We start from the raw sequence: 52,391 nt of genomic DNA, 5'->3' as shown, positions 1-52,391 counted from the left end.
ATTACGGAAGCCGATCAGCAGATGATGACTGCCGACCACGGGCAGCTTGTCGGTCAGTTCCTCATCGACCGGGAGGGCATCGTACGCTGGAGCTTCACTGAAGTCCTGGAGGCTGGGCTCCAGACATTCAAGGCACTGAATTCCCAGGAATTGATGTCGGCAGCTTCCCAAGTCGTGCATTGACAACGATCTGGAGCTGAAGACCGGCAGCTGGAACGCCGCCCAGCGGCTCTACATGAACGCCATCGGCAAAGTCCGGCTCGTCTTCGACGAAGCGGCGATCATCGACCCCTATGAGCAGAACCGCAATTACGGCTCCTTCATCCTGATCGACCCGGAGACCAACACACGGTCGCCGGCATCTCTTCCGGGGTAATGGGTGGTGCCCTGCGCCGTTCGCTTCAAGCGTTGGAAACGCCCGGTTCCATCAAGGCGTCATGGCACGAATCGCCGATGCTCACAGGTTTGGACCGGCAGTTTTCCCGTTGTTCGACTTATCCACGTCGATGACCTTCCTCACCTTCTGCGATAACTCTTCGAGCGTCGCCATCACTCGGTTGACCTGCGACAGCGCGGCGGCCGGATCGTATCTTGTGACGAGATATTCCCTGTTGGAGGACAGCGTCGCCAAGTGTTCCTCCGTTCGCTTTCGGAAGATTAAGCCCGCTTCCTTCGCCCATCGCGATCGCTTGCCAATGTCGTGGTGAAGGCCGCGGATCATCTTAGGGTCACGCCCTTTGGCGAGCAGAAACGCATTCAGGTAGAGCTCGATCGAGTGGAGGGCCAGAAACCGGCGCGGAGCGTGCGACAGCGATTTGCCCCGAGGAGAGCATTCCCCAAGCAAAGTCGCGGCCGTTCGGTAATGCGATGCCAGTTCCAGAATATCGTGAGCGCTTGCTTCATGCCCAGGGTATACTGCATCCAAGACAAGAACCTCCCATTGGTTCCAACGTATGGATGCAGATTGGCAGGATGCAGATCGGAGTCAATATCGCCAAAAGGGGTTAGGCCGGGCTGTCTGAGCGAGTTAAATAGGTCTGGACACTTTTCAAGAAAACCTAATGATTTCGCGTTATCATCTGGTGTCCAGGCACACCGTAACCTATTGATAAAACGACGTATGTGCTCCGGCAGTATGACGGTGACTGCTCAGCACCCGCCCCCGTCCTTCGAGGCTTCGGCCCTTGGCCTCCGCACCTCGGGATGAGGGCTGATCGGTCCCGTGAGACCGTAAGAGGGCAGCCATCGCTTCTGGCGCTTTGCGACCCAGCCAACTGACCTGACTATTTCCCGAGAGCGGTTTTCAGCGCATCGACGACGACGCGGACGGAGGGGACGTCTTTGATGTCAGAATGGACAACCAGCCAGACCTCTCGAGTCAAAGCCTGTTCGTTCTCAATGCGCTGGAGACCGCTGGACTCCGGGACGGCGAAATCGGGTAGCATGACGACACCGGCGCCAAGTCTTGCGGTTGCGGCCTGAAACTCCAGAACGGACGACCTCACAGCGATCGGCCGGCCGGCGGCCAGTTCGATCAGCCGCAACTGTTGCGGCGAGGCGTTCATGGTTTCGTCGTAACCGATGAAGGTCCAGTCCGACGGTGGAACCGTTTCGAGATAGGTCTTTGCTGCGTAGAGATGGAAGCTTGTCTCGCCGAGCTTGACGATGGCGTAATCGCCGTCCTCGGGACGCGACATGCGCACGGCGATATCCGCCTCTCGTCGGTTCAGGGACGCCAGGCGCTTTTCTCCGACGAGCGTGATCTGAACACCCGGATGGTCTCGCCTGACGGCCGCGATCGGCTTTGCCAGGAGCACGCTTGAGAGAGCGGGAGGCGCGCTGATCCTCACATGGCCATGCAATTCCGTGGCGCTGCTGCGACCAAGCTGCTCGATTGCCGCAGTCTGTACCGCGACAAGAGCTGCGTGCCTGGCGACCTGCTCTCCGTCCGAGGTCAAAATGATGCGCCGCCCGCGGCGGTCTACGAGCTTGCGCCCCAGGCTGGCTTCCAGCGACGAAACCCGCCGACTGATCGTGGCATGTTCGACGCCGAGCTGCTTTGCGGCGCCAAGCAACGTTCCCGACTGCGCGAGCGCCAGGAAATGCCGAAGGTCGTCCCAATCGATCCTTGTGAATTCTCTCCCAATCATTGTGAAACAATAGGGAATTTTCACACATCAGGCCACCGGATAATTTGTGCCCATGAAGGAGCACGAGATGACTGACCAAATCATATGGCTGGACGCCCCCGGTGACGTCACCCAGTTCCGCGTTGAGCATCACCGTTGTCAGCCTCCCGGTGATGGCGAGATAACGATCCGTCATCAGGCGATCGGAACCAACTTTCTCGACGTCTATCACCGCAAGGGCATCTACCCCATGCCCTCCTACCCCGCGGTGATCGGTGCCGAGGCGGCAGGCATCGTCGACGATGTCGGTCCTGGCGTCTCCATCTTCCAAAAAGGTGACCGCGTTGCCTATGCAGGGCCTCCGGTTGGCGCCTATCGCTCTACCAGGAATATTGCTGCTGAAAGGGCGATAAAACTTCCTGATGCCGTTTCAGCGAAAACGGCAGCGAGTTCGCTGCTCAAAGGCATGACCGCCTACATGCTGTTGAAAAAGACCTACAATGTGCGCGCAGGCACTCAGGTTCTGATCCATGCGGCTGCGGGTGGGCTTGGGAGCGTCCTCGTTCGCTGGGCGAGATCGCTCGATGCCACCGTGATCGGGACGGTCAGCTCTTCGGAAAAGGCCGCACTCGCCGCATCTTATGGGGCCGATCACCTTATTGTTGGACGAGGCGCCGATATCGTCGCCGAGGTGAAGCGGCTCACGAACGGACTCGGGGTCGACGTCGCCTATGACGGGATCGGCGGCGACACACTTCTCAAAAGCATACGCTCTGTCCGGCCATTCGGCATGGCCGTCACCATCGGTCAGGCGGCCGGAGCTATTCCACCGGTACCTGTCGAGGAACTTCGTCCGGGCAAGGCGCTCTGCCATCCGAGCATCATGGCCTGGTGCACCGACGTCGGACAATATCGCGAGGCGGCTCTGGCTGCCGTCGGGGCGATGGAAACAGGGATCGTTTCGCAGATCGGTGCTGAGTATTGTTTGGCCGATGTTGCCAAGGCCCACGAAGAGATGGAATCGGGACGCTCGGCGGGCAGTATTCTGCTGATACCTTGATTGCTCAGAGAAAGAGCGCCGGCAGAGTCTATGGATCGCTGTCGGCGCTTCCGTCCTCGGGGCGGGTTTCGACGACGCTTGGACGGCACCATTTATCCATAAAATGGCATTATGTTATGTATTTCAGATATCTACAGCCATAGAACCTGTTGAGATAGGGTGCCCGCCATTGAGGTGGGCTCTCGGCACAGGCCGACCGCCCTCCCGCAAAATGACGCCTTGCACCGCAGTCGGCGTCAAATGACAGGGAAAGGTTTGAAGCTCTATGTCCGCACATGAAAAGCCACTTATCGCGATTGCCGGCGCAACGAGCAAACAGGGGCGCAGCGTCGCCGCGACACTCCTTCAGAGCCAGCGTTTCCGGGTGCGTGCTTTGACCCGGACGAAGGATTCGCCCGAAGCGTTACGTCTGGAAGAAGGCGGCGCCGAGATCGTAGCCGTCCCTCTCGAACTTGGCCGTCAAAAGAACCTCGTCGCTGCCTTCCAAGGCGCCGATGGCGCATTTCTGATGACGCCGCCGATCGCCCCGCCAGCAACCATCGAGGCCGCTCTCGGCCGGCAACTGGCGGATGCCGCCGTCGAGGCCGGCGTCGGGCATATTGTTTTCAGCACGCTTGAGGATGTCGACAAGATCACCGGTGGGACGAAGTATGCGCCGCATTTTACCGACAAAGCGCGCGTCGCAGATTATATTCGCAGCCTGCCGATCTCTCATTCCTTCGTCATGCTGGCATTCTTTTACACGAATCTTCTCGAATATTACGTGCCGCGCATGGAGGGCGATACGCTGCTCCTGCCGGTTTATCTGCCTGAAGATTTCCGAGCGCCCTTTGTCGATCCGCTGACGGCGACCGGGCCGGTCGTCCTCGAAATTTTCTCAAACCCCGAGCGCTATAACGGCAAAACGCTGCCGATCGTTGGCGACATCATTTCTCCGCGCGAGATGGTCGAAACCTTTCAGCGCGTGACCGGCCTCAAGGCCGAATATCGAAACGCTTTCACCCGGGATGGCCTGCTGCACTATTTTCCAGAGTTTGCGGCCAACGAACTTCTCGTTCGAGAGCTTCTGGGAATGGTCGAATATGCTGTCGAATATGGCTATTTCGGCAAGGCGCACGACCTCGATTGGAGCCGTCGCCTGAACCCCGACACGCTCAACTGGGAACAATATCTCAGGACGACGGGGTGGCGTGGCGATAAGCGATTCTTCGGACTTTGAGGCATGTCGCGCAAAACTGTGCAGCGGTTTTGCGATAACGATATCTTTAAAAACAAAGACTTACGATGGCCTGATTCCCGGCAATTTGGAAATCTCGGCGACAAGAAAGTCGACGAGAAGCCGAACGCGGGCAATGGCTGCACGCTCCGGAACGATCAGCAAGCTTACCGGAACCGGCAAAGGACGATAGTCGCCAAGCACGACCTCGAGCCGGCCGTCATCCAGAAGATCGTGGACCAGCCAGAGATGTGTAGGACCGATGCCGCGTCCGGCGGCAAGGGCTTCGCGCGCCGCAAGCCCGTGATCGACGCGCAGCTTTCCACTGACCGGGATTATCAGGCTCGTGCCATCGGGAGAGGAAAGAACGACCCGATCGCTCCCCGCCACATTGGACATCACGACGGTTTCGTAGCGTGACAGATCGGCAGGGTGCTGCGGCCGTCCGTGAACGGACAAATAAGTCGGAGCGCCCACCAGCAGCCGATGGCTTTCTCCGAGCGCATGAAGTTTCATCGCGCTGTCCGCGAGAGGTCCAAGACGAAGTGCCACGTCAACACCTTCGCGAACCAGGTCGATGCGCTCGTCCGTCAGGTTGAGGTCGACTCTGATGTCCGGATGCTTGTCCTGGAATTCAAAGATGAGGCGCGTGACGTGCATCACACCGAGCGCAGCCGTACAAGAAAGTCGAACAGCACCGGCAGGCGCCTGACGGGCATCTCTCGCTTCTTCAGCGGCCTGTTCGACCAGGCGCAGTATCTGAAGGCAGTTCGCATAATAGCGACTACCTTCGTCCGTAAGGGTCACGCGACGCGTGGTTCGGCTGAGAAGCGGGACGCCAACAGCCTCCTCAAGTTCATTGAGGTGTCGCGTCACGGTGGATTGACCGATACCTAGCTCTCTTGCGACCATCGACAGGTTGCCGCGTTCGGCGACGCGGACAAATGTGCGCATTCTGTCGAGAGACAGTCCTGTGTTATCCATTTTTCAGCACAGTGATCATCATTCCATCCGTATAGGGAATAATCTGATCTGTGCCTAGTTCGCGCCTACGACAGGTCCGTCGCATTTCATTCGGCAGATCGGACCGGCTTAGCGCGTCGAGCCGCGCGGGATGATCGAGAAGCCGCAGTTGACCTTGTCTTCGCCTGGCGGTTCGTCGCGGATGGCGCGCAGCAGCATGTCGGCGACGCGATAGCCGATATCGTAACGCGGTAAGTGCACCGTCGTCAGCGTCGGCTCGGTGAAGGAAGAGAATTCCAAATCGTTGAAACCGCAGATGCCGACATCCTCCGGCACGCGGATACCGCGCGCTTTGCATTCGATGAGGACGCCAAGCGCCAGTTCGTCGCTCTGGGCAAAGGCGGCATCAATATCGGGCACGCGCTGCAACAGCCGGGAAAACAACTCCCTGCCGAGGCCGATGCGGCTTGCAGCATCCCCGCCGATGACGAGATCCGGGTTGAAACGCCCGGCTTCCCGCATCGCAGCCTCATAACCCTGTATGCGGCGGCGCGAGCGGACATCCCCGCCGCGGCCGATGAAGCCGATCCTTTCATAGCCCCTCGACAACAGGAAGCGGGTGGGTTCGGCGCCGGCGGCATGATGATCGAGGCCGACGACCAGCTTTTCCGGCTCCTGGCTGAGATCGGTGATATGGGCGATCGGACAGGCAGCATTGCCGATCAGCGGCAGAAGATCACTATAGGATTCGGCGCCGGCAATGATCACCCCGGCCGGCTTCTGTGTCAGGAAGGATTTCAGCAGGCCGGCCTCGCCCTTGGCATGGTGCAGCGTACTGGAATATTGAACGGTGAACTCGGCGTCGCGGAAGCGAGTCTCGATACCGATCATCAGGTCGGCGAAGCCGTATTGGTGCAAAGCGGGCGTGATGACGCCGACGACGCCGTTATGGCGGCCGGCGAGCGCGCGAGCGGCGAGATTGGGGATATAACCCATCTCGCTCACCGTACGCAGGATGGTCTCGCGCAGATCCTCCGAGACGATTTCAGGATTGCGAAGCGCGCGCGAAATGGTGATGGGGCTGACCCCCACCTTTTTCGCCACATCGCTCAACTTCACATGCGCGCCGCGCCTGGCCTTCCGCCCCGGCCCCACTGACTTGCCCATCATCCCTCATATGCTGCACGCGAGACTCACCTGCCTTCGATTCGCGATTTTCACTTTCTGAAGAAGAAATAATTTAGAGTCTACTAACATTTTGTATGAGCAACAGGTTCCGGGGAAACAACGTCCAGAAACAGCAGCAGGATTGTCCGTCGGCAAATTACGGGCATCTGCGGCGATCGGATCACCACTCCCTGGAATAAGTCCATTTATTTTCGAATGAAAATGTCGCGGAGGATACTCGGGCGCGGCAAAACCGGCCGGAATTTCCGGAAGCGTCAGCCAGCCCGAAAGCATCGGAGCGAAGATTAAATCCCCGTCATATCTTACAAATCGGCAATATAAACATGATCAATATTTAATTTGTAAATCCGCTGGCCGCGATCATATGAATCCCGAGCGCGAATTCTTCCATTCGCCCGGTCGCCGTCCCCCCGACGACTGCGCTGCGATGAAAGCAATTGGCGCCAAACGCCATCCGACGCCAGGTCCCAGGACATGGAACCACGACGCCATCCAAAACCAACGCTCTCGCAAGGGACCACCGTCCAAGGGATCACCGCCATGTCACCTATCCTCCACAAACATCGCACCGCAGCTCTTGTCGGGGCCGCCATCATCGCCGGCGCCGCATGCCTGCCCTTTACGATCAATTCGTCCAGCGCCTTTGCCGCGCCTTCGGATGCCGGCGGCGTTCTCGCCCCCAGCGGTTCCTTCGCCTCCATCGTCGATGCCGACAAGCCTGCCGTCGTCACCATCACCACGACAATGAAGGCGACCAATGTCAGCGCCGATCAGCAGGAGTCGCCGATGGACGAGCAGTTCCGTCAGTTCTTCGAGGATCAGGGCATCCCGCTGCCGCGCCAGGCGCCGAAAAACCGGCCCTCGCAGCAGGCGATGGCGCTCGGCTCGGGCTTCATCATCAGCCCCGACGGCGTGATCGTCACCAACAACCATGTCATCGACAATGCCGTCGACATCAAGGTGACGCTCGATGACGGCACGGAACTGCCGGCCAAGCTGATCGGCACCGACCCGAAATCCGATGTCGCCGTGTTGAAGATAGAGGCGGGCAAGCCGCTGCAGACCATTGCCTGGGGTGATTCCGACAGGTTGAAGCTCGGCGACCAGATCCTGGCGATCGGCAACCCCTTCGGCATCGGCACGACGGTGACGGCGGGCATCGTCTCGGCGCGTGGCCGCGACCTGCACAGCGGGCCTTATGACGATTTCATCCAGATCGACGCGCCGATCAACCACGGCAACTCAGGCGGGCCGCTGGTCGACCGCAGCGGCAATGTCGTCGGCATCAATACCGCCATCTATTCGCCGAACGGCGGCAGCGTCGGCGTCGGCTTCGCCATTCCTTCCGACGAGGCCAAGGCAATCGTCGCCAAGCTGCAGAAGGACGGCTCAATCGATCACGGCTATCTCGGCGTGCAGATCCAGCCGGTCACCAAGGATGTCGCCGATGCCGTCGGCCTCGATAAGGCAGGCGGCGCGCTGGTTGCCGCCGTCACGGCCGATACGCCCGCAGCACGTGCGGGCGTGAAGCCCGGCGATATCGTCACTTCGGTCGGCAGCGAGACCGTCAAGACCCCGAAGGACCTGTCGCGGCTGGTGGCCGACCTTTCGCCGGGCGCCAAGGAAGCCCTCAGCATCTGGCGCGACGGCAAGACGATCAATCTCGACGTCACCGTCGGCACCAATGAGGCCGGCCAGAAACAAGCCGCAGCCGAAAGCCCCGACACTCAAGGCCAGAGCAGCGGCCAGCCGAGCCTCGGCATCGGCCTTGCCGACCTCACGCCCGACGTGCGCCAGAAGCTCAACCTGCCGCGCTCGATCAGCGGCGCGGTGGTCGCCAACGTCAACCCGGACAAATCGGCCGCCGCCGCCGGCATTCAGTCCGGCGATGTCATCGTCTCGGTGAACGACAGACCGGTCCACAATGCCCGCGACGTCAAGACCGCGATTGCGGAGGCCGGCAAATCAGGCCGCAAATCGGTGCTGCTGCTCGTCGAACGCGACGGCAACAAAACCTTTGTCGCCGTGCCCTTTACCGCGGCCTAAGATGGCCGCGACGGCAACAAGACCTTCGTCGCCGTGCCGTTTGGGGCTGCGTGAGGTCGCCTGAGCTGTGCCATGAAATGAGAAGCCTGCCTGGAGCGGGCTTTTCGACGGACCGGCAGCCCGCTCCGTTCCATTTCCGCTCAGGGAGATTTCAGCTTCGTCGCCTTGGCGCGAATGCGGGATTTGCCTTTTTGGCGGTTTGCCTCTTGCTGCTTGATCGCATCGGATTGGCTGCGTTGCGCGGCCTCCAATTGCTGCCGCGTCGGCAGATCATGCTCGTAAGTGGGAGCGCTGAATGCCGTCGCGTTGTCGAAGGGACCTTTATGCGTGCGGGCCACGCCATAGGCCTGGTCATCAGGGCTATCGATCCCCTGCTCCGCCGACGGTGACCGGGCGTGACGGGCCTGGCTTATCAGATCGTCGGCAGTCGGGCTGACCGATGCGCTTTTGCGCACGGCGGTGATCTTGCGTTTCCCGATCCCGTCCCTTTGATCGGCGTGATTGCGAGGCATGTCTTCTTCCTTGTTCGTCATGTCATCGCGACGATCGACCGGGCTAGCCGGGGGACGTCGCTGCAAGATCCGTTCAGGGGATCTCGAACACGCGTTCAGGCAGTCTGGTCTTGGGAAAACGGTAGCCCAATGGCCGTAGCGATGCGGTCGTGGGCCCAGGCGCCGTATAGCGCGCGATCCGATAGGCTTTCGTCGGGGCGCCGCCGTCATCCTGCCATCTTGCAAAAGAGCCATCCTCCATCGCCTGAGGAAGCGGACCGGAACTCAGCTGCGTTGCCAGATACATTTTCAGAGCCGATTTCAGCGCGGCCTCATCGACGATGCCCGTCTGGAAACAATGAATGAGAAAACTCGTCGCGCTGATCTCAGCATCATCGGCCGCGTAAGTTTCGCCGCCGCGAAAGCCGGCCTTTCGCAGAATGCGATCGAGCATCCTCAAATTGTCGATATCGAAGAATTGATCAGATGTGGAAGACATGGCGTCCTCCTTCGTTGGGGCTAGGGTTTACTGGCGCTAGTATTCACTGGCGCGCCCCAAGCAGCGGTGCCCGTATCGTGCCCGCCGATGGATCAGCTTGCGCTCTTTGCCACCTGACCGCAACCTCATTCGCCAATAGCCATTGATGTAGCCATTGATAAAGCCGTGGCGGAACCCATTTTAGATAGAGGAGGATACGCATCATGCAGTTCAACGATGAAGCGACCCTCACAAAGCCGTCAGCAATGGCGGTGGAAAGACGTGCGCTCGTCAATCATCTGAGAGAAGCGATCGCGCGCCTAACGCACGGGCTGGCAGCAGCAGGTTTGGTCGAATTCGTGCCGCCTCTGCTGGAGATCAACAAAGTTCTCCACGATATGACGGACGAAATCTCCCGTGCCGATTCTCTCTATTCGGATGAGGTCATCACGGGCACGATGCGCTTGATCAAGACATCGGAAGCCTTGCTTGAAAGCCGGGTCATCGTGCAGACCATCCATTAAGACCTGCAGACGGCCGGACAGGCCGGCAGGCTGATCGCCATCGTGCATCCATTATCATCGCCAGGCCCGAGGTCCTCACATCGGCTCGTGCCCACTTCCAAGGACAACCGCAATGGCACTTATTTTTCCCAACAGAAGCCGTAGCTTCGACGAAGCCAGAAAAGGTGTCCGCTTCACCGGCTATGACGGCATGTTCGAGGTCAGATTTCTGGTCGAAGACGCGGCCCTCGGCAGCGCGATCACGCGAGACTCTTCCGAGGCCGCCTACCTCAATGCCTTCGATGCCGCGCGCTCCTCGATTCAGGAAGCCGCATCGAGAGTCTATCAGCATCGGCGTGGCAACAACTTCACGCTCAGGGCCGAAGATTTTCGCTAATCGCTGGAAAGCATCGCGCCGGCAAGCTGAAACGGCCATCGTCCTGGTGTTGCCGGATGACTGGGGAAGCAAAACTCATGGTCTCGACCCGATACCGCCCGAAAGACCTGAAGCTGGCACGTCGCCATGTCGTGAAGGCCGCGCGCCGCGTTGCCGATCAGGAAACGGTGGTCAGGATACTGTCGCTCAAGGGCAGCCCCGCGGGACCGGCCTACGCGCTGTTGGGCAGGCTCTATGACGATCAACGGCGGAAATTCGATCGGCTGAAACTGATCGAAGCGATGGTTGAGGTAAAAGCGCAATCCTGTCCGGAGGCGCCCAGCCGCCCGGACATGCCCGCGCCGCGCTGTGCGATCGTGCGCCTCTTTGCGATCTCAGCCGGACCGCCACTTCGCCACGACTTGTAGCGCCGACGATTGGAGCCCATATCTGCTATGGCGGCAGTTTGTGAACGGGCGCTGCCACCAGGGGTCGTCAGAGTTCCCCAGCCCCAACCAAGGGAGGGCATGATGCCTTCCACGGTAAACATTCATTCCTGGAAAAGCCTGGCCCGGCATATCGGCAAGTTCAGATATCTCGACTTTCTGGTGAAATTGACGCCGGCAATCAGCCTGGCCTTTATCGTTTATATCGTTTTCAAGGGCGTCTTCTGGTAGGCACCGGAACGACCAATGACGGACAGACACGCCGTTGTGCCTGAAGACGGCTCTCTCCCCGATATCCTTCGGCATTCCGATTGAGATGGTATCGGGGCGGCAAGTGGTTTAACATGCGGCCGTTCAGACCCGCCGCGCCTTGATCCTTGATTCGTAAGGCGGCGCTGCTGCATGATATATGGAACTCCAGACAGACACCCCAGCTAAACGCTGTCCGATACCAGCCTTTCCCATAGGGGCGCGGATTGCTTGATGCATCTTACCGACGTGGCCTGCTGAACCGGCACCGCGTTGAATGCCACGCGACCACCCATAGGGAAAACGATGACAGACGCACCCGAGAATGAAGCGCTTTTCAACATCACCGGACACTATGTGCAGGAATTGAAGGCCGTTCTTCAAAGCGAGAGCATTGTCGAAGGCACCGACTACGAAAACAGCGCCTTCAACGAGAAACGACGGGCGGAAGGACTGCACCTGCTGCGCTTCCACAAGACCGGCACGGCAGCGCAGGCGACGCAGATCTGGGAAAAACATATGACGGCCCGGGCGCATCGATAGGGCGGACGAAGCCAAGTCTTCGACGGACACCGAGTTGAGATTGCCGGTTCTCCGATCCCCGATCCGGAGACGATAGGTGCTGGTCTGCGCCGACATGGACTGATGGCCAGCCCAACATTTCCAAGGAAGGAAAAATCATGACCAATGACAAAGCGAATAAGGTCCAGCCCGCCAAAGCGGCTACGACTGACGGCCCCTACGATGTCATCTACTTCGCGAAAAAACACCGCATTTCCAACGAGGATGCCAGGACCATCATCGAAAAACACGGCGCCAATCGCAAAGAAGCAGACAAGGCCGGCCGCCGCATCAGCGTCTGACCGAAGACAACCTCGGAGGCGCCACCTCTTATCGCAATCCGGCCTGCGGCAGCCTCCGATGCCACGATGCAACATCAGCGGACGAATTAACCCTACTGGCTTACCTTAATATCAGCGCGCGCTTGAATACGTGGCGGCCTATGCCATCGTATTCTTACGATAGTCATTCTGGTCCCCGCGAGCGACGCTCCACCGGGACCAAGGCTTGGTTCTTCCGGGGATCGGGCAACTGACGCATAGGGCGCAGCAACATCAAATGGAGGGTATGCCATGAACAACGTATTGGAATTTCGTGCCAAATGCCCGCATGCCGAAAGCCTTTCCGACTGCCGGGAAGCACTTGAACCCGCCGTCATGAAGATCGTCAGCGACGCCGTCGGCAGGGGATACACGGCCGCGGAAGCCGCCATGGTGGTTGCCGATATCGCCGACGATTACATCCTGATGCTGTCGCGCCAACTGCGGCACTGATAGGCGACCCCCGCGCAGCTGTGCCGTCGTGAGCCATTTCACATGCGGACGTCGACACAAACACACACCTGCGTCTTCGAAGGGCTGAATCTCCAGACGCCGATGACGAACGACAGACGGCTTCGCCCGCTGGCGATCGCCGAGATGCAAAGCCTCATCCGTCATCCCGTTGATATCAGTGGACCGCGCAGCAACTGCAGGGGTAGCAGTGGGTACAGGAGACGAAACCTACCGCGCGATCCGCGGGCAAAACCCCCGATATTGGTGGAAGTTCCCGGCAGAGATCCGACACCACACCCCCCGGGAAAACCGACAGAGGGATAATAGACAACCTGTCCGGGCAAGACGGCAGCCGTCATACGGACAGGCTCCGGCCGGGCGAAAATCGACGGCCACATCCCGCGCCAACAAAAACCCCGCCGGAGCGGGGCTTTCAGCGGAGCGAAGCGGAACGAGCCGAACAACCGGCTCATGTGCAAGCAAGATCGCCCATTTCAAACCCAGGCAACAATACCTCTTTCGCGAGCGTTTGCGGCACTGCTCTGTTCCGCTCAATCTTTGAATCATTGCTGTAATGCCGCGTGAAACAATCAGATGCGCCGTCCCCTTCTCACGTTAAAGCGGCTCAGCCTTGATGAAAGCCGAACCGCTCCAACCTTTGTTTTACGCACTTCCCGACGGAAACCGCTTCGCAGTTTTCCCGAAATTCTCTAACGCCACCTTGGCTGCCGTGGCGGAGCATTGGCCTGGATTTCATGGAGCGGCGCCCGAGACCCGAGAAGTTTCTTCAGCTTCTTCTCCTCCGCCGGGCCGATCCCAAACTTGCGGCAATGCTCGGCAACATCGTGCTCTCGCGGGCCGGGAATGCGAACTTGGCGATTGCTCATGGTTTTCATGACCGTTTCCTCCTGAGAGGAGAACCAACAGGCGGCCGATTTGTTCGTTAGCGATGCCTAAAATTTAGGGTTTGGTTGGTTGGATTTGGCAACGTAGCTCCGCCGATCAAAAAACGGCTGATTGAGGCATGCTGCGAGTGCGATGGAGGTTCGAAGCCGCGGACAATCGGCGCCCTCAACTCAATTGATCTTCAACCAATGTCGCAACGCCGCCACCGCGCCATCGCTCGCATAGGCAATAATGCCACCGATCGTCAGGCCGGCAAAGGCGATCAGCCCGGAGATGCCATAGCCGATCGATTTCATTCGTTTCCAGTCTTCAAGCGCCGGCGCGACCATCTCCTGGTTCTTCTCGACGGTCTCTTTGAGGCTCCTGATCTCCTGGCGGATCTGCGCATCCGCGCCGCCGCTGATCGCCACGCTGGTATCGAGATGGGCGATCTGTCTGGCTTGCTCATCGAGCCGCGCGTGGATCACGGCGCGGCTGTCGTGCGCGTTGGTCTTTTCGTCGCTGACCTCCCTGCGCAGAAGCGCGACATTGTCCTCGATGCCTGTCAGCCTGCCCTCGACACGCCCGAGCGCGCGGAGGATATCGTCATTGGATGTCATCGCTCTCGGTGCTCACCTAGGGATAAAATTTCAGCTTTTCGGACTGGGGAATGCCATTGGCGACACCGTCGATCACAGCGCCGTAGGGATGAACGCCATCCGGCGTGACGCTCGGGCGCACGATGGAGCCGACCGGTAGCACCGTGGCGCGCGGGATCGAGATGGTAATCGCATTGCCGGAGATGCTCCCGATCGAGGTGGTCGACAGGCGGGCAATGCCATCCGGCCCGGCATAGGTGTTGATCTCCTGCTCCGGCGCGAAAATGCTGGCATCCGCCACTTCGATCGTCGTGTAGGTCACAACCCCGTCCGTTCCCGACTGCACCGTCACCACGGTGCTCGGCAGCTCCAGCATGCCCGGCCAGACGCCATCCCGGAAGCCGGAAACCCATGCCGCGTAGGTGTCGATCGCCTCGTCGCAGCAAGCATTCGTTTTCGCGAGAATGTCGCTACGAAGGCGCCATTTGCCGGAAGCATCCGTGCCATCTGCCGGCCACGTATTGTTGGCCGAAAAGTTTTGATACTCCGCCCGGAGATAGAGGTCGTTGGCGCTGACCGTGCCTGTTGCCGGCATGGTGGCAGATCCCGCGAAATTGTAAGTGAAACTGTTCGGCCCGGTGACCGTGATGATCACATTGCCGTTACATTCTGTCTGCGTGGCGCCGGAGATCGAAACCGTCTGCCCCGTCGCCAACCCATTGATGCCGGAGGCGATCGTTGCGGTGGCCAACGGTGCCGACTGATGTCAGCGGGACTATGCGGGTGGAGACAGTGCGGCCGAGCAGCGGAAGGCAACGATCTTGACGCCGGAATGCCGCCGCCCATAACTGGACGGAGCGGGCATGGCGAAGCACCCGCTTCCAGTCGGAGACGAGTTGCATGGGAAGCTCCAGATCGTGATGGAAAAGAAAAACGCGCGCCGAAGCGAGCCGTTGCCAAGTGTTGCAGTTCCGCACTCGACTCATCGCTGGAGCGGTGTTTCAGTAGCGACGCCTAAAGTTTGGAGTTGGCGATGTACTACGAGTGGAACGAAGCCAAAGCGAGACGACTGTATCTGATCAAGTTCGCCTCGGTCTGGCTGGCTGCTATCTCACTGGCATTTTTTCCCGTCTGGTGGCTAGTACAAGAAACCACGTTCTAGCCCGTCAAGGCGCGGCCGTGCCGCGCAAGACAGCCATCGCCATCGATATCCCTTCGACATGTTCCGGTCACGCCATGATCGAGCTCGACCTTGGCCCCATATTTCTTCGGCTTCAGCGTCTCGGCGACCCATTGGCGGGTGGCGATGCGCAGCTGCGACCGCCGTATCGCCTCGCCATTCTCCTGCCAGCCGGTGGTCTCGCCGGCGGCATTCTTCTTCTCGATCCAGTCATTGCTGCGATCGTCGGCGATCTCGACCATCTCGTCGACGAAATCGTCGGCCAGGAGCTCGCGCGCCAGGGCGTAGCGTGCCCGAAACGCCGCCTTCTCCTCGTCCGCCAGCCAGGACAGCACGGTCGATTTCGCCGGCATGTCCTCGTCACGGCAGATCGACCGCAGGCTTTCTCTGTCGGCGATGCGCTCGCAGATCTTCTCGGCGATCGCCTGGCTGAACTTGATCGGTCTTCCCATGAGGCGCTGCCGCCGAATTCTCTAAAAAAGCGCGACGATATTGGATGCCGTGGTCCCGGTCAGCGCCACGACGCAATGGCAACGTCGCCCGCCGTGCCGATATCAAGCGCACGCGCACCGACGATGGCGGTATCGTTCGGCGTCACCACGGCGGCCCGCGAGGCCGGAGCAATCGAGGCGAACATTGCTGTTCTCCTTAAAGAGGGGAGCTTTATCTTGATGCGGCGTGAAGTGGTGCCATCCCGCGCGATATTTCGCGCAGGGATCGCTCCGTCGCTTGGGAGCAAATTTGGGTTGCACAGCGTCCAACTGAATTTATTTTTGTATGTACGCATATTTGCATGACGTCGCGAATTAATGTACTTACAAGTGGTGAAAATCACCTGGGACGAAGCAAAGAGGATCGCCAATCTTCAGAAGCTTGGCCTCGATTTCGGAGACGTGTATTTCTTCGACTGGAAGATGCAGTGATTACGCCAGCCACGGCGGCCGCTTCAACGCCATCGGCTATTGAGGACGGAACCGCCGTCGTCGTCTATGCGCTGCTTGGCAGCGAGGCCGTTTCGCTCATCAGCTTTCGCCCAGCCAGCAACAAGGAAAGCAAGGTGCTTTCGTGACCGCTAAATATCCCGTCAAGAAGGAATTTCAGCCCGGCCATGGCTACTCGAAAGAGGATTGGGATGCAGTCGATGGTCCCGAACTCACCGATGAGGAGCTTGCATCGACCCGGCCGGCGGTAGAGATCCTTCCGGATGCGTTTTTCGACCATGTCGACGAGATACGCAGAGGCAGAGGCCGACCGACGCTCGAACAGACGAAGCAGACCATCAGCATCCGGCTCGATCCTGATGTGATCGCACACTACCGGTCAGGCGGAAGAGGATGGCAGAGCAGGATCAACGATGATCTGAGGAAGCTGTCCGGACTTCAAAAATGACCGGTCCGCAAGCCTTAGCCAGGCGCATACGACAGGAGAGCGTTGCCGATTTGGTGGACATCCCCCTGGATTCAAATCTCGCAGCCTGAATTTACGGTAGTCATAAACGACCTGCCAGGGGGTGATCAAGCGCTTCTGGCCGCCACGCGCGGTAATTTAATCCAGCCAATCCAACCCAATCGGCAGCCGAACGCCACCCGCTTTGCGCGCCTTCAGGTCCGGCGTATAATCTGCAGGCTGCTGATCCAACGTTGGAGAAGCTCAGTGAAAACCACGAGACTTTTTCTTTGCCTTGCCGCTTTTCTCGGCGTCACGTTCGCCGCAAACCCGGCTGATGCCGACGAACTGGTTCACTTCGAAAGCGCGCCCGTCAAGCTAAGCCCCTTTCGAATAAGCAAGGCGCGAGAACAGGGAGAAATTCTTTCGCAACCGCAAGGTACGCCCCTGCGGGGATATCTGTCCCGCCCCGGCGGTGATGGCCCTTTCCCGGCGGTCGTCGTCCTGCATGGATGCGAGGGTATGCGTCTGAGCATCAAGGAGCTTTGGCCGAAACGACTGGTCTCATGGGGCTACGTCGTGCTCGTTGTCGATAGCTTCACCACCCGCAATATCAGCGATCCGTGTCAAAGCCATCTCCCCGATCGTGTCTTCGACGCCTACGGCGCTTTGAATTTTTTATCGAAACAAAGCTTTGTCGATATCAGGCGCGTTGCCTTGATGGGCTTTTCAACTGGCGGCACGGCGACGCTGGAGGGAACGAAAATCGAAGGCAACGAACAGCTGATGGACCGCAAATTCACCGCGGCGGTTGCCTACTATCCCCTCTGTGCGGCAACGCAGGTCGATGCGACGGTGCCGATCTTGATTTTAACCGGCGATCGAGACAATTGGAGCCCGGCCGAGCGATGCCGGAAGAGGCTTGCCAAGATGAGTGACGATAGCCCACCCATCGAGCTCAATATCTACAAGGGCACCTACCATGATTTTGACGCCCCGGAGTTCAAGGTGGGAAAAAGGGTGTTGGGTCACATCGAAAAATACAATCCGGACGCCGCAGGAAAATCCATCCGCAGCGTTCGCACATTCCTTCAAACCTACCTGACGAACTAAAGCCGGAAGTCTGTCTGCTGTAGCATCCACCCCAGGCCTCGCGCCTCGGATCCATGCGCGCTATCGTCGAGGCGCTACCGTAAAAACATGGCATTGAGACGCTGTTGCAAGACAGGAGGTTCGCCGGACATTCGAACCTGGCTGAGCGCATATCGCATGGCAGGCGTGAACGGCAGCCGATGTTGTAGATGATCCAGCAATTCATCCGACATCATGTCTTCGAGCGGACCGGCGCCCAACTGGCCGAGCGCTTGCTCGTGGCCGGGCAATTCGGCTTGATCGACAATGGCGAGAACCCGCTTCAGCACGATCTCTTTCGGATCGTGCAGCAAGATCGTCGACCAATACCATTCGCCAGGACTCGCGAGATAGCCCTCTACATAGGCTTCAGCGGTAAGGGGTGGCTTTCCGTCAGCCATCATATCCGGCAGCCAGGTCTGATCTGATGCAAGTGCATTGCGTGTGAACGCGTCGACCGCTGGAGTGTCGGCGCTGTGTTTTCCCAAGCGCGGTTTGCTACGGTTTCTCATGGTCGCCTTTGGGCCTTCTACTCCCACGGCATACCCTACGGCCGCTTGAGGACTGACGTCTCGACCCATGCATTCAACAGGCCTTTCTGCGTGCCGCCATCTGCGACCACCACTGTCATCCAGGCGCTTGGGCTTTCCATCAAATAGGCTGTGCCGCTCTTTGGCCTCTGCTCTTTCGTTATTGAACCCAATGAGGCAGCGGAGAGCCCAGCTTCGAAGGCTTCAAGTTCAGCATTCGAACAACGCCAGTTTTCCGGGCCAGCCTTTGCCACGGCTGGGAATATATCGATCGTGCAGGAGGCAGAGAAGAGGTTTCGGTATTCCTGATAATGCAATGCGAACCGTAACCCACTCGGCATCGTGTAAAACTCACTGCCGGTTCGAGGCTCCGAGATTGGGTTGACCGGGGAAGAAAGCGCTTCAACCGCCCAATCGCCGCGGTCGGCACCACTGTGCAGGGCAGCCAGGCTTCGACCATTCAACACGCAGAGCTTCAAGGTGTCGTCGAGAGGGCACACAGCACGCGCCTCGCCGCTCAGGAGGACCGCAACCACCAAAGCTGCAAAGAAACGCACGCGACTACTCCCCCAATCAACGCCCTCAACCCTGTCGGCACCGTAGTTCCGATGCGAGAGAAAGCAAGGCAGGGGCCGGCGTCAGTCTCTGCTCACCATTGGGAAAGGCGGACTCTTCAGCACTGCGCCATAAGTGCTCATTGCAGCATTCGGTATATCGCCTATTCTGCGCCCCACGTGATCCCTCGGCATCTGAAGGCATAGGATGATGCGCATCTTTATTTTGCTGATCGGTTTTCCGGGCGTTGGAAAACTGACGATCGCAAGGGAGTTGCAAAGCCTGTCCTCGGCGAAAGTCATCGACAATCACTGGTTCAACAACCCGGTTCTGCGTCTCCTGGACGATGATGGAACGGGCCACCTTCCTGAAGGAATATGGGATTATACGGGACGAATTCGGCAAACCGTGTTGGATGCAATTGCCGAATACACCACCCTTTCCGCCAACTTCATCTTCACGCATGCGGGCCGGGATGGTGATCAGCGCAGTCTTCGCACCTACCAGCAGTTCGCCGATGCCGCTCGGCAATGCGGGGCTGTCCTGGTGCCCGTGAGACTGCTCTGCGACGAAGATGAGCTGGCACGTCGTATCTCCATGCCCGCGCGCCGCAACGATCTGAAAGCGACCGATGCGCAAGCCTCCAGGGAGAGAAGCCGGCGAGACAAGGTTTTTGATCCGAAGCATCCAAACACCCTGGTCTTGGACGTCACATCCACGCCGCCGCCAGAAAGTGCAGCCGCAATTTGGCAGCACGCTCTAAAGTCACTTGCCAACAGCATCGAGACCGCCCCGTCAAACGTTTAGTTGAATGTCCAAGGAAGGCAATTCGAAGCAACCAGCTACGTGGGTGTCATGGGAGTCGATACTCAAGGCGCCGTCCGACACCTAACCGCAGGAACTGAACATTGACACAACCCGCAGCCGATAAGGTCCGCTTCGAATTTGTTACGCAATGTCCAAGGAATGATGGCTGCGGCGTTTTCGTCTTGCAGATGTTGACGGGCAAACCCTACGACCAAATTGCCAGCATGATCGATTGGGGCGTTCAGACCAATCATTACACAACATGGAAAGAACTGCGCGACGTCCTGAGCGCGTTGGGCTGGCGGACTGGCGGAGCTGGGACGATGTTTGCGGGGTAGCGGTAGTCCATGTCGAAGGAGACCACTTCATCCTCTATGATGCCGATAACGGCATCTTCTATGATCCTGGGCAACCAGATGGCCCCGATCTGCATAGCCGCCTCGTTCCTATGAGCTACCTTCCGGTACAATGCCCGTGGCTGATGGAGCCCAGCTTGGATCCTCGGCTCAAGCCCGAGGAAGACGCAGGGTGAAGTCGAGACCCTGCCCCCCGACCCGCCTCCCGCGGAGATCCTCGCCGGCCATCTCAGTCACATCCCCATCGGATCAAAATACCGGATCGCGTCAGCGATTGCGTGCCTAGGGCAGTTCACCAAGCACGACATAGGTTCTTGCGCGCAGTCCGATCTTCACAAAGCCTGCAGATTGACCGCTGGCGCAGTCGTGCGGCGCAAAACCCTTCGGCAACATCTCCTCGGCCGATGAGGAAATCTCGTGCCTTGCCAAGACGTCAAGCTTTTGGGACCGTTTGAACGGGGCGAACTCGATTGTTTCCTTCCCAACGAGCACGAATGCAAAATGGCCCTCATCCGCAACGTAGTTGTTCGCGACGAGATACATGTTCACTCTGGCGGCGAACGCGTCTTTGGAAGACAGTCGGTCTTGGTAAGGCTGAAGCAGGCAAACCGCCTGAGCATCAAAGGACGATAGATCCGACAACTTCGCTGCTTGGCCAATTGGGATGTTCTTAAAAGTCGCATCACCCAAGGAGCCGGCATTGGCCCACGGCCCGTAAACAATCCATGCCATCGAACCTAATAATCCAATAAGCCTCACGAAGTTCATCCGCGCCCGTGCCTCCTGCGTCGACACTCGATACAACCCTGTGTTGGCAATACAGTCAACAGGCCCCTTCGCGCCCCCACCCTCCGTCATCCCAGGCCTCGAGCCTGGGATCCATACCAGCGGCCGATGGCAGGGCAAGGATCATCGCAGCTTGGCGGCATCCGCTTCGAATCCATAGGCTCTTTGAACGAGGGCGACGCGGATTTCATAGCGCCTATACCAGTCAGTCCGGCCCCGGCGTTGCGCCTCGACGTGATCGATAACCGCTTTCCAGGCCCGGATGCTTTCCTCGTCCCGCCAATAAGAGTTGATGATGCCGAAACCGTCGGCACGGCGGGCGCTTTCGAAACCCAGGAAGCCGGGTTGCTGCTTCGCCAGCTCCACCATCGCAGCGCCGACGTCGCCATAGCCGTCTTCGACCTCGGTTCGTTGCGATGAGAAGCAGACGACGTAATGGGGTGGCGCGGGCAAGGTAGCGATCGACATGCCAACCTCTCGTTGCTGATCCACACGGATCATTGCACCATGCGCCGTCAGGTCAATCCCTGGTGCACACCAGGGTCCAGAAGCTCTCGGCGATTTCGGTCATGCGCGCCCGCGGCCTCATCAGGACGATCTGCACATCGACGGCCCACTCCTCAGACCCGGCGAAGGCGAGCCGGCCGCCGGGGCCTGTCTCGTCGCTTGCAAGGCTCAGCGGAATCCAGGCAACGCCCTTTGCCTCGATCGCCAGCGCCTTCAGCGCCATGGCGAGGTGTGAGGTGAACACCGTGTCGAGACGCAGCGACTGCATGCGCTGGGAAAGGTTTGCGGCCAGGATGCGCCCCATGCCGGACTTTTCTTCGAAGGCGAGAAGCGGAACGCCCGTCGCGCCGGTGAGGCTGTAAAGCGGCTCTCCGTCCTTCTTTCGGGCGCAGACCGGGACGAGCCGGTCGGCATCGAGCACGACATGGCGATAATTTTGCATGTCCAGCCGGATGCCGCTGTGTTCCTGGTAATGACACAGCAGGAACTGGGCCCGCCCTTCCAGCATGATCTTCTCGCATTCGTTCATATTGTCCGAGAGCAGCCGGATGGGCATGGCGGCGGCGCTGTGCCCCAACCCTTGAATCCAGGAGGGGAAAAAGATGAAGGAGAGCGCGTGGGTGGCCGCGAAGGTGACGGTCGATGTCGCCGCCTTGATCTGCGCGAGATCGCGGGCGGCGCGTTCAAGCCTTGCGGCAATATCGCTCGCCGCCTCCAGCATCAGCTCTCCCGCCGGCGTCAGCTTCAGCCGGTGTGTCGAGCGATCGACCAATTCCCACCCGCACCATTCTTCCAGCGCCTTGATGCGACGTCCGAAGGCGGGCTGGGTGATGTTGCGCCTTTCCGCCGCTCTCGAGAAGTTCAGCGTTTCGGCAAGAGCCTGGAGGTCGGCGAGCCATGCGGTCTCCACGGACGGTTTCCTTTGACGGTTGTAGTGCCATGTAAACACTGAAAAGACGGTATAGCGCCTGACAAATCAATGTTTCTTTGCGGTTCTCTGCCTGTTTGCGCAAAGTGATGATGCCGAAACGGCACTGATAGAACCCGCATCGGCATTGGACGCGCCGACCGCCGCACATCAAAATGAAACCATCGGCATCAGCCGCCTTCGGCGAAGGGAATGGAGCCCGTCATGCGCATCATGGACATCTGCGAGGTCACGAAGCCGATCGCTTCGCCGATCCGCAACGCCTTTATCGATTTCAGCAAGATGACCGCCAGCCTGGTTGCCGTCGTCACCGATGTCGTCAGGGATGGGCGCCGCGTCGTCGGATATGGCTTCAACTCCAACGGCCGCTACGGCCAGGGCGGCTTGATCCGCGAGCGCTTCAGGGACCGCATCCTCGAAGCGGCGCCGGAAAGCCTGATGAACGACGCCGGCAGCAATCTCGATCCGCACAGGGTCTGGGCGAGGATGATGACCAACGAGAAGCCCGGCGGCCACGGCGAGCGCTCGGTCGCCGTCGGCACCATCGACATGGCGGTCTGGGACGCGGTGGCCAAGATCGAGGGCAAGCCGCTGTTTCGTCTTCTCGCCGAGATGAAAGGCCGGGAGGCCAACCCGAAGGTCTTCGTCTATGCCGCCGGCGGATACTACTACCCCGGCAAGGACAACAGCGCTCTGCGGGCGGAGATGCGGAGCTATCTCGACCGCGGCTATACCGTCGTCAAGATGAAGATCGGCGGTGCGTCGATCGACGAGGACCGGGGCCGCATCGAAGCCGTGCTGGAGGAGATCGGTTCGCAGGCGCAGCTTGCGGTCGACGCCAACGGGCGCTTCGATCTCGAGACCGGCATCGCCTATGCCAAGATGCTGCGCGACTATCCGCTGTTCTGGTACGAGGAGATCGGCGATCCGCTGGACTACGCTTTGCTGGCCGCCATCTCGGAATTTTACGACGCACCGATGGCGACCGGCGAAAACCTGTTCTCCCATCAGGATGCCCGCAACCTGCTGCGTTACGGCGGCATGCGGCCGGACCGCGATTACCTGCAGTTCGACTGCGCCCTTTCCTACGGCCTGGTCGAATATTTGCGAACGCTAGACGTGCTGCGTCAGTTCGGCTGGTCGCCGTCGCGCTGCATCCCGCATGGCGGCCACCAGATGTCGCTCAACATTGCCGCCGGGCTCGGCCTCGGCGGCAACGAAAGCTATCCCGATCTGTTCCAGCCCTATGGCGGCTTCCCCGATGGCGTCGAGGTGGTCGATGGCCATATCCTGATGCCCGAGCTGCCGGGCATCGGCTTCGAAGGCAAGTCGGAGCTGATCAAGGTCATGCGCGAATTGGCTGAATGAAAATATGCCCGCCCTGCCACTGGATATGAAGCGAACCATCTTTGCTCCCAGCCGGCTTGATGCCAGACCAATCCGGGCGTAATCCAGAACACAGCCCCTCTCCTTCCGACACCAATCCGAGACGACCCCATGGCGCACTCCCTCAACACAGCCCCATCGCCTGCCGGCGGCCCCAATCAGCCGAAACTCGATACGGATGACATCTGGCAGGCTCGCGTCGATCTTGCAGCCTGTTTCCGGATGGCGGCGCGACTCGGCATGGAGGAAGGGATCTGCAACCACTTCTCGGCCGTCGTTCCCGGTTACGACGACCTGTTCATCGTCAACCCTTACGGCTACGCGTTTGCCGAGCTGACGGCCTCGATGCTGCTGATCTGCGATTTTCACGGCAACGTCGTGTCGGGCAGCGGCCAGCCCGAGGCCACCGCCTTTTACATCCACGCCCGGATTCACAAGAACGTTCCCCGTGCCAGGGCGGCGTTCCACACCCATATGCCTTATACCACCGCCCTCTCGATGACGGAGGGCGATCCGCTGATCTTTGCCGGGCAGACCGCCTTGAAATTCTACGGGCGCACGGCCGTCGACCGCAACTATAACGGCCTGGCGCTCGACGCGCGCGAGGGCGACCGGATCGCGGCTGCGATCGGCGATGCCGACATCGTCTTCATGAAGCATCACGGGGTGATGGTCTGCGCACCCAATATCGCCGAGGCCTGGGACGACCTCTATTATCTCGAGCGCGCCTGCGAAGTGCAGACGCTTGCGCTCTCGACCGGGCGCCAGGTCCTTCCCGTCGCGCCGGAGATTGCGCAAGCGGCGTATCGGCAGATGCGCGAAGGCGACCCGGAATCGGCCCGGCTGCATCTGGAGTCGGTCAAGCGCGCGCTCGATCGCAGCGAGCCCGAATTCAAGCGCTGACACCGCCCGCGCAACCCCGCTGATCCCAATCGTTTTCGGCACTGACTTCGCCGCCTTGTGCAAGCTTTCAAAAAGCGGTTAGCTTGAAATCGTTGGGAGTGCTCGTTCCTGCCCGGCAAGGCAGGAGAGCATTCGAGGAAAATCTCGTGGGCTGGTCCAAACCCTTAAGACTGCATCTCGGCGTCCTGGTCGTCGCATCGCTGCTGTGCACGTCGACGCCGATCATCTGGATGGCATTCAGCCACGGAAGCGATGCAGCGGTCAGCGCCGGCGCCAAGCAGATGCGCGAGATGAGCCTGCGGCTGATCGAGGGATATCGCAATACGCTGCAGGGAGGCATCGAGGCGGTCGCACTCGCATCGACCCTGCCGCAGCTTGCCTCCCCGCCGCCTCGGGATATCGACGCGAAACAGCAATTCTTTCTGGAGGTCCTGCGAAACGTCCCCAACGCGACGAGCATCTACACCGGCTATCCCGACGGCTCATACCTGCAGGCCATCAACACCGAAAGGCAGGATGTCCGCCGGACCCTCGCAACCCCGGATGGCACGGCTTTCGCGATCCGGACGATCGCCGGGAGACAGAGCGCCGACGTCATCTCGACGCTTCGCTTTCTCGACAGCCAGGCAAGAGAGATCGGCGAGCGCGACGTCGAAGTTGCATCCTTCGATCCTCGGCAACGCCCGTGGTATCAATCCGTCGTCCAGGACGGTTTGCCTGTCTCCGTCGGCCCCTATATCACCGGCACGCTCAATGTTCCGACGCTGACGATCGCCGCGCCGATGCGGAACGATGGTCAGGTGGTCGTCGGCATCAACATTCACCTGCAGACCATCAGCCGCCTGCTGGACACGCGCGAGATTTCGCCGCATGCCCGTGCTTACATCATCGATGGCAGCGGTGATCTCGTCGCCCATTCCGACCCCGATATCATGAACAGGATCATCGGATTGTGGTCGAGGACATCGGGGGGCTTTGCCGCGAGTGCAAACAGCTTCGACGCGAGCCTTAAAACCGTGGCGAGGTTGCGGCAGGATCCGGCCTTTGCCGCCGGCGGCCTGGCGCGGGTCGATTTCGATGGCGAAAGCCATCTGGTGCAGCTCGCCCCCGTCAGCGTCTCCGGCCTGTTCCAGGGAAGCGTGGCCGCAATCGTCGTGCCGCTGGAGGACCTGGTGGCCGAGGCCAATCGGCTGCTCCTGCACAATCTCCTCATCGCCAGCGCCTTCGTGATAGCAGGTGTCGCCGCATCGGTGCTGCTGTCGCGCATGGTCAGCCGCTCCCTCTATCGTCTCGCCGACGAGGCGCGCAGGATCGGCGATCTCGACATCGGCGAAAAGCCCATGTCGCATTCCTGGATATCGGAGATCAACACGCTGGCGAGCGCGCTGGCGGCCAGCCGTCATGCCATCAGCCAGTTTGCCCTCTATGTCCCGCGTGAAGTCGTCCGGCGGATCATCGATCCCGAGGCAAGAACGCTCGTCAAGGCGAAGCGGCAGGATGTGACGGTGCTGTTCACCGACATCAGAGACTTCACCACCATCTCCGAGCTCAACTCACCCGAGGATGTGGTCGATACGCTGTCGGCCTATTTCGAACTCCTGAACACCATCGCCGAGCGCCATGGCGGCACCGTCGTGCAATATCTCGGCGATTCCATTTTCGTCATGTGGAACGCCCCTGTTCCAGATGCCGGACATGCCGAAAACGGCTGCCGATGCGCGCTTGCCATGAAAGCGGCGGTGGACGGCCTGAACGAAGCCAATCGCTTGAACGGCCGCCCCGAACTCTTCACCCGCTTTGGCTTGCACACCGGCCCGGCGGTCGTCGGCAGCTTCGGCGCAATCTCGCGTCAGCAGTACACGGCCATGGGCGATACGATCAATGTCGCCTCACGCCTGGAAGGATTGAACAAGGACTTCAACACCTCGATCCTGGTGAGTGCAGCCATACACGACACTGTGGCCGATCGCTTCGAGCTTCGCCCGCTCGGCCTGGTGCAGATCAAGGGACGGGCCGAGAAGGTCGATATATGGGAGCTTGTCGGGGGTATCGGCGAATGAAGCGTGGCGCGAGCCTTCAGGGCTGAAGGCGATACCGACGATGCCTGCCGCTTCCGGACTTTGGTCGACGTCGGATGGACGCTGTTCGATGCCGCTCTATCGGAGTATTTTACCCTGAACCTGGCGGTTGGAGGGTGCAGTGTTTGTGAAACGCAGTCACAAGTTTCTGCTCTTTTTCGCGGTCGCATCCTGTCAGATGACTTTCGCGCCACGCTTGGGTGCGGCGGACGACACCGTTACAATCGACAGCGGAACGCTGAAGGGTGAGAGGTCGGGCTCAGTCGTCAGCTTCAAAGGCATTCCTTATGCGGCGCCACCGGTCGGTGATCTGAGATGGCGAAATCCCCGACCGATGAAGCCCTGGAGCGGGACCAGGGATGCCCGCGATTTCGGTCCGTCCTGCATGCAGACCGACGACCTGCCGAAGTCGGAGGATTGTTTGACGCTCAATGTCTGGACACCCGCCAAGCGCTCCAAAACACCGCTCCCGGTGATGGTCTGGATTTACGGCGGCGCTCTTGTTCATGGAAACACCCCTCAATATCCCGGTAGTCAGCTGGCCGCCCGCAGAGTCGTGTTCGTCAGCATGAACTACCGCATGGGGCGGCTCGGCTATTTTGCCCATCCGGCGCTGATAAAGGAATCCCCCGACGAGCCCGTCGGCAACTATGGCTACATGGATCAGCTTGCAGCCTTGAAATGGGTCCAGCAAAATATCGAAGCCTTCGGCGGCGATCCGAAGAAAGTGACGATCTTCGGCGAGTCGGCCGGTGGCGGCTCGGTGATGGCGCACATGATATCGCCGTTATCACGGGGGCTTTTCCGCGGCGCCATTCTCCAGTCACCGGGTCTCCCGACCGCGCGTGCGCAGAGCACTCCCTTGTCACCGTTGAAAGAAGCAGAGAAAACCGCCTTGGACTATGCGGCTTCTCTTGGCATCAATGGTCGCGATGCCGACGCTCTCAAGGCCCTTCGGGCGCTGCCTGCGGAAAAACTGACCGAAGGCGCATCGGCACCAGAGGTGATGGCGGGAATGTCGACAGGCAAGCCGGTCATCGGCATCTCCGGCTCGATTCTTGACGGACGGTTTTTGCTCGAAACGCCGGAAGCGGCTTTTGCGGCAGGCCGTCAAGCGCCGGTTCCGGTCATCGTCGGGGCAAATAGTCGTGATCTCGGTATCGGTGAGGCCGCGACGAAAGACGATCTCTTCGCCCTGCTCGGCAACCATGCGGCCGAAGCCCGGACGCTCTATGATCCCACAGGCCAAGAGGCCCTCGATGAGTTGACGCAGCAGGTTCTGGCCGACAAAACGCTTGTCGAACCGTCTCGCCATCTCGCTGACGAGATGATCCGCGCGGGTCAACTGACGTGGTGGTATCGTTTCTCCTATGTCGCCGAGGCTCTCCGCAACGATCCGACATGGAAAGGCACTCTGCACGGCTTCGAAATTCCCTATACGCTCAACATCCCAAACGCCCTGGTGAAAGACAAGGTTACACCTGCCGACTGGGCCATGGCCACATTGGCGAGTGCCTACTGGGTTCAATTTGCAACGAGCGGTGACCCCAATGGCGGCTCATGGCCAAGATGGCCTCACCACGACCCATCCGTCGGCAGGGTCTTCGACTTCACCAATCGCGGCGCGACGTTCGGAGCCGATACGCTGAAACCCAGGCTCGACCTCTGGCAAAGATACTGGGAGGAAAAGAAATGACGGGGTTGGTGCCTGTCGCCTGGTGTGTTGCCTTCCCCATGCGGCCGCTTCCCGAACATGTGGCGACTGACGGAAGATGAGCAGACAGTCAGCCCTGCACCTGCGACCATAGCCAATCCTGAAGCTTGTCCACCGCTTCCGACTTCCGGTAGCGCGGCTTCACCAGATAGAAGCCCGCCCGCGCTCTGAGCACGCCATTGAAGACCTGCCGCAGCCTGCCTGCCTCGATATCGGTCGAGACGAAAGCCCGGGTCGCCATGGCGATGCCTTGTCCGGCGATCGCGGCTTCGATCGCGTGCGATGTCTGCGAGAAGCTGATGCCGCGAAACAGCGTGGGATCGCCGCCGCCGAGGAAGCGGTCGATATATTCCGGCCAGAAATTGTGCACGTCGTGCAGCAGGGTGTGGCGCGTGAGTTCACCGGCATTGCGCGGCTCGCGGCCTGCCGGGACGAGGCCCGGATTGCAGACCGCAATGATGTCCTGCTCGAACAGCAGCTCGGCGGCAAGGCCGGGACCGAAGGGCGGCGTGCCGTAGCGGACAGCGAGATCGACGCCATCCGTCTGGAAGCTGGAGATTCGATCGGTGGCGAGGATGTGCAGGTCGTGGCCGGGATGTTTGGCGGTAAAGTCCGGCAGGCGCGGTATCAGCCATTTCGAGGCGAAGGTCGGCGTCGTGCTGACGGTCAGTTTCACCGGCTGCGGCTTCAGGTTGGCGGTGGCATTGGCAAGCAGTTCGAAGGCGCGCCTGACGTCGGCGACATAGCTGCGCCCCTCGCCCGTCAGCGCCAAGGATTTCGGCAGGCGCTCGAACAAGGTCACCCCGAGTTCCGCCTCCAGCCCGCGCACATGCTGGGCGACCGCGCCCTGCGTCACGCCGAGTTCTTCGGCGGCGAGCCGGAAGTTCAGATGCCGCGCCGCCACATCGAAGGCCCTGAGAGCGTTGAGGGATGGGAGATTGCCGATGGACATTCGATAGTTTTTCTACAGGGATATTTCAGGAAAACTGGTTCGCTCTCATTGAAGGCGCATGGTATTCGAAGGATCAAGGCCCGGCAATGGGCGTAAAATCGAGCAGGGATGGCGACGATGGCAGTAGAAAAGGTAGCGATCATTACGGCTGGCGGCAGCGGCATGGGTGCGGAGGCGGCAAGGCGGCTGGCGGCCGACGGCTTCAAGGTCGCCATCCTCTCCTCGTCCGGCAAGGGCGAGGCGCTGGCCAACGAACTTGGCGGCATCGGCGTGACCGGCTCGAACCAGTCCAACGACGACCTGAAGCGGTTGGTCGACGCCTGCATGGAAAAGTGGGGCCGGATCGACGCCCTCGTCAACAGCGCCGGTCACGGGCCCCGTGCACCGATCACCGAGATCACCGACGAACAGTGGCATACCGGCCTCGACATCTATCTGATGAATGTCATCCGTTCGGTTCGCCTGGTCACGCCGATCATGCAGGCGCAGAAGTCGGGCGCGATCGTCAATATCTCCACCGCCTGGGTGGCCGAACCGTCGGCAATGTTCCCGACCTCGGCCGTCTTCCGCGCCGGGCTTGCCGCCTACACCAAGATTTACGCCGATACCTTTGCGGGCGACGGCATTCGTATCAACAACGTGTTGCCGGGCTGGATCGACAGCTTGCCGGCGACGGAGGAGCGCCGCGACAGCGTGCCGATGAAGCGCTACGGCACCAGCGCCGAAGTGGCCGCGACGATTTCCTTCCTCGTTTCCGAAGGGGCGGGTTATATCACCGGCCAGAGCCTCAAGATTGACGGCGGCCTGACCCGGTCTGTCTGATCGGGATCGCTTTCAACGCTGGGGGAGAACAGCGATGTGCTGCTGGATCGTCAAAGACGGCGAGACAAGGAATGCCAAGGTGGAGGCGGCACGGTGACCCTCGCCGAGGTCGATGCATCGGCCTGGGCCGAACTCGAAGGCGCGACTGCCGATCCGCAGTCGGCCTTCCGCTACCTGAACCTGTGTTCGGTCGATGCCGGCGGCCGGCCGCAGGCCCGCATGGTCGTGCTGCGGCGCGCGGATGCGGCGCGGCGCATCCTGGAAATCCATACCGATGTCAGAAGCCCGAAATGGCAGGAAATATCGGCCAACCCTTCGGTCGCCATCCTCGGCTTCGGCCCGCAGTTAAAAGTGCAGCTTCGCCTTCAGGGATCGGCCGAACTCTATGGACCGGCAAGCCAACGCGCGGCCGAGGCCTGGAGCCTGCTGCCGCCATCGACACGCAGCACCTATATGGGCGGGCCGCCGGGCGACGACATCGAGGAGTGGCCTGCGAGCGAGGGTACGGTCGCAGACGCCGACGGACGGGCCTTCTTCGGCGTGCTGATATTCCGGGCCGAGACGCTCGACTGGTTCCAGCTGCGCCATGCCGACAACCGGCGCGCGGTCTTTGCCTATGACAATCTCGGCGCCCTCACCTCCTCGCGCTGGGTCCACCCCTGACCCGATCGGATTTCCATCCGGCAAGCCGGGCGATCAGGCAGGGACGTAGGTCAAGCGGATCACATTCTCGTCGATCCGATCATGGGCCACAAGGCGAAGCGGCGGCCGCGGTGCGGCGAAATAGGGCGTACCGTGACCAAGCACGACGGGGTGCAGGTAGATCTGATACTCATCGATCAAGCCGAGTTCGGTCAGGCTTCGCGCCAGGTTCGGGCCGGCAACTTCGATCTCCCCGTCGCGCTCGGCCTTCAACTTGCGGATCGCGGTCTCGAGATCACCCGTAACAAGCGTGGCGTTGGGGCCGACAGGCGTCAGCGAGCGCGAGACCACCCATTTTGGCTGCTTCCGCCACGCTTGCGCGAAGGCTTGTTCGTCTGCACCCCATTCAGGCTGATCGTCGTCCCAGTAACGCATGATCTCATACATTCGGCGGCCATAGACACTGCCCGCCAGCCGCTCGGTCCCCTCGATGAAGTGGCGAAAGAGCGTCGGGCTTGGCCCAAATTCCGTATGATCGACGTAGCCGTCCAGCGACTGGTTCATTCCGAACACGAGCTTAGCCATGCCACTTCCTTTCCTTAAAGGGCACATCCGCGCGGGTGGTAAAATAGCTCGACTGATTTCAAATTGCAATTGGTTTTGCAATACGCATGAGCGGCCGCCTCGCTCTCAGGGCGGGTATGCCTAGGGTCGGGAGCGGCCGAAGCAGTGACCAGCGGTGACGTTGACGCAATGACGCGCATGCTGCTGAGCATTGGCCCGCTTGGTAAAATTGCTCGTGAGAACCCCGCGATCAAGTTGGCGGCTGAACCCAAATTGCGCGGAGCACTCGCGGGCCTTGGCCACCCGGCTGGCGCAACACCGGTCGCCTCGATATGGATCGTAACAGCGAGAGCCTAAAACCTTTCTGAGTCAGTCGGACTATGCCCGTGACTGCTTCGAGCCGTCGTCAATTTTGCGGGGCAGTTAAAACCACGCGCCCCCGGCGGGGTCGAAAGTCCAACACTTGCCGACCAGGCGACGTACCTCAGGCTGCACAAAACCGATGAGATTTGTGATCAAGCCAGGATCGGCTTTCATCTCCCATGACAGTTCGATACGCTGATTGCAGAGTGCAATTTCGCTGCTGTCCTTATGAGGGAAAAATTCCGCAATCTCTTGGGATTCAATCAGCACGTCGCTCTCGCTGGCCAATTGAACGTCCAGTTCAACCGGTGCACCGAATTTCAAGTGGTCCGGAGCGACCTGCCTAAGGGGTTCACGGTACTGGGCAAGCGCGGCTTGTAGCGCAGTCAAATCGTCAAAGCCGTCACGGAAAAGGATTAGCAAAGAGAGAAGTTGCATTCATGAACCTCGGTACAAAATTCGAAAATTCCAATAACGATAACGGTCTGTTTGCAGGCCGGTCAGCCGCCCTGCCGTCGAAGCCGCAAGTGAATCACGGTTTACAACGCGCCCTGAGGCGAATGGTATCGACCAACTGGCCCTCCGTTCGATGCCCATAGACACCAACCATCATAATCGATGCCACAATAGTGGTGTTATCATCGATGTGATCATGCTCCGCCTGACCTTTCGATGCTTTAGGGACGGCCCGCCACCAGGGTCTCTCACGCAGAGATTTCTACGCCCGATTTCTGGGCCGGTTCGCTCGCTCTGGAAAGAATGAGTTACAGAGGCGCAGCATAATCCGAATCCTGTTTGGCGTACTCTGCAATTCATTATCAATGCCATCCCGATGTTTTTGGACTCGCCTATCGGCGTCCTCCGGAGACTTTCCAATCTCAACAAGGTCATTCTTTCCTTTTTGGTACAGAAAGTCCGCCTCTAGGGTGTGAAGGGCTTCGGCGACCGTATCACCTGTTTTCCCGTAGGTTTCGGCCAGTTTCATATGGACGGCCGTACAATAGAAGAATTGATATTTGGGAAAACGACGCTTGTGTTCTTGCGCGGTCGAAACGGTTGGCAAGATAATCAGAAATACTGCAATCAACCGAAATTTCATGTCGACTCTCGACGGACACCGGACGCGATCGATATCACATGCTCAGCGCCCCGTGCCCGAACTTGTCGGTTGAACCTTAACTTTCGGTTGCGACTGATGACCGCTTCGGGGCCGATAGCGGCCCCGCGATCATCAATGACTGCGTAGCTGTGCTTTTATGCGAGAGCTTCGTCCCGGCCGGAATGCGCCAATGCCGGACATTGCCGGCATTTCAAAACCGTCTATTCTGCGACGTTGCAAAAGTCAGGAAAACAACTGTCGCTTTAATCGGGAATTTCGCGACAAAAGAGAACCTCACTATGGAATCGATTATCGCGATTGGGACCATAAAAGATGTTGAGCCGTGGGCGGAACTTCGCGTTGCGCTGTGGCCGCATCACTCGCTCGAATATCATCGCGCTGAGTTGGGCCGGGCGTTGCTTTCAGAAAGTGGAGACGCCGTCGCGTTCATCGCTCGAAATGCTGCGAATGAAGCTGTCGGGTTTGCTGAGGCCACTTTGCGACATGATTATGTGAATGGATGCAGCAGCTCGCCCGTTCTATTCCTCGAAGGGATTTATATCAGGCCCGTTGACAGGCGAAAGGGTATCGCACGGTTGCTTTGCGATGCCGTTGCCGATTGGGGTAAGTCGCTTGGGTGTGTTGAGTTTGGCTCTGACGCGCCGATAGAGAATTCAGCCAGCCATGCGCTCCATACCGCTTTAGGATTTGAGGAGACCCAACGCGTCGTGTTCTTCCGAAAGCCACTATAGGCCGGAGTTGCCCTTCCACGAGATGGTTCGCCGCACAAATCCTGACTTATGCGATACTCCGGTCTTTCCCGCGTTCAAGGATGCTCGCCGCAAAACTCTAAAAGTTGGAGTTTCGCGGCGGATTTTTGCGACGGCCCATGACCGGTTCGGGCCGGAAGCAGCCGACGCGCCGCGCTGGTTGCGGTCGTCTGCGGGCGGAACTTCCTCAAACAAAAGCTCCGGCCCCATCAGCGTCGGCCGATCAACGGCCGGCGAAACGGCGTCTCGCGGCGTCGGTGACGGGTGTATAGAGGGCGACGCGTGTGCCTTCGGGATCGGAAATCTGCATCGTCCGGTTGCCCCACGGCAAATCCTTGGGTGCGTGCACGACCGTGACCTGGTCCTTGAGCCGCGCGAATTCCGCATCGACGTCCGAGACCATGAACTCGAGAATGGCTGTCCTGTTGGCGCCGGGCTCCGCACTGCCCTCGCTGAACAAGGCCACGGTTTGCGCGCTGCCGATTGCGAGGCTCGCGCCGGGGGTGACGATCTCGGCGAAGACGGGTGCAAGCCAGTCGGCGCGGCAGCCGGTCACCAGCTCATAAAAGGCCATCATGCCTGTGATATCCGCGGCAATGAGGCGGGTGGATGCGAACTTCATGATCTTCTCCTTGGCTGTGCGGCCGTCTCTTTCCTTGCTTTTGTGCCATAGCCGTGCTGACAGCGTTGTGGCAGCAGGAGTCATCAGGCATGCGAAAAGCGGATCGGCTTTTTCAGATCATCCAGATTCTTCGACGGTCGAGCCGCCCGGTGACCTCGTCCGAGCTCGCGGGGGAACTCGAGGTCGCGCGGCGAACCGTCTACCGCGATATCGCACACCTGATGGCCCAGCGTGTTCCGATCGAGGGTGAAGCGGGGTTCGGCTACGTCCTCGATCGGCGATATGACATGCCGCCGCTGATGCTGACGCCCGATGAGATCGAGGCCGTCGTGCTCGGCGTTCAAATGGTGGCAAGGTTGAATGACGCGGCCATGCGGAATGCCGCCGGCGATGTGATGGCGAAGATCACATCGGTCATGCCGCAGGACCTTCTTCCCCATATTGCCCAACCCGCCGTCGGCATCAAACCGGATGATGTCGGCGGCGGCGATGCGACACGCGATACACGTCCGCTGAGGTTGGCGATCAGGGAGGGCCGCAAGCTCGAACTCGACTATCGCGCGGCGGATGGAACGATCACCCGCCGCATCGTCTGGCCTGTGCTTCTCGGCTATGACGACACGCACAGCCTGTTGATCGCGTGGTGCCAATCGAAACAAGCCTTCCGCCATTTCCGCACCGAACGGATTCTCAAAGTCGAGCTTCTCGATGAATCCATCGGCATGTCCCGGAGCAAGCTGAGGCAACAATGGCAGCAGTGGCGCGATGCCGAAATGCGGAAATCCCGTGGGGCGCAGTGATCGTTGCGCGTATCTATGACCTTTTCCCAGTCCCCCAATTGTGTCGTTTGCGCATCACTTTCCGTAAGGTTGTAAAAACCCGCTTGGCAACGGCAATCTCATTCGCTACAAAATGGTCACCGTTTCAGATCGAACACAAGGGAGGCGTTGCATGACACTAGCAATCATCGAAGTCTTCCCGTGCGGAATGTCCCGACAGTAGGTCATTTCCATTCGCGGCCCGCCTTAAGCGCGCGCCATGCGGTTTCACTTCCCTCACAGCCCAATTTGATCTGACGGGATCAGTTTGTCTCCCGTTTGGGCTGTGCCATCCAACTCTCTATTTTGAGGACCGGCCGCCGAAACGGGGCCGAGCGATTAAAATGACTCGCAAGAAGCTCGATTTCCGCGCCGATGCTTATCGCCATGTGCTCGGCTTTGTTTTTCATCATTGGCGCCATCGGCCTGTCCTGGTGGGCGCGATCATCGTGCTGGTGATTGCAAGCACGCTGGCCGAAGTCATGGTGCCGGTTTTCTCCGGCCGGATCGTCGATGCCATTGCCGGCGGCAATGCGGCGGATGGTGCGCTCAGCGCCTTCGTCATCGTCGTGGCGCTCGGCCTGACCAGCGTGGCGCTGCGCTGGTTCATCTTCAACGGCATCATCCGGCTGACGCTGCGCACCATGGCGGATGTCGTCAATGACGGCTTCCACAAGGTGCAGCGGTTCTCCACCGACTGGCACGCCAACAGCTTTGCCGGTTCGACGGTGCGCAAGATCACCCGCGGCATGTGGGCGCTCGACGCGCTCAACGACCTGCTGCTGGTCGCCCTGCTGCCGTCCATCGTCATGCTGGTCGGCGCCAGCATCGTGCTCGGCAGCTATTGGCCGGTGATGGGCCTGATCGTCGCTTTCGGGTCCCTCGTCTATATCGGCGTGACCGTGGCGCTTTCCATGGGTTTCGTGTCGCCGGCGGCAAGGCTTGCCAATGCCTGGGACACCAAGCTCGGCGGTGCGCTGGCCGATGCCATCAGCTGCAATGCGGTGGTCAAGGCCTTCGGCGCCGAGAGCCGCGAAGAGCGGCGGCTGAGCCATGTGCTCGCCAGATGGGACAGCCGCACGCGGCGGACATGGAAGCGCGGCACATTGAGCGGCACGATCCAGGGCTTCATGATGGTTTCCATGCAGGCCGGCATTTTGGGAACGGGCCTGGTGATGTGGCAAAAGGGGCTGGCGACACCAGGCGACATCACCTTCGTGCTGGCGATGTTCTTCGTTCTGCAAGGCTATCTGCGCAATGTCGGCCAGGACATCCGCAACCTGCAGCGTGCCGTCAACGATATGGAAGAGCTGGTGCTGCTCGACAAGATGCCGCTCGGCATCGAGGACAGGCCGAACGCCACGCCGATCAGGATTGGCGAGGGCGAGATCGTCTTCGATCGCGTCACCTTCCAGTATGGCGCGCATCCCACTCCGCTTTATGAGGACTTTTCGGTCACCATCAAGCCGGGTGAGCGCGTGGGTCTGGTGGGGCATTCGGGCTCGGGCAAGACGACCTTCGTCAAGCTCATCCAGCGCCTCTTCGACGTGAAGTCGGGTTCGATCCGCATCGACGGGCAGGATATATCAGGGGTCAGGCAATCCAGCTTGCGCGGCCAGATCGCCATCGTGCAGCAGGAGCCCATCCTGTTCCACCGCACGCTGGCGGAAAACATCGCCTATTCCAGGCCGAACGCCTCGCGGCGCGAGATCGAGCAGGCGGCGAAACAGGCGAGCGCCCACGACTTCATCATGGACCTGCCCAAGGGCTATGAGACGATGGTGGGGGAACGCGGCGTCAAACTGTCGGGCGGCGAGCGGCAGCGTGTCGCCATTGCCCGGGCCTTCCTGGCCGATGCACCGGTGCTGATCCTGGACGAGGCGACCTCGAGCCTCGACAGCGAGAGCGAAGTGCAGATCCAGCAGGCGATGGAACGGCTGATGCACGGCCGCACCACGCTTGTCATCGCCCATCGGCTGTCGACGGTCAGGGCGCTGGACCGGCTGCTGGTCTTCGACAAGGGCAAGATTGTCGAAGAGGGCGACCATCAGGCGCTGATCCGGCTCAAGGACGGCATCTATCGCCGGCTGTTCGAACGGCAGGCGCTGGAACTGACCAAGGGCCTGGTGGCCTGAACCGAAACGCCAGGGCGATGCTCTGGCGTTTCCTTTCTGCGTTGGCGTCGGCGTGCGCCATCACTGCGCACGCGGGCACTGGACGATCAGCGAAAACCGCCGCTGGCGGCCAAGCGCTCGCCGGTCAGCCAGCGGGCATCGTCGGAAGCGAGGAAGACCGCGACGCCGGCGATATCGTCCGGCTGGCCGGTGCGGCCGAGCGGCGTCTGGGCCACCAAGGTCTGCTCGAAATCCGAGCCGATGACGCCGGCGGTGTGCGTACCTTCGGTCTCCACGATCCCGGGCAAGATGGCGTTGACCCGGATCTTGCGCGGGCCGAGCTCCTTGGCAAGCACGCTGTTGATGCCCTCCACGGCGCCCTTCGTGCCCGTGTAGACCGAAGAGGCCGGCGGCGCCAGGCTGGTGACCACCGACGAGATGTTGATGATGCTGCCGCCCTCGCCGAGATGCTTGGCCGCTGCCTGGGTTGTCAGCAGAACGCCCAGAACATTCACGTCGAAGATGCGCCGATACTGCTCCTCGGTCACCTCTTCGATCGGCGCGAATTCATAGACGCCGGAGTTGTTGACCAGCACGTCGAGCTTGCCGAACTGCTTGACCGCAGCATCGACCAGCCCCTGTGCCTGTTCGGCTTTCGAAACATCGCCCTGGACCGCGATGGCCTTGCCGCCGGCCGCGTGGATCGCCTCAACCACGGCGTCCGCGCCGGCCTTGCTCGAAGCGTAATTCACCACCACCTGTGCACCCTCTGCCGCAAAAGCCTTGGCAATCGCAGCGCCGATCCCTTTGGAGGCGCCGGTGACCACGGCAACCTTTCCCGTGAGCTTAGCCATATCGAATTCCTTTTGACTCGGACGGCCGTCGGGAGTGGCGACCTTGTTCCGTAGTTCAGAAATTCGGAACTATTGATCTTGATGTCAAGTGCGGCTATATAAAATTTATGCGACCGCTCTTTCACCCAGCATTAGAGGACATCCGGCCCGAAGCGATTCTCTATGCGCTTGCCGATCCGGAGCGCGCCGCAATTTTCGCGCAGCTTGCCGGTGCTGCCTGCGGCAGGACGTGTTCTGCCCTCGCGGAGTTCGGGGAGCGCGTCATCCCGAAGTCGTCGCTGTCGAATCATTTCAAGGTATTGCGGGAGTCGGGGCTGATCGTCAGCGAGCGCCAGGGTGTGGAGATGCTCAATCAAACCCGCTGCGCGGAGCTCGACGAACGCTTCCCGGGCCTGATCAAGGCCATTCTGACCGCTTACGGCCAGTTTCCCGGGCAGTTGAAGGGGCGAACGCCCCCTCAATAGTCGGCATTGCCGCCCGGTCAGAGGACCGAGACGTTCTCAGCCTTGGACTTGCCGGTCTTGCGGTCCTGTCCGACCTCGAAGCTGACCTTATCGCCTTCGCGGAGCGAACCGCCGCGTTGCAGGGCAGAGACGTGAACAAACACATCCTGTCCGCCGCCCTCAGGCGTGATGAAGCCGAAGCCCTTGTCGTCGTTGAAGAATTTAACCGTACCCGTTGGCATAAGAGCCTCCTGTTTCGTTCGTCCGGATTGCGAAGCGGACGCTACAGCGCCAGCGCTCGACTATCAATGGCGAGCATGCAGATCACTGCTATCTGGGCTTCAATTGTGCCCATGATTGTTATCGAGAGAGAGCGTCAAAGGACGCAGGCGCTCTAAGTCTTGCCCAGATGCTTCGGCCAGAATTGCTGATGGACGTCGGCGGCTTCGTCTTCGAGGTTCGTCGGGCCAACCACGGTGACGGTGCGCGCGCCGGTTTGCAGCACCGCCCGGCTCGGCACGTTCAAGCCGATCCCGGCGATCTCGCCAAGCCGCGTTTCCGAGCAGGCAAACACCATGCGCCCGATGCCCGACCAGTAAATCGCCCCGGAGCACATCGCGCAGGGCTCGGTGCTGGTGTAGAGCGTGCAGTCAGCGAGAAACGCCGTGTCGTAGTGCTGTGCGGCCAGTTTAACCAGGTTCATCTCGGCATGGTTCGTCATATCGTGGCCGGTGAAGACGCTGTTTTCGGCGCGCAGGATGACTTCGCCGTCCTTCACCAGCACCGAGCCAAATGGTTCGTTGCCACGTTCCATCGCGGATTTCGAGAGCGCGATCGCCTCGCGTAAAAACGGCTCGTGGTTTTCCATCATGGTCCCCCCGCTAGAGCGGGATGAGTTTGTCTTGAATCGGTGGGATTTCCAAGGGCTGCAAATCAGATTCGAGTCGGCGATCGGTATCGCCACCAGCGTCATTTTTTCTCATCTCGTCGCGGCGGCGCTCACGCCGACATGTCCTCGTTCCAGCGGCGTTGCATCTCCTCCGGTGTGACCTGCTCGATGGTTTGCGACAACATCCAGCGATGACCGAAGGGATCAAGCACCTGGGCCACCCGCTCGCCAAAACTCTGGTCGGTCGCCGGGCGCAACATCGTCGCCCCGGCCGACAGCGCCTGCGCCAGTGCGGCGTCGGTCGACGCCGTGTCCATGTGGAAGGTTACCGGCGAGCCTCCGACGGTATCGGGAGAAAGGGCGCCGAAGTCCGGATATTCGTCCGCCAACATCATCAGCGTCTCTCCGAAACGCAGCTCGGCATGGCCGATCCGCCCGTCCGAAGGATCGGTCATGCGGAAGACTTCCGTGGCGCCGAACGCCTCCTTGTAGAAGTCGATGGCGCGTGCCGCATCCTTGACGATGAAGTAGGCGCTCACTTTTCGGGCAAAACTCGGCATGGATGATCCTCCTTGACTGGTTTCTTTAATAACGTTACGTATCGTAATGATATGAGTCAAGAGCGCAGTGCAACACCTAGGAAAAGAGGGCGGCCGCCAAGCGCTGCCGCGCAGAGGCGCGCCTTGGAGGCCGCCCATGAAATCCTGATGGCCGAAGGTTTCGGCCGCATGACGATCGAAGCCGTGGCGGCGCGGTCCGGTGTCGGCAAGCCGACGATCTATCGCTCCTGGGCCAATGCGCAGGAACTGGCGATGGCCGCTCTTCTGGTCAACCGGCTCCCGGAAACGGAGGTTGGAGGGGCCACTGCGCAGGCGGCTCTCGGCGCGCAGATGAGCGGACTGGTGACGGCCTTTGCGAGCACGCGCGGGCGGCAGATCACCATGGCACTTGCGGCCGCCGATCCGGAAAGCGAATTCACCAAGGCCTTCCGCAATCGGGTGATCCTGTCGAGCCGCAACGCCGGTCGTGTCATCCTGGAGCAGGCTCTGGCTCGCGGAGAGATCGTGGCGCCGCCTGATATGGAGGCGCTGCTCGACATGATCTACGGACCGGTCTTCTTCCGGCTGCTGGTCGGCCATCGCCCGGTCTCGCCGGAGTTCGGCGATGCGATCGTCAGGACCGCGTTGCGGGCCGTTGCACCGTCGGGCGCATGAATCCTCACGTCGCCATCGGCGGCGCCGGTATCCCGCCTGCCCGCTGACCGCCGCTGCGCAGGCGGCCGACCAAACGAGCTAGCCGCGATCGTCACCCGGCTCGCCGAGGTGGCGCTGGACCCACTTGATCTCTTCCGAGGCGGTGCGCCCGAAATGCCGTTTGAAGTCGCGGCTGAACTGCGCCGGGCTGGCGTAGCCGACCGAAGCCGCGACCTCGGCGATCGTTCTCGTCCGGCGCGCGATCATCAATCTTGCTTCGTGAAGCCGCATGGCTTTGACATATTGCATCGGGCTGTTGCCGGTCAGATCCTTGAAATGGACATGGTAGGAGGGAACGCTCATGCCCACCTCTCTTGCCAGATCGGTGACGGCAATCTCCAGGCCATAGTTTTCCCGCAACCAGGCGAGGCTCCGGATAATCTTTCCGGATCTGCCTTTCTGCTGGAGGGCGGCGATCATCGCGCCGCCTTGCGGACCGACCAGGACCCGGTAGTGCAGTTCGCGCAGAAGGCCGGCGCCAAGCACGGCAATCTCAACGCTGCTGCGTAGCGCCGTCAGCAGGCGCAGCAGGACATCCTCGATATCGCCATCCATCCTGCTCGACACCAGGCTTCTCGGCTCGTCGCCCGGCAGTTCGGCATGCTGTTCCACCTGCAGCGCGATCTCGGCTGCCATCTGCATATCGAACTCGACATAGACCGCCAGCAATGGCCGCTCGGGACTGGCCGTCGACGTCATCCGAAACGGGACAGGCAGCGACACCGCCAGATAATGCTCCTCGTCATAGAGGAAGACCTCGCCTTCGAGCATGCCCTGCTTGCTGCCCTGCAAGACGAAAACCGCGCCGGGCTTATAGAGCACCGGGATGTCGTGGAGCACGGCTTCGGTGCGCAAGATGCGGACGGAATTGAGCGCGGTCGGATTGTATCCGTGACGCGGCGCGAGGCCTCCGGCCAACGCGACCATCTCTCGCCGCTTCGATCGGTCGCGATCGCCTGACATAGGATTTGGCAACATATTCAGAGAATCCGCCATCGAAGCACCGGGTTCTTCATACTATTTGTCAAAATCCACCCTCAATCAAGGAATGTTTGCCGATGTCACGAAAGACCTTTTTCATCACCGGATCGAATTCCGGCTTCGGGCTGGCCATCGCGTCTGCGGCTCTTCAGGCCGGCCACAGGGTGATCGGCACCATGCGCTCGCAAGCCTCGCGCACAGCGCTCGCCAAAACCCTGCCTGGCCTGCGGCCGGTCCTCTGCGACGTCACCGCGTTCGACCGTATCGATGATGTCGTCCGGCAGGCGGAGGAGGAGCATGGGCCTGTCGACGTGCTGATCAACAATGCCGGCTACGGCCATGAGGGCGTGCTCGAGGAGTCGCCGATCGAAGAGATGCGGCGGCAGTTCGACGTGAACGTGTTCGGCGCCGTCGCCGTTGCCAAGGCATTTCTGCCACGGTTCCGCGCGCGACGCCGCGGGTTCATCGTCAACGTCACCTCGATGGGCGGCATGATCACCATGCCCGGCATCGCTTATTATTGCGGCAGCAAATTTGCGCTTCAAGGCATATCGGAGGTGATGCGTGCGGAAATGGCTCCGTTCGGTGTCCATGTGACGACCCTTTGCCCTGGTTCCTTCCGGACGGACTGGGCCGGACGATCGATGGTGCGCACAGCGCGGTCCATCGCCGACTATGACGCCCTTTTCGATCCGATACGCCAGGCGCGACAGGCCGTCAGCGGCAAGCAGCTCGGCGACCCCGCCAAACTGGCGGCGGCGGTGCTGGAGCTGGTCGAATCCGATAATCCGCCGCCGCAGCTTCTGCTCGGCAGCGACGCCCTCAGCCACGTGTCGGACAGGATCGCTCGCCTGCAGCAGGAGATCGAGGCGTGGAAATCCCTCACCGTCTCGACCGACGGCTGATGGCGGAGGCTTTGCTTTCCGCTTCAACGCGGGATCATCAGCCAACTTCAGTGGATGATTTTCCCGGCCGCCTCCAGCTTCCGCCTGAGCGCCTGTTCCTGTTCGAGTGTCTTGTGCGGGAAGTGTTCCCAACACCACCAGCGCGTCGGCACGGCCGGGGATGGGCTGTGGCCCCAGCCTCCCCATTCCTTGCAGCGTGTGCCGTCGGCAAGCCGGTGCTCGCAATAATGCTCGACGATCTCATTGGCGCCGGGCGCGCTCGAATGGCCTTCAATGCTCATGGCTGCGCCATCCTTGATTTCCCGCTCTTGATGCTCTCATAGATCATCTCCAGCCGCCTCGAGGCGACATAGGCGCTGTCCTCGTATCCGGCCGATGGCCAATCCAATCGATGGCTGCCGTCAGCCGCCACGATCCAGAACCAGCGATTATCGATCCCTCCGCCTGCCTGTGACCGGAATATCCTTCCGATCTGGGTATCGCCGTCAAAAGCGACGTAATCGTCGCCGGCTTTTTCCTTCCAGGCGTGCCGCCATTTGTACTTGATTTCTCGGCCACTGACATGTTCCCACGATTTCCATGTGATTTGTTCTGGCATGCGTCGTCCTGTCCTCTCGCGAGGTATCTCTTTGACCGCATCGTTGATGGATGGCTCCCGCCCGAGCCGGTGAATTCAGATCAGCGTCGGTTCCGGATCGGGGTCGATCGGATCGATGATGTCAGCCGTGTCATTCTTGGGCGAACCCACATTGCGGCCGATCGGCCACATGGTCATCAGCTCCGCCGGGAACGGTTTCATCAGGTCGTTCGGGTCAGGCTCCGGCGACAGCCAGCGCTCGTAATCCTCGCGGTGCAGGACGACCGGCATGCGGTCATGGATCTGCGCCATCATCGCATTCGGCTCACAGGTCACGATCGCAAAGTTCCGGATCTCGATGCCGGCAGGATCTTTCCATATCTCCCAGATGCCGGCGAGCGCGAAGGGCGAGCCGTCAGCCATGGCGATCGCATAGGGCTGCTTGTTCTTGCCCGTGCCGAAGATATCCTTCCATTCGAAGAAACCGTTGATCGGCACCAGACATCGCCGCGATCTGTAAGCCGAGCGGAACAGGCCGTTGGTACTGATGCCCTCGCAGCGCGCATTGATCGGCGGCGGCCGGCCACCCGGCTTCATCCATGCCGGCATCAGCCCCCAGCGCGCCGAGGCGAACACCGGCCCCATGACATCCGGCTCGCGGACCATGTCGCGAATGATGATCGGGTAATCCAGCGTCGGCGCGCCGTTATAGCGCGGAAATCGGTTTCCGAGTGCATCGATCGCGCCTCGCTCTGCGAAGGCGAAATTGCGCACCAGTTCCTCAAGCGATGTCTTGATGTAGACGCGGCCGCACATCCAGAACTCCATTCCGCATATTAGATGTTCTGATTATGTTCTGGGTGTTGGAGGCGAGTCAAGACCGGTCGCTACAACCGACGCCGCCAACGCTTTTCGCCCGTATCAAGGCGAAGCCTGTCGAGTTTCGACCAAGGGTGATGGCAGAAATTCCGCCCTCGGCTTGACAGCCTTCCTACTGGAAGGTAGATCAAAGCCATGAGCAACCTTTTGACGACGTCCGACGAGATCCTGGCTTCCGCCCGCGCACTGATCATGACCGGAGGCTATAACGGCTTCAGCTATGCCGATATCGCTGCCGTCGTCGGGATTCGCAAGGCCAGCATCCATCACCATTTTCCGAGCAAAACCGACCTGGTGCGCACGCTTGTCGTGCGATATCGCGAAGATGCCGAGGCGGGTATCGCCGGCCTCGAGCAGCAGGTGCGGGATCCGCTGGCGCTTCTCCAGGCCTATGCCGGCCACTGGGCCCAGTGCATCGAGGACGCCAGCAGGCCTTTTTGCGTCTGCGCCCTGCTGGCGAGCGAACTGCCGGCGCTGCCGCCGGAGGTCGCGGCCGAGGTCAAGGCGTTTTTCCGTTTTGCTTCGACATGGCTGACCTCGGTGATGGAACGAGGCTTGAAGGACGGGAGCTTGAGACTGTCGAGCGAACCGCGCGTCGAGGCTGAAGCCTTCATGGCCTCCGTCCATGGCGCCATGCTGTCAGCCCGGGCTTATGGGGCTCCGGAGATCTTCGCCACCATTCTGGCGCCCACCTTGCAGCGCCTGTCTCCGACCGCCACTCGATAAGATCTCCGGCGACATAAGCCCGGAGCGACTCCTATGACCAGTGAAACTACCAACTAGTAGGAAGACAAAATGACCAGAGCTATTCTCCCCGCCAATGATCAAACCACCATCGCATCTGGCGATCGGGAACAGTGGCTGACGCGCTACTATGTCTCGCGCGCAGCCTTTTCCGCAATCTGGGTGGCGGCGGCCTTGACGGTCGGGCGCCAGTCGCCTGCCCTCGCGGCGGGTTTGCTGATCCTCTATCCGGCCTGGGATGCCGCTGCCAACCTGGTCGACGCAGCCCGCAATGGCGGCCTGGCAAACAACCGCAGCCAGGCGGTCAACGTCATCGTCAGCGCGGTGACGACAGCTGCCGTGATCGTCGCGCTGACGATGAGCATGAACTGGGTTCTCGGCGTCTTTGGCCTGTGGGCCATCTTTTCCGGCCTGCTGCAGCTTACAACCGCTGTCCGGCGCTGGAAGACCGATGGCGGCCAGTGGGCCATGGTCCTCAGCGGCGGTCAATCCGCGGTGGCGGGCGCCTTCTTCATCGCCCAGGCACGCATGCCGGAACCGCCGTCCATTGCCAATATCGCCGGATATGCCAGCCTCGGCGCCTTATACTTCCTGGTTTCGGCCGTCTGGCGGAGCGTCACGCAGATGCGGCGGAAGCGGGCCTGAGCCGTCATGCCCGCTGCTGATGGCGGCCAGAGTCGATCCTCGGAACAGGACCGGGATAGACGGAGCGCGGGGTGACCGTCCGTGTCGTTCACACCTGCGCCCCGCCGCTATTCCAGAATGACGACAGCTTCGACCTCGAAGAGCATGGGGTCGATCGCCAGCTTGGGAACGGGGATCAGCGTCTGCGCCGGCAGGGTTTCGCCGAACATGTCCTTGACGTTCCTGGTCAACACCTCAAGCTTGGACATGTCATGATCGACCACGAAAACCGTGAGCTTGGCGACCTGATCCGGCCTGGCGCCGAGCCCCTCGAGAGCGGTGCGCAGATTTGCGTAAGCCTGCTTCACCTGGACGGCGAAGTCGGGCGATAAGGTTCCCGTCCCGTCCTGGCCGCCCTGCCCGGAGATATAGGCGAGCCTGGCGTCGCGGGGCACGATCACCGCCGTGCTGTAGCCATTCGGCGTCGGGTCGTAGAGGTTTTTCGGATTGACGATCTCAAGCTTGAGATCCTTCGCATTGGCTGTCGTCGCAGTGGGAATTGCCATGGTCATGATGATGAACCCTCCGATAAGCAGATGATTGATTGCGCGTGACATGATTTTCTTTCGGGATCTGGGGATTGCGAGGAACGACCCTCGCGGCCAGCAGGATTGAATGACTCGTACAATGTACGATTCAATGTCATCGTACGCTGTACGAGTCAATCGGTCAGGATCGACATTCCTGGCATTGTCGGTTTAGATCGGCGTTCTGATCACTGGGGAAAACGGATGGCAGCCAAACGCAGCGGCGCTGAGAGCAAACAGTCTCGACGGACGGTCGCCTCACCCCGGCCCGGGCCGGAGCCGCGCGGCGAAGCGCCCCTCTCGCTGGAACGGATCGTGGCGAGCGCGGTGGAACTGCTGGACGCCGAAGGCCTCGACGGCTTGAAGATGCGCCGGCTCGCCGATCGCCTCGGCGCGGGCGCGATGAGCCTCTATTGGCACGTCGGCAACAAGGAGGCGGTCTTCGATCTGGCGCTCGACGCGGTGCTCGAATATCGCCGGCCGCCTGAAATCGTCGCGCCCCAGGACTGGCGCGGGGAAATCATCCATATGCTCGAAGACTGGCGCGCCGGCATGCTGCGCCATCCCTGGTCGGCATCGCTTTTGCCGCGCCGGGCGCTCGGCCCGAACATCCTCAGCCGCCTGGAACTGCTGGGCAAGACCCTGTCCAAAGCCGGTGTCGCCGACGCGGATTTGAACGTCGCGATATGGTCGCTCTGGAACTATGTGATCGGCGCCACCATCACCCGGGCGAACTTCGAGCTCTCGGACGACGACAGGGCCGCCGCGCAGCAGCGCCTGACGGATCTCAGCCAACACTATCCGACAATCGAACGTTCCCGCCTGCTGCTCGACAATGATTGGGACGGCGCCTTCCGCAAAGGCCTCGATTTCCTGCTCGACGGCCTGGCTCCGAGACAATGAGCATTCGTCATCATCACCGCCGGATCCAGTCGGCGGAAGCGCGCAGGCACCCATCACCGGGTCATGTCGATTGCGGGCCTGCAACGGCAACTCTCGACGCACTACGGCGGTAAAGTCGAACTTCGTGCCGGCTTCGCTCAGCTTTGCCAGACCCCAAAGGCCGGCCTCGGGACCGGCCCCGGCACGGCCGTCACAATCAACCACCGGGAAAGCGCCGGTTTGCGAACCGACATTTCTACGGCCGCGTAGGAACCGATTGGCTTCCCAAGCGCTACACTAGCGGAGCCCCACGAGGTTCACACTCCAATTTGGCCGAGTGAGCGATGAAAAATGGCAAGGCGGTCGTCCTGGTCGTCGAAGACAGCACGATCATTCGGATGGGTGCCGTCGATCTGGTGCTCTCTGCGGGATACGAAGCGCTGGAGGCGCGTGATGCGGACGAGGCAATTCGCATCCTTGAGTCGCGAAACGATGTCGATCTGGTCTTCACCGATGTTCAGATGCCCGGCACGATGGATGGCATCAAGCTATCTCATTACATCAGGGATCGGTGGCCGCCCGTCAGGTTGATTGTTGCATCCGGCGAAGCCATCCTCGAAGAAAGCAGCCTCCCCACCGGCAGCCGGTTTTTCTCCAAACCCTACGACAACCACGTGATTACCGACGCAATGGCCCATCTGCTGTCGATCGGGAATGATGAGTGGATAAATTAAGTGTTTCCTCCCCCGCAAGCCAGCGTTCGGATGCCGGCTGAATGCAAGGAGCAGCGCTGCGGCGGTTGAGCTTGCTCGGCCTGCGGGCTCAGACTTCCACAAAGAGGCCCGGACTGGTGCCTCGGCCGGTGACGACAGCAGATTTGCCGGCGAGGACTCCCGGCAACAGCCACACGGCCAGCAAAATTGCAACGAGTTTACGGATGGGACGCTTCACCCTAGTTCTTGATGACATTGATGTTGACGGTAACGTCCTTGATGGTTCCCTCCCCGTAGGACACTCTCACCTTATACATGTCACGTCCAAAATATCCGCTCTTTGAAGTATAGTATTCCGACACGCCGAGAGACTTCCTGGAGTTGCATTTATCGCGAATGCCGTCTCTATAATTGGGAAAAATATTCTCTTTGACGAAATCAACCGAGCCATGCGCCGGGGCTTGCACCAATTTTATCTTGGCAATCGTCGCAACGGTGCAGTTTGCATTCAAATTGTAGGACTGGCCCATTTTTGTCCGCTCCCCACTCAGAGCTCGGCTATGATCCTCAGACATAGCGATACCGTTCTTAATGGTAACGCATCCAGACAGACCTAAAATTATGGAAAGCACAGAAATCGAAATAAGATTTTCTTTGAAAAATCGCACACCCAGCATTTCGTTTTTCATCTCATAGTTTTATTAATATCGCCATTCACCTTATTCAATCAGCAGCTTATTGCAATGGTACGGGCTTACACCGCGCCCGCTCCATGGTCTCCTCGCCACCGAGAAAGACTGCCCCCGGCGACGTCGGAAACAGCCCTCTCGCAAAGCCCTACGGACAGCGCCTATGTTCGACTTTGATCCGCTCTATTCGACGCCTCAGGTCGAGGCTGTCGAACAGTTCATCAGCAAGCACTATCCGCTTGCCGGGCCGATTTCCTGCCGATTGCTTCAACGCGGCTTGAACGATGTGTATCTCGTCGTCGGCGGCAACGGCGAGCATTATGTCTTCCGGCTTTCCCACCGCCGCGCGCGCGGTCCAGCCGACGTCAAGACCGAAACGGCATTTCTGGCGCACCTTTTGCAATCGGGCGTTCCGGTCGCAGCGTCCCTTCCGACACGCGAGGGCGCGATGTTCGTTCAGGGATACGCGCCAGAGGGTGCCCGCCACGGCGTGCTCTTCCGGGCGATCGACGGCCGCAAACCGTCTGCAATGGATGCCGGCGATGCCTCGGCCAACGGCAGGACGCTTGCCCTGATGCACAATGCCGCCGAGACATTTTCGCCGGATGAAGCGCTCTATCGGCTTGACCTCGAACACTTGCTGCATCGCCCACTCGCCCGAATACGCGATAGCGGCATCGTGGAAGACGCCGAGGTCCGCAGCGATCTTGAGAACATCGCCGCGCGAACCGCAAAGGCAATCGAAGCCTTCGCCGATCTGACCTGGACTCATTGCCATGGGGATTGCCACGGCTTCAATGCGCGTATCAACGATGCCGGTGAAGCCATATTTTTCGACTTTGACGACGGCGGTCGGGGATACCTCGCTTACGACCTGTCGGTCTTCCTGTGGGCGCAAGTATCCTTTGGCCGGAAATCGACCGCCATGTGGGACGTATTCCTCGAAGGCTATCGAGCCGTCCGGCCGATCACTCCGGATGACTTCGAAGCCGCCCTTCGCTTTGTGATCGTCCGCCACATCTGGCTGATGGGCGAATATGCAAGCCGGGCGCAGGAATGGGGAAGCGAGACTGTCGGCTGGATTGCGCGGGAAGCGCATTTCCTCAGGACGTGGGAGACCGAGCAATTTGTCGATCGTCTCTTCTGAATTCAGTCACGGCTGGTCGCTACGACGCAATTCGCGGCGCGCGCTATGACACGGAACTGCCGCGCCTCAAGCCGCGCGTGAGCGCGACCCGAGAGCGTGATGAAGGCGGCCGGGCGGGCCGCCTCGGCTCCATCAGGCCGTACGTCTGACCATTCTGGCAACGGCGATCAGGATGCAGGCTCCGATGAAGCCCGCGATCAGATAACCCAGCCAGCCGCCCAGGGCGACGCCGAAGAGCGACAGGATAAAGTTGGCGACGATGGCGCCGACAATACCGAGTATGATGTTCATGAGCACGCCCATGTTGCTCTTCATGAGCAATTCGGCGAGCCAGCCGGCAATGCCGCCGATGATGATTGCGGCGATCCAGCCGATACCTGCATTTTCCATAGCAATTCCCCATTGTGAAATACGCCGGCTATCGCGTCTCGCAGGTCGAGCTAAACCGATTGCCAAGCGACAAGACTATAACCTTCGGCGGCGCCAGTTGGTTCCATAAGCCCCCGCCCCCAGGAGGTCATGTGCGCCTCGCGATCTGATTCAGTCACCTGTCGGCCGCGGGCCAATCGTTGGAAGGTTCCTCTATCACCTCGTCGTCCGCGGGATCGGGGTCGCGCTCGAGGGCTGCGCGCAGATTGCCGATCTCCTTGATGATCGCATCGAAGACGTCCTGCTGCCTGGCCCCGGCCTCAACGCAGTCGTCGACGAGATGCTCCAGCTTGGCGCGAAGCCCGACTTTCCAGTTACTTTTGTTCATGGCCTTCTCCTCCTCTGTCCGACAGTTCCCACCGCCGTTGATAGGCGGGCGGCGGCTTCCGCCTGGCGTTTCGTTGCACATCGCCGCTGTTCCTGACATCGATCGGCGGCGTCGACGATCCGCATTCATCCCGCTTTCTTGCGGACGCTTCGGCCTTTGACGTGGCGCGGCTTGTCGCCGTCGTCCAAGGAACGGCGGGAAACTATTGGCGCCCGGTGCGCCTGAAGCCGCTCCTCCCCCATCACCTTACCAATCGGTAAGTTGTGGCCAAGCCGTCCTCTCGGCTAAATCTCGCCATCCAGGCAAGTCGGGAACGATCGGGCTGATGCGAATCCTGCTTATCGAGGACGATACGAAGACGTCCGATTATATCGCCAAGGGCTTCTCCGAGGCAGGGCATGTCTGTGACGTGTTCGGCGACGGCCGCGACGGACTGTTTCAGGCGCAGCGCGAGGCCTATGACGTCATCGTCGTCGATCGCATGCTTCCGGGCCTCGACGGGTTGGCGATCGTGCGTTCACTTAGGGCTGCCAAGGTCGGCACACCGGCGCTGTTCCTGACGTCGATCGGCGGCGTCGACGATCGGGTCGAGGGGCTGGAGGCGGGCGGCGACGATTATCTGGTCAAACCCTTCGCCTTCTCCGAGCTTCTGGCGCGCGTCAATGCGCTTGGCCGCCGCCCGCCGGTGCAGGAGCAGCGGACGGTGCTGAAGGTTGCCGATCTCGAGCTCGATCTGATCCGCCGGGAGGCCCGCCGCGCCGGGCAGATGATCGAGCTGCAGCCGCGCGAATTCACCCTGCTCGAGGTGCTGATGCGCGGCGAAGGCCGGGTCATCACCAAGACCATGCTGCTGGAACGGGTCTGGGATTTCCACTTCGATCCGAAGACCAGCGTCGTCGAGACCCATATCAGCCGGCTGAGAGCCAAGGTCGACAAGCCGTTTGAGGCCCCGCTTCTGCACACCGTCCGCAACACCGGATACAGCCTGCATGCGCCTCGAACAGGATGATTTCAGGCCCATCCTGTTCGCAATTTAAAGAGTAAGAGCATGATGTCGTCCGAAAGCCGCGCACACTTTTCGGCATCATGCTCCAGCCTGCGCAGGAGCACGCCGTTCCGGCTTGCCGTCACCTTCGGCGTGCTGTTCGTCGTCGCCTTCATCTTGAGCGGCACGATCATCTATCACATGCTGCGCCTCGGCCTTGCGCGCGATCTCGAACAGTCGCTGGGCGAGATGAATTCGCTGATCGTCTCGACCTACGAACCCAATGACACCGAGGATCTGGTCAACACGCTGAACAATTATGCGAGCTTCCAATCGACCTCCGACGGGCTTTATTCGCTAACCGATGCAGGCGGGCGCAAACTTGCCGGCAATTTCGCCGCACCCCGCATCCCGAACGGCGTCTATACCGTCACCTCCAGGGATGTCGGGCTGAAGGGGCACGAACGCTATCGGATGCAGGTGTCGACCGTCGGCCCCTACAGCCTGGTGGTGGCGGAAAACTTCAACGATGTCGACGAGATGCTGCGGATCGTGCTGGTGAGCTTCGAATGGGCCGCCGCGATCGTCGTGGCGACGGCGATCGGCGGCGGCGTCTTTCTTGCCGTTCGTGCCCAGGCGCGGCTGGACCGGGTCGCCCTTACGATGAACGACGTCTCGCACGGCGCGCTCGACGCCCGCATTGCCATCAGCGGCAACGGCGACGATCTCGATATGGTGGCGCTCCAGATCAACGCGGCGCTGGAGCGGCTGCAGAGATTGGTCGAGAGCATGCGGCAGGTGAGTGCCGATATCGCCCACGATCTGAAGACGCCGCTCAACCGGTTGCGCCTGACGCTGGATGCCGCGGTGGCTGGAAATGACCGGCAGGCGGATGTTTCGGCTCTGCTTGACGAAGCGAGACACGAGAGCGACCGGATCAACGCCACCTTCGAGGCGCTGCTGCGCATTTCCCAGATCGAGGCCGGCGCCCGCAAGGAGCGTTTCCAGGCGACCGACATCGATGCCGTGCTGGCCGTGATTTCCGAAGTCTATGTCGATGTCGCGGAAGATGCGCGCCAGTCCTTGACGATCGCGGAGCGCTGTCCCGCGCTCATTTGGGGCGACCGCGATCTGTTGACGCAGATGATCGCCAACCTGGTGGAAAACGCGATCAACCACTGCCCGGCCGGAACCGACATCACGGTTTCGCTCCGCCGCCAGGGCGGCCGCGCCGTCCTCTCGGTCGCCGATAGCGGCCCCGGCATTCCCGCTGGCGAAAGGGACAAGGTCTTCCGGCGTCTCTACCGGCTCGACAAGAGCCGCACGACACCGGGAAGCGGCCTCGGACTCAGCCTCGTCAAGGCCATCGCCGAGCTGCATTCGGCTGATATCACCATGGCGGACAATCATCCCGGCCTCATCGTTTCGATCGGCTTCCCGCTAATGCCGGGGGAGCGGTTCTGACCGCTCATCCCCGGGGGAGCGGTTCTAGTCGCTCATCCCCGG

General features: G+C 60.4%; 67 protein-coding genes and 3 pseudogenes (1 of these 70 running past the window's edge). 37 read left to right on the top strand and 33 right to left on the bottom strand.

The features are described from left to right. A protein-coding gene (locus tag FHX10_RS26225; RefSeq protein ID WP_063476602.1) for a peroxiredoxin-like family protein crosses the window boundary here: on the top strand, positions 1-183 show its final stretch. Its footprint begins 459 nt before the window's first position; 183 of the gene's 642 nt are visible here — the last part of the coding sequence; its start codon lies beyond the left edge, outside the window; the stop codon is at positions 181-183. A 7-nt stretch (positions 184-190) separates the two neighbouring features. After that, positions 191-346: pseudogene (locus FHX10_RS26220) on the top strand (elongation factor 1-alpha C-terminal domain-related protein); the annotation flags it as partial. A gap of 111 nt (positions 347-457) precedes the next feature. Here FHX10_RS26220 and FHX10_RS26215 read toward each other — a convergent pair. Continuing rightward, positions 458-925, bottom strand: coding sequence for a hypothetical protein (locus tag FHX10_RS26215; RefSeq protein ID WP_168333900.1), 468 nt, complete (start codon positions 923-925; stop codon positions 458-460). Positions 926-1,283: 358 nt separating this feature from the next. After that, complete coding sequence (locus FHX10_RS26210; protein WP_063476600.1) at positions 1,284-2,150, bottom strand: LysR family transcriptional regulator; 867 nt, start codon at positions 2,148-2,150, stop codon at positions 1,284-1,286. A gap of 67 nt (positions 2,151-2,217) precedes the next feature. Between FHX10_RS26210 and FHX10_RS26205 the strand changes: the two genes are divergently transcribed. Both FHX10_RS26205 and FHX10_RS26200 read left to right on the top strand, forming a co-directional pair. Continuing rightward, positions 2,218-3,189, top strand: coding sequence for a quinone oxidoreductase (locus tag FHX10_RS26205; protein WP_168333926.1), 972 nt, complete (start codon positions 2,218-2,220; stop codon positions 3,187-3,189). Between the two features lie 265 nt (positions 3,190-3,454). Then, positions 3,455-4,408: an NmrA/HSCARG family protein gene (locus FHX10_RS26200; RefSeq protein ID WP_168333902.1), complete on the top strand. Its 954-nt coding sequence runs from the start codon at positions 3,455-3,457 to the stop codon at positions 4,406-4,408. Positions 4,409-4,468: 60 nt separating this feature from the next. Here the strand turns inward: FHX10_RS26200 and FHX10_RS26195 are convergent, their stop codons facing one another. After that, entirely contained in the window at positions 4,469-5,389 is a 921-nt protein-coding gene (locus tag FHX10_RS26195; protein ID WP_097595776.1) for a LysR family transcriptional regulator, read from the bottom strand. 108 nt (positions 5,390-5,497) lie between these two features. Continuing rightward, entirely contained in the window at positions 5,498-6,535 is a 1,038-nt protein-coding gene (locus tag FHX10_RS26190; RefSeq protein WP_048338313.1) for a LacI family DNA-binding transcriptional regulator, read from the bottom strand. Between the two features lie 561 nt (positions 6,536-7,096). Here FHX10_RS26190 and FHX10_RS26185 point away from each other — a divergent pair. Next, positions 7,097-8,602, top strand: a complete 1,506-nt coding sequence (locus FHX10_RS26185; RefSeq protein ID WP_168333903.1) for a DegQ family serine endoprotease — start codon at positions 7,097-7,099, stop codon at positions 8,600-8,602. 140 nt (positions 8,603-8,742) lie between these two features. Here FHX10_RS26185 and FHX10_RS26180 read toward each other — a convergent pair whose 3' ends face one another. Beyond that, positions 8,743-9,135 (bottom strand): hypothetical protein, encoded by a 393-nt coding sequence (locus FHX10_RS26180; RefSeq protein ID WP_097630590.1) that lies wholly within the window; start codon positions 9,133-9,135, stop codon positions 8,743-8,745. Positions 9,136-9,187: 52 nt separating this feature from the next. After that, positions 9,188-9,592 carry a hypothetical protein gene (locus FHX10_RS26175; RefSeq protein ID WP_028757658.1) on the bottom strand — a complete coding sequence of 135 codons (405 nt, stop codon included), beginning with the start codon at positions 9,590-9,592 and terminating at the stop codon, positions 9,188-9,190. Positions 9,593-9,795: 203 nt separating this feature from the next. Between FHX10_RS26175 and FHX10_RS26170 the strand changes: the two genes are divergently transcribed. From FHX10_RS26170 to FHX10_RS26140, 7 genes are all read left to right on the top strand, one after another. Beyond that, complete coding sequence (locus FHX10_RS26170) at positions 9,796-10,095, top strand: hypothetical protein (RefSeq protein ID WP_028757657.1); 300 nt, start codon at positions 9,796-9,798, stop codon at positions 10,093-10,095. 112 nt (positions 10,096-10,207) lie between these two features. Next, positions 10,208-10,471, top strand: coding sequence for a DUF1488 domain-containing protein (locus FHX10_RS26165; RefSeq protein WP_047614145.1), 264 nt, complete (start codon positions 10,208-10,210; stop codon positions 10,469-10,471). 77 nt (positions 10,472-10,548) lie between these two features. After that, a complete protein-coding gene (locus tag FHX10_RS26160; RefSeq protein ID WP_246721379.1) occupies positions 10,549-10,878 on the top strand; it encodes a hypothetical protein in 330 nt (109 codons plus the stop codon). 102 nt (positions 10,879-10,980) lie between these two features. Further along, positions 10,981-11,127, top strand: coding sequence for a hypothetical protein (locus FHX10_RS26155; RefSeq protein WP_164735923.1), 147 nt, complete (start codon positions 10,981-10,983; stop codon positions 11,125-11,127). 324 nt (positions 11,128-11,451) lie between these two features. After that, the gene (locus FHX10_RS26150) at positions 11,452-11,688 is read left to right on the top strand and encodes a hypothetical protein (RefSeq protein ID WP_018241121.1); all 237 of its coding nucleotides are present in this window, start codon (positions 11,452-11,454) and stop codon (positions 11,686-11,688) included. Positions 11,689-11,825: 137 nt separating this feature from the next. Further along, the gene (locus tag FHX10_RS26145; RefSeq protein WP_047614140.1) at positions 11,826-12,008 is read left to right on the top strand and encodes a hypothetical protein; all 183 of its coding nucleotides are present in this window, start codon (positions 11,826-11,828) and stop codon (positions 12,006-12,008) included. Between the two features lie 270 nt (positions 12,009-12,278). Further along, complete coding sequence (locus tag FHX10_RS26140) at positions 12,279-12,479, top strand: hypothetical protein (protein WP_047614138.1); 201 nt, start codon at positions 12,279-12,281, stop codon at positions 12,477-12,479. A gap of 710 nt (positions 12,480-13,189) precedes the next feature. Here the strand turns inward: FHX10_RS26140 and FHX10_RS26135 are convergent. The 5 genes and pseudogenes from FHX10_RS26135 to FHX10_RS35500 all read right to left on the bottom strand — a co-directional run bounded on the left by FHX10_RS26135 (position 13,190) and on the right by FHX10_RS35500 (position 15,780). Then, a complete protein-coding gene (locus FHX10_RS26135; protein ID WP_018241117.1) occupies positions 13,190-13,375 on the bottom strand; it encodes a hypothetical protein in 186 nt (61 codons plus the stop codon). Positions 13,376-13,555: 180 nt separating this feature from the next. Then, positions 13,556-13,984, bottom strand: a complete 429-nt coding sequence (locus FHX10_RS26130) for a hypothetical protein (protein ID WP_047614135.1) — start codon at positions 13,982-13,984, stop codon at positions 13,556-13,558. 16 nt (positions 13,985-14,000) lie between these two features. Then, positions 14,001-14,798 (bottom strand): annotated as a pseudogene (locus FHX10_RS26125) (hypothetical protein); the annotation flags it as partial. Positions 14,799-15,121: 323 nt separating this feature from the next. After that, a complete protein-coding gene (locus FHX10_RS26120; RefSeq protein ID WP_245433265.1) occupies positions 15,122-15,595 on the bottom strand; it encodes a terminase small subunit protein in 474 nt (157 codons plus the stop codon). A 59-nt stretch (positions 15,596-15,654) separates the two neighbouring features. Further along, positions 15,655-15,780, bottom strand: coding sequence for a hypothetical protein (locus FHX10_RS35500; RefSeq protein ID WP_280952222.1), 126 nt, complete (start codon positions 15,778-15,780; stop codon positions 15,655-15,657). 282 nt (positions 15,781-16,062) lie between these two features. On the opposite strand from FHX10_RS35500, the gene FHX10_RS35285 reads away from it, so the two are divergent. The 3 genes from FHX10_RS35285 (at position 16,063) to FHX10_RS26105 (ending at position 17,642) form a co-directional block, all read left to right on the top strand. Further along, complete coding sequence (locus tag FHX10_RS35285) at positions 16,063-16,212, top strand: hypothetical protein (RefSeq protein WP_245433267.1); 150 nt, start codon at positions 16,063-16,065, stop codon at positions 16,210-16,212. After that, positions 16,209-16,532: a BrnA antitoxin family protein gene (locus tag FHX10_RS26110; protein WP_183909275.1), complete on the top strand. Its 324-nt coding sequence runs from the start codon at positions 16,209-16,211 to the stop codon at positions 16,530-16,532. Before FHX10_RS35285 ends, FHX10_RS26110 begins: the two co-directional genes overlap by 4 nt. Positions 16,533-16,796: 264 nt before the next feature. Next, complete coding sequence (locus FHX10_RS26105) at positions 16,797-17,642, top strand: dienelactone hydrolase family protein (RefSeq protein ID WP_183909273.1); 846 nt, start codon at positions 16,797-16,799, stop codon at positions 17,640-17,642. A 74-nt stretch (positions 17,643-17,716) separates the two neighbouring features. Here the strand turns inward: FHX10_RS26105 and FHX10_RS26100 are convergent, their stop codons facing one another. Then, positions 17,717-18,172: a hypothetical protein gene (locus FHX10_RS26100; protein ID WP_183909271.1), complete on the bottom strand. Its 456-nt coding sequence runs from the start codon at positions 18,170-18,172 to the stop codon at positions 17,717-17,719. Positions 18,173-18,207: 35 nt separating this feature from the next. Then, positions 18,208-18,747, bottom strand: coding sequence for a hypothetical protein (locus tag FHX10_RS35280; protein WP_312862915.1), 540 nt, complete (start codon positions 18,745-18,747; stop codon positions 18,208-18,210). Positions 18,748-18,955: 208 nt separating this feature from the next. Here FHX10_RS35280 and FHX10_RS26090 point away from each other — a divergent pair, with 208 nt between their 5' ends. Together FHX10_RS26090 and FHX10_RS35275 are read left to right on the top strand one after the other, a co-directional pair. Continuing rightward, positions 18,956-19,552 (top strand): AAA family ATPase, encoded by a 597-nt coding sequence (locus FHX10_RS26090; RefSeq protein WP_183909377.1) that lies wholly within the window; start codon positions 18,956-18,958, stop codon positions 19,550-19,552. A 101-nt stretch (positions 19,553-19,653) separates the two neighbouring features. Beyond that, a complete protein-coding gene (locus tag FHX10_RS35275) occupies positions 19,654-19,890 on the top strand; it encodes a hypothetical protein (protein ID WP_246781260.1) in 237 nt (78 codons plus the stop codon). 300 nt (positions 19,891-20,190) lie between these two features. Here FHX10_RS35275 and FHX10_RS26080 read toward each other — a convergent pair whose 3' ends face one another. From FHX10_RS26080 to FHX10_RS26070, 3 genes are all read right to left on the bottom strand, one after another. After that, the gene (locus tag FHX10_RS26080) at positions 20,191-20,676 is read right to left on the bottom strand and encodes a hypothetical protein (protein ID WP_183909269.1); all 486 of its coding nucleotides are present in this window, start codon (positions 20,674-20,676) and stop codon (positions 20,191-20,193) included. Between the two features lie 141 nt (positions 20,677-20,817). After that, positions 20,818-21,162 (bottom strand): antibiotic biosynthesis monooxygenase family protein, encoded by a 345-nt coding sequence (locus FHX10_RS26075; protein ID WP_183909268.1) that lies wholly within the window; start codon positions 21,160-21,162, stop codon positions 20,818-20,820. Between the two features lie 52 nt (positions 21,163-21,214). Then, positions 21,215-22,111, bottom strand: coding sequence for a LysR family transcriptional regulator (locus tag FHX10_RS26070; RefSeq protein WP_184390585.1), 897 nt, complete (start codon positions 22,109-22,111; stop codon positions 21,215-21,217). A gap of 222 nt (positions 22,112-22,333) precedes the next feature. Here FHX10_RS26070 and FHX10_RS26065 point away from each other — a divergent pair, with 222 nt between their 5' ends. The 4 genes from FHX10_RS26065 (at position 22,334) to FHX10_RS26050 (ending at position 28,192) form a co-directional block, all read left to right on the top strand. Continuing rightward, complete coding sequence (locus FHX10_RS26065; RefSeq protein ID WP_184390582.1) at positions 22,334-23,497, top strand: mandelate racemase/muconate lactonizing enzyme family protein; 1,164 nt, start codon at positions 22,334-22,336, stop codon at positions 23,495-23,497. A gap of 129 nt (positions 23,498-23,626) precedes the next feature. After that, positions 23,627-24,418: an aldolase gene (locus FHX10_RS26060; protein ID WP_183909262.1), complete on the top strand. Its 792-nt coding sequence runs from the start codon at positions 23,627-23,629 to the stop codon at positions 24,416-24,418. 146 nt (positions 24,419-24,564) lie between these two features. Continuing rightward, entirely contained in the window at positions 24,565-26,478 is a 1,914-nt protein-coding gene (locus tag FHX10_RS26055; RefSeq protein WP_183909260.1) for an adenylate/guanylate cyclase domain-containing protein, read from the top strand. Between the two features lie 139 nt (positions 26,479-26,617). Continuing rightward, a complete protein-coding gene (locus FHX10_RS26050; RefSeq protein ID WP_168333905.1) occupies positions 26,618-28,192 on the top strand; it encodes a carboxylesterase/lipase family protein in 1,575 nt (524 codons plus the stop codon). A gap of 88 nt (positions 28,193-28,280) precedes the next feature. Here FHX10_RS26050 and FHX10_RS26045 read toward each other — a convergent pair whose 3' ends face one another. Further along, the gene (locus FHX10_RS26045) at positions 28,281-29,162 is read right to left on the bottom strand and encodes a LysR substrate-binding domain-containing protein (RefSeq protein ID WP_168333906.1); all 882 of its coding nucleotides are present in this window, start codon (positions 29,160-29,162) and stop codon (positions 28,281-28,283) included. A gap of 117 nt (positions 29,163-29,279) precedes the next feature. Here FHX10_RS26045 and FHX10_RS26040 point away from each other — a divergent pair, with 117 nt between their 5' ends. Both FHX10_RS26040 and FHX10_RS26035 read left to right on the top strand, forming a co-directional pair. Beyond that, on the top strand, positions 29,280-29,984 hold the full coding sequence (locus tag FHX10_RS26040) for an SDR family oxidoreductase (protein WP_063476699.1): 705 nt from the start codon (positions 29,280-29,282) through the stop codon (positions 29,982-29,984). Positions 29,985-30,077: 93 nt separating this feature from the next. After that, the gene (locus tag FHX10_RS26035; RefSeq protein WP_168333907.1) at positions 30,078-30,647 is read left to right on the top strand and encodes a pyridoxamine 5'-phosphate oxidase family protein; all 570 of its coding nucleotides are present in this window, start codon (positions 30,078-30,080) and stop codon (positions 30,645-30,647) included. Between the two features lie 33 nt (positions 30,648-30,680). Here FHX10_RS26035 and FHX10_RS26030 read toward each other — a convergent pair whose 3' ends face one another. From FHX10_RS26030 to FHX10_RS26020, 3 genes are all read right to left on the bottom strand, one after another. Further along, a complete protein-coding gene (locus tag FHX10_RS26030; RefSeq protein WP_063476557.1) occupies positions 30,681-31,211 on the bottom strand; it encodes a dihydrofolate reductase family protein in 531 nt (176 codons plus the stop codon). Positions 31,212-31,613: 402 nt separating this feature from the next. After that, positions 31,614-31,991: a hypothetical protein gene (locus FHX10_RS26025; protein WP_097623269.1), complete on the bottom strand. Its 378-nt coding sequence runs from the start codon at positions 31,989-31,991 to the stop codon at positions 31,614-31,616. A gap of 280 nt (positions 31,992-32,271) precedes the next feature. Further along, on the bottom strand, positions 32,272-32,652 hold the full coding sequence (locus FHX10_RS26020) for a hypothetical protein (RefSeq protein ID WP_047614095.1): 381 nt from the start codon (positions 32,650-32,652) through the stop codon (positions 32,272-32,274). 299 nt (positions 32,653-32,951) lie between these two features. Between FHX10_RS26020 and aac(6') the strand changes: the two genes are divergently transcribed. After that, complete coding sequence (aac(6'), locus tag FHX10_RS26015) at positions 32,952-33,404, top strand: aminoglycoside 6'-N-acetyltransferase (protein WP_097623303.1); 453 nt, start codon at positions 32,952-32,954, stop codon at positions 33,402-33,404. A gap of 241 nt (positions 33,405-33,645) precedes the next feature. Here the strand turns inward: aac(6') and FHX10_RS26010 are convergent, their stop codons facing one another. After that, the gene (locus FHX10_RS26010; protein ID WP_168333908.1) at positions 33,646-34,044 is read right to left on the bottom strand and encodes a VOC family protein; all 399 of its coding nucleotides are present in this window, start codon (positions 34,042-34,044) and stop codon (positions 33,646-33,648) included. A gap of 89 nt (positions 34,045-34,133) precedes the next feature. Between FHX10_RS26010 and FHX10_RS26005 the strand changes: the two genes are divergently transcribed. Both FHX10_RS26005 and FHX10_RS26000 read left to right on the top strand, forming a co-directional pair. Next, positions 34,134-34,844, top strand: a complete 711-nt coding sequence (locus FHX10_RS26005) for a helix-turn-helix transcriptional regulator (protein ID WP_168333909.1) — start codon at positions 34,134-34,136, stop codon at positions 34,842-34,844. Positions 34,845-35,206: 362 nt separating this feature from the next. Next, positions 35,207-36,997 carry an ABC transporter ATP-binding protein gene (locus tag FHX10_RS26000; protein WP_168333910.1) on the top strand — a complete coding sequence of 597 codons (1,791 nt, stop codon included), beginning with the start codon at positions 35,207-35,209 and terminating at the stop codon, positions 36,995-36,997. Between the two features lie 86 nt (positions 36,998-37,083). Here the strand turns inward: FHX10_RS26000 and FHX10_RS25995 are convergent, their stop codons facing one another. Beyond that, the gene (locus FHX10_RS25995; RefSeq protein WP_168333911.1) at positions 37,084-37,830 is read right to left on the bottom strand and encodes a glucose 1-dehydrogenase; all 747 of its coding nucleotides are present in this window, start codon (positions 37,828-37,830) and stop codon (positions 37,084-37,086) included. 107 nt (positions 37,831-37,937) lie between these two features. Here FHX10_RS25995 and FHX10_RS25990 point away from each other — a divergent pair, with 107 nt between their 5' ends. Then, positions 37,938-38,294 (top strand): ArsR/SmtB family transcription factor, encoded by a 357-nt coding sequence (locus FHX10_RS25990; RefSeq protein WP_047614087.1) that lies wholly within the window; start codon positions 37,938-37,940, stop codon positions 38,292-38,294. Between the two features lie 17 nt (positions 38,295-38,311). Here the strand turns inward: FHX10_RS25990 and FHX10_RS25985 are convergent, their stop codons facing one another. The 3 genes from FHX10_RS25985 to FHX10_RS25975 form a co-directional block, all read right to left on the bottom strand. After that, on the bottom strand, positions 38,312-38,515 hold the full coding sequence (locus FHX10_RS25985; protein WP_047614086.1) for a cold-shock protein: 204 nt from the start codon (positions 38,513-38,515) through the stop codon (positions 38,312-38,314). A 152-nt stretch (positions 38,516-38,667) separates the two neighbouring features. Next, the gene (locus FHX10_RS25980; protein ID WP_047614464.1) at positions 38,668-39,141 is read right to left on the bottom strand and encodes a nucleoside deaminase; all 474 of its coding nucleotides are present in this window, start codon (positions 39,139-39,141) and stop codon (positions 38,668-38,670) included. A gap of 131 nt (positions 39,142-39,272) precedes the next feature. After that, positions 39,273-39,722 (bottom strand): VOC family protein, encoded by a 450-nt coding sequence (locus FHX10_RS25975; protein ID WP_047614085.1) that lies wholly within the window; start codon positions 39,720-39,722, stop codon positions 39,273-39,275. A gap of 51 nt (positions 39,723-39,773) precedes the next feature. Between FHX10_RS25975 and FHX10_RS25970 the strand changes: the two genes are divergently transcribed. Then, the gene (locus tag FHX10_RS25970; RefSeq protein WP_168333912.1) at positions 39,774-40,376 is read left to right on the top strand and encodes a TetR/AcrR family transcriptional regulator; all 603 of its coding nucleotides are present in this window, start codon (positions 39,774-39,776) and stop codon (positions 40,374-40,376) included. Positions 40,377-40,454: 78 nt separating this feature from the next. Here FHX10_RS25970 and FHX10_RS25965 read toward each other — a convergent pair whose 3' ends face one another. After that, complete coding sequence (locus FHX10_RS25965) at positions 40,455-41,393, bottom strand: AraC family transcriptional regulator (protein ID WP_168333913.1); 939 nt, start codon at positions 41,391-41,393, stop codon at positions 40,455-40,457. An 80-nt stretch (positions 41,394-41,473) separates the two neighbouring features. Here FHX10_RS25965 and FHX10_RS25960 point away from each other — a divergent pair, with 80 nt between their 5' ends. Next, on the top strand, positions 41,474-42,301 hold the full coding sequence (locus tag FHX10_RS25960; RefSeq protein ID WP_047614081.1) for an oxidoreductase: 828 nt from the start codon (positions 41,474-41,476) through the stop codon (positions 42,299-42,301). Between the two features lie 47 nt (positions 42,302-42,348). Here FHX10_RS25960 and FHX10_RS25955 read toward each other — a convergent pair whose 3' ends face one another. The 3 genes from FHX10_RS25955 to FHX10_RS25945 all read right to left on the bottom strand — a co-directional run bounded on the left by FHX10_RS25955 (position 42,349) and on the right by FHX10_RS25945 (position 43,694). Next, positions 42,349-42,582, bottom strand: a complete 234-nt coding sequence (locus FHX10_RS25955) for a hypothetical protein (RefSeq protein ID WP_097542781.1) — start codon at positions 42,580-42,582, stop codon at positions 42,349-42,351. Then, positions 42,579-42,899, bottom strand: coding sequence for a hypothetical protein (locus FHX10_RS25950; RefSeq protein WP_097542782.1), 321 nt, complete (start codon positions 42,897-42,899; stop codon positions 42,579-42,581). Before FHX10_RS25950 ends, FHX10_RS25955 begins: the two co-directional genes overlap by 4 nt. A 75-nt stretch (positions 42,900-42,974) precedes the next feature. Then, positions 42,975-43,694: an SOS response-associated peptidase gene (locus FHX10_RS25945; protein ID WP_063476549.1), complete on the bottom strand. Its 720-nt coding sequence runs from the start codon at positions 43,692-43,694 to the stop codon at positions 42,975-42,977. 198 nt (positions 43,695-43,892) lie between these two features. Between FHX10_RS25945 and FHX10_RS25940 the strand changes: the two genes are divergently transcribed. Further along, complete coding sequence (locus FHX10_RS25940) at positions 43,893-44,483, top strand: TetR/AcrR family transcriptional regulator (protein ID WP_047614076.1); 591 nt, start codon at positions 43,893-43,895, stop codon at positions 44,481-44,483. A gap of 69 nt (positions 44,484-44,552) precedes the next feature. Then, positions 44,553-45,146, top strand: coding sequence for a DUF308 domain-containing protein (locus FHX10_RS25935; protein WP_097542783.1), 594 nt, complete (start codon positions 44,553-44,555; stop codon positions 45,144-45,146). Positions 45,147-45,253: 107 nt separating this feature from the next. Here the strand turns inward: FHX10_RS25935 and FHX10_RS25930 are convergent, their stop codons facing one another. After that, the gene (locus FHX10_RS25930; RefSeq protein WP_168333915.1) at positions 45,254-45,742 is read right to left on the bottom strand and encodes a RidA family protein; all 489 of its coding nucleotides are present in this window, start codon (positions 45,740-45,742) and stop codon (positions 45,254-45,256) included. 174 nt (positions 45,743-45,916) lie between these two features. On the opposite strand from FHX10_RS25930, the gene FHX10_RS25925 reads away from it, so the two are divergent. The 3 genes and pseudogenes from FHX10_RS25925 to FHX10_RS25920 all read left to right on the top strand — a co-directional run bounded on the left by FHX10_RS25925 (position 45,917) and on the right by FHX10_RS25920 (position 47,328). Further along, complete coding sequence (locus FHX10_RS25925) at positions 45,917-46,615, top strand: TetR/AcrR family transcriptional regulator (RefSeq protein WP_168333916.1); 699 nt, start codon at positions 45,917-45,919, stop codon at positions 46,613-46,615. A gap of 17 nt (positions 46,616-46,632) precedes the next feature. After that, positions 46,633-46,864, top strand: a pseudogene (locus FHX10_RS35270) (histidine kinase); the annotation flags it as partial. A 74-nt stretch (positions 46,865-46,938) separates the two neighbouring features. Continuing rightward, a complete protein-coding gene (locus FHX10_RS25920; protein WP_168333917.1) occupies positions 46,939-47,328 on the top strand; it encodes a response regulator in 390 nt (129 codons plus the stop codon). Between the two features lie 218 nt (positions 47,329-47,546). Here FHX10_RS25920 and FHX10_RS25915 read toward each other — a convergent pair whose 3' ends face one another. Continuing rightward, on the bottom strand, positions 47,547-47,996 hold the full coding sequence (locus FHX10_RS25915; protein WP_373289072.1) for a hypothetical protein: 450 nt from the start codon (positions 47,994-47,996) through the stop codon (positions 47,547-47,549). Between the two features lie 163 nt (positions 47,997-48,159). Between FHX10_RS25915 and FHX10_RS25910 the strand changes: the two genes are divergently transcribed. Beyond that, complete coding sequence (locus FHX10_RS25910) at positions 48,160-49,143, top strand: phosphotransferase enzyme family protein (RefSeq protein ID WP_168333918.1); 984 nt, start codon at positions 48,160-48,162, stop codon at positions 49,141-49,143. Between the two features lie 132 nt (positions 49,144-49,275). Here the strand turns inward: FHX10_RS25910 and FHX10_RS25905 are convergent, their stop codons facing one another. Next, positions 49,276-49,533: a GlsB/YeaQ/YmgE family stress response membrane protein gene (locus FHX10_RS25905; RefSeq protein ID WP_047614066.1), complete on the bottom strand. Its 258-nt coding sequence runs from the start codon at positions 49,531-49,533 to the stop codon at positions 49,276-49,278. Positions 49,534-49,687: 154 nt separating this feature from the next. Next, on the bottom strand, positions 49,688-49,900 hold the full coding sequence (locus FHX10_RS25900; RefSeq protein ID WP_168333919.1) for a hypothetical protein: 213 nt from the start codon (positions 49,898-49,900) through the stop codon (positions 49,688-49,690). Positions 49,901-50,225: 325 nt separating this feature from the next. On the opposite strand from FHX10_RS25900, the gene FHX10_RS25895 reads away from it, so the two are divergent. Continuing rightward, positions 50,226-50,909, top strand: a complete 684-nt coding sequence (locus FHX10_RS25895) for a winged helix-turn-helix domain-containing protein (RefSeq protein ID WP_047614064.1) — start codon at positions 50,226-50,228, stop codon at positions 50,907-50,909. Between the two features lie 39 nt (positions 50,910-50,948). Beyond that, positions 50,949-52,349, top strand: coding sequence for a sensor histidine kinase (locus FHX10_RS25890; RefSeq protein ID WP_168333920.1), 1,401 nt, complete (start codon positions 50,949-50,951; stop codon positions 52,347-52,349). The last annotated feature ends 42 nt before the right edge of the window (positions 52,350-52,391 follow it).

Origin of the sequence: Rhizobium sp. BK591 (assembly GCF_014195045.1) — a bacterium.
In the GTDB taxonomy this organism is placed as follows: domain Bacteria; phylum Pseudomonadota; class Alphaproteobacteria; order Rhizobiales; family Rhizobiaceae; genus Rhizobium; species Rhizobium anhuiense.
Note: the sequence above shows the minus strand (reverse complement) of the source record. Positions and strands in the feature narration are given on the sequence as shown.

What these genes read in the sequence shown, in the direction of transcription:
- FHX10_RS26210 (WP_063476600.1), bottom strand. Translation starts at nt 2,150, where the DNA reads ATGATTGGGAGAGAATTCACAAGGATCGATTGGGACGACCTTCGGCAT.
- FHX10_RS26205 (WP_168333926.1), top strand. Translation starts at nt 2,218, where the DNA reads ATGACTGACCAAATCATATGGCTGGACGCCCCCGGTGACGTCACCCAG.
- FHX10_RS26200 (WP_168333902.1), top strand. Translation starts at nt 3,455, where the DNA reads ATGTCCGCACATGAAAAGCCACTTATCGCGATTGCCGGCGCAACGAGC.
- FHX10_RS26195 (WP_097595776.1), bottom strand. Translation starts at nt 5,389, where the DNA reads ATGGATAACACAGGACTGTCTCTCGACAGAATGCGCACATTTGTCCGC.
- FHX10_RS26190 (WP_048338313.1), bottom strand. Translation starts at nt 6,535, where the DNA reads ATGGGCAAGTCAGTGGGGCCGGGGCGGAAGGCCAGGCGCGGCGCGCAT.
- FHX10_RS26185 (WP_168333903.1), top strand. Translation starts at nt 7,097, where the DNA reads ATGTCACCTATCCTCCACAAACATCGCACCGCAGCTCTTGTCGGGGCC.
- FHX10_RS26180 (WP_097630590.1), bottom strand. Translation starts at nt 9,135, where the DNA reads ATGACGAACAAGGAAGAAGACATGCCTCGCAATCACGCCGATCAAAGG.
- FHX10_RS26175 (WP_028757658.1), bottom strand. Translation starts at nt 9,592, where the DNA reads ATGTCTTCCACATCTGATCAATTCTTCGATATCGACAATTTGAGGATG.
- FHX10_RS26170 (WP_028757657.1), top strand. Translation starts at nt 9,796, where the DNA reads ATGCAGTTCAACGATGAAGCGACCCTCACAAAGCCGTCAGCAATGGCG.
- FHX10_RS26165 (WP_047614145.1), top strand. Translation starts at nt 10,208, where the DNA reads ATGGCACTTATTTTTCCCAACAGAAGCCGTAGCTTCGACGAAGCCAGA.
- FHX10_RS26160 (WP_246721379.1), top strand. Translation starts at nt 10,549, where the DNA reads ATGGTCTCGACCCGATACCGCCCGAAAGACCTGAAGCTGGCACGTCGC.
- FHX10_RS26155 (WP_164735923.1), top strand. Translation starts at nt 10,981, where the DNA reads ATGCCTTCCACGGTAAACATTCATTCCTGGAAAAGCCTGGCCCGGCAT.
- FHX10_RS26150 (WP_018241121.1), top strand. Translation starts at nt 11,452, where the DNA reads ATGACAGACGCACCCGAGAATGAAGCGCTTTTCAACATCACCGGACAC.
- FHX10_RS26145 (WP_047614140.1), top strand. Translation starts at nt 11,826, where the DNA reads ATGACCAATGACAAAGCGAATAAGGTCCAGCCCGCCAAAGCGGCTACG.
- FHX10_RS26140 (WP_047614138.1), top strand. Translation starts at nt 12,279, where the DNA reads ATGAACAACGTATTGGAATTTCGTGCCAAATGCCCGCATGCCGAAAGC.
- FHX10_RS26135 (WP_018241117.1), bottom strand. Translation starts at nt 13,375, where the DNA reads ATGAAAACCATGAGCAATCGCCAAGTTCGCATTCCCGGCCCGCGAGAG.
- FHX10_RS26130 (WP_047614135.1), bottom strand. Translation starts at nt 13,984, where the DNA reads ATGACATCCAATGACGATATCCTCCGCGCGCTCGGGCGTGTCGAGGGC.
- FHX10_RS26120 (WP_245433265.1), bottom strand. Translation starts at nt 15,595, where the DNA reads ATGGGAAGACCGATCAAGTTCAGCCAGGCGATCGCCGAGAAGATCTGC.
- FHX10_RS35500 (WP_280952222.1), bottom strand. Translation starts at nt 15,780, where the DNA reads ATGTTCGCCTCGATTGCTCCGGCCTCGCGGGCCGCCGTGGTGACGCCG.
- FHX10_RS26100 (WP_183909271.1), bottom strand. Translation starts at nt 18,172, where the DNA reads ATGAGAAACCGTAGCAAACCGCGCTTGGGAAAACACAGCGCCGACACT.
- FHX10_RS26090 (WP_183909377.1), top strand. Translation starts at nt 18,956, where the DNA reads ATGCGCATCTTTATTTTGCTGATCGGTTTTCCGGGCGTTGGAAAACTG.
- FHX10_RS26080 (WP_183909269.1), bottom strand. Translation starts at nt 20,676, where the DNA reads ATGAACTTCGTGAGGCTTATTGGATTATTAGGTTCGATGGCATGGATT.
- FHX10_RS26075 (WP_183909268.1), bottom strand. Translation starts at nt 21,162, where the DNA reads ATGTCGATCGCTACCTTGCCCGCGCCACCCCATTACGTCGTCTGCTTC.
- FHX10_RS26065 (WP_184390582.1), top strand. Translation starts at nt 22,334, where the DNA reads ATGCGCATCATGGACATCTGCGAGGTCACGAAGCCGATCGCTTCGCCG.
- FHX10_RS26060 (WP_183909262.1), top strand. Translation starts at nt 23,627, where the DNA reads ATGGCGCACTCCCTCAACACAGCCCCATCGCCTGCCGGCGGCCCCAAT.
- FHX10_RS26045 (WP_168333906.1), bottom strand. Translation starts at nt 29,162, where the DNA reads ATGTCCATCGGCAATCTCCCATCCCTCAACGCTCTCAGGGCCTTCGAT.
- FHX10_RS26040 (WP_063476699.1), top strand. Translation starts at nt 29,280, where the DNA reads ATGGCAGTAGAAAAGGTAGCGATCATTACGGCTGGCGGCAGCGGCATG.
- FHX10_RS26030 (WP_063476557.1), bottom strand. Translation starts at nt 31,211, where the DNA reads ATGGCTAAGCTCGTGTTCGGAATGAACCAGTCGCTGGACGGCTACGTC.
- FHX10_RS26025 (WP_097623269.1), bottom strand. Translation starts at nt 31,991, where the DNA reads ATGCAACTTCTCTCTTTGCTAATCCTTTTCCGTGACGGCTTTGACGAT.
- FHX10_RS26020 (WP_047614095.1), bottom strand. Translation starts at nt 32,652, where the DNA reads ATGAAATTTCGGTTGATTGCAGTATTTCTGATTATCTTGCCAACCGTT.
- FHX10_RS26010 (WP_168333908.1), bottom strand. Translation starts at nt 34,044, where the DNA reads ATGAAGTTCGCATCCACCCGCCTCATTGCCGCGGATATCACAGGCATG.
- FHX10_RS26005 (WP_168333909.1), top strand. Translation starts at nt 34,134, where the DNA reads ATGCGAAAAGCGGATCGGCTTTTTCAGATCATCCAGATTCTTCGACGG.
- FHX10_RS26000 (WP_168333910.1), top strand. Translation starts at nt 35,207, where the DNA reads ATGACTCGCAAGAAGCTCGATTTCCGCGCCGATGCTTATCGCCATGTG.
- FHX10_RS25995 (WP_168333911.1), bottom strand. Translation starts at nt 37,830, where the DNA reads ATGGCTAAGCTCACGGGAAAGGTTGCCGTGGTCACCGGCGCCTCCAAA.
- FHX10_RS25990 (WP_047614087.1), top strand. Translation starts at nt 37,938, where the DNA reads ATGCGACCGCTCTTTCACCCAGCATTAGAGGACATCCGGCCCGAAGCG.
- FHX10_RS25985 (WP_047614086.1), bottom strand. Translation starts at nt 38,515, where the DNA reads ATGCCAACGGGTACGGTTAAATTCTTCAACGACGACAAGGGCTTCGGC.
- FHX10_RS25980 (WP_047614464.1), bottom strand. Translation starts at nt 39,141, where the DNA reads ATGGAAAACCACGAGCCGTTTTTACGCGAGGCGATCGCGCTCTCGAAA.
- FHX10_RS25975 (WP_047614085.1), bottom strand. Translation starts at nt 39,722, where the DNA reads ATGCCGAGTTTTGCCCGAAAAGTGAGCGCCTACTTCATCGTCAAGGAT.
- FHX10_RS25970 (WP_168333912.1), top strand. Translation starts at nt 39,774, where the DNA reads ATGAGTCAAGAGCGCAGTGCAACACCTAGGAAAAGAGGGCGGCCGCCA.
- FHX10_RS25965 (WP_168333913.1), bottom strand. Translation starts at nt 41,393, where the DNA reads ATGTTGCCAAATCCTATGTCAGGCGATCGCGACCGATCGAAGCGGCGA.
- FHX10_RS25960 (WP_047614081.1), top strand. Translation starts at nt 41,474, where the DNA reads ATGTCACGAAAGACCTTTTTCATCACCGGATCGAATTCCGGCTTCGGG.
- FHX10_RS25955 (WP_097542781.1), bottom strand. Translation starts at nt 42,582, where the DNA reads ATGAGCATTGAAGGCCATTCGAGCGCGCCCGGCGCCAATGAGATCGTC.
- FHX10_RS25950 (WP_097542782.1), bottom strand. Translation starts at nt 42,899, where the DNA reads ATGCCAGAACAAATCACATGGAAATCGTGGGAACATGTCAGTGGCCGA.
- FHX10_RS25945 (WP_063476549.1), bottom strand. Translation starts at nt 43,694, where the DNA reads ATGTGCGGCCGCGTCTACATCAAGACATCGCTTGAGGAACTGGTGCGC.
- FHX10_RS25940 (WP_047614076.1), top strand. Translation starts at nt 43,893, where the DNA reads ATGAGCAACCTTTTGACGACGTCCGACGAGATCCTGGCTTCCGCCCGC.
- FHX10_RS25935 (WP_097542783.1), top strand. Translation starts at nt 44,553, where the DNA reads ATGACCAGAGCTATTCTCCCCGCCAATGATCAAACCACCATCGCATCT.
- FHX10_RS25930 (WP_168333915.1), bottom strand. Translation starts at nt 45,742, where the DNA reads ATGTCACGCGCAATCAATCATCTGCTTATCGGAGGGTTCATCATCATG.
- FHX10_RS25925 (WP_168333916.1), top strand. Translation starts at nt 45,917, where the DNA reads ATGGCAGCCAAACGCAGCGGCGCTGAGAGCAAACAGTCTCGACGGACG.
- FHX10_RS25920 (WP_168333917.1), top strand. Translation starts at nt 46,939, where the DNA reads ATGAAAAATGGCAAGGCGGTCGTCCTGGTCGTCGAAGACAGCACGATC.
- FHX10_RS25915 (WP_373289072.1), bottom strand. Translation starts at nt 47,996, where the DNA reads ATGAAAAACGAAATGCTGGGTGTGCGATTTTTCAAAGAAAATCTTATT.
- FHX10_RS25910 (WP_168333918.1), top strand. Translation starts at nt 48,160, where the DNA reads ATGTTCGACTTTGATCCGCTCTATTCGACGCCTCAGGTCGAGGCTGTC.
- FHX10_RS25905 (WP_047614066.1), bottom strand. Translation starts at nt 49,533, where the DNA reads ATGGAAAATGCAGGTATCGGCTGGATCGCCGCAATCATCATCGGCGGC.
- FHX10_RS25900 (WP_168333919.1), bottom strand. Translation starts at nt 49,900, where the DNA reads ATGAACAAAAGTAACTGGAAAGTCGGGCTTCGCGCCAAGCTGGAGCAT.
- FHX10_RS25895 (WP_047614064.1), top strand. Translation starts at nt 50,226, where the DNA reads ATGCGAATCCTGCTTATCGAGGACGATACGAAGACGTCCGATTATATC.
- FHX10_RS25890 (WP_168333920.1), top strand. Translation starts at nt 50,949, where the DNA reads ATGATGTCGTCCGAAAGCCGCGCACACTTTTCGGCATCATGCTCCAGC.